The sequence below is a fragment of the Melissococcus plutonius ATCC 35311 genome, assembly GCF_000270185.1.
In the GTDB taxonomy this organism is placed as follows: Bacteria; Bacillota; Bacilli; order Lactobacillales; family Enterococcaceae; genus Melissococcus; species Melissococcus plutonius.
In genome coordinates, this window is the sequence record NC_015516.1 from 1,637,812 (window position 1) to 1,695,482 (window position 57,671).

The following is a 57,671-nucleotide window of genomic DNA, read 5'->3' on the forward strand; positions in this document are numbered from 1 at the left end:
GGACGCCACAGATCATCCCAATGTTGCATGTTGCTTTTTTCAATAAATTTATCATTATAAATGATTCCTAATGTTCCCCAGAAATAAGGAATGGAGTAACGATTTTTTGGATCAAAAGATTGATTCAAAAATGCCTCATGAATATTGGTTAATCCTCTCAGTTTTGAATGGTCGATTGGCAAAAGCATTTTGGCTTTAATCATTTTTTGAATCATATATTCAGAGGGAATAGCAATATCATAGGCAGTTCCTCCCTGTTGAATCTTTGTAAACATCGCTTCATTCGAATCAAATGTTTCGTAAACAACCTTATAACCACTTTCTTTCTCAAACTGCTGAATTAATTTAGGATCAATATAATCTCCCCAGTTATAAATCGTCACAGTATTTTTGCCAACCATTCCACTAGTTTGTTCTAATTGATAGACACCAATAAAAAGAATAAAAATAATTCCAATGAGTCCAATGAATAAGGAGGAAAGTTTTTTCATTTCAGCTTCAACTCCTCATCATTTGTTTGTCTTATCTTTTTTATTCGTTTGGAATTATTATCTTTACTAATAAAGTAATAACCGATTACCAGTAGCATTGAAAAAATAAAAACCAGAGTACTCAATGCATTAATCTCTAAACTAATTCCTTGTCGAGCACGTGAATAAATCTCAACAGAAAGCGTGGAAAAACCATTTCCTGTCACAAAAAACGTAACAGCAAAATCGTCTAAAGAATAAGTAAAAGCCATGAAATAACCAGCAATAATTCCTGGAGATAAAAATGGTAGAATAATATTTTTTATTACCTGAAAACTATTCGCACCTAAATCTCTAGCTGCATCTACCATCGAATCATTCATTTCTTGAAGTTTAGGCAAAACCATCAATACTACAATCGGAATACTGAAGGCAATATGGGAAAGTAATACACTTGAAAAACCCAGATTAATAAAGCCAATAATCGTGAAAAAAATCAAAAAACTAGCGCCAGTAATAACATCTGGAGAAACTAAAAGAATGTTATTAAGACCAAGCAACAACGTACGTATATTTCGCTTTTTAGTATAATAAATTCCTAGTGTTCCAAAGGTCCCAATCATAGTAGCGAGTAAAGCAGATAAAAAAGCCAATAAAAAGGTATTTAATACAATGATCAATAATCGTGTGTCGTTAAATACCTCAACATAATTAGCAAACGTAAAACCTGTAAATTTATTCATAGAATTACTTTTGTTAAAAGAATAATAAATTAAATAGAAGATTGGAAGATATAACAAGACAAAAATGAAAAACAAATAAAAATGTGAGAATTTCGTATATTTTTTTTTCATTTCTTTTTGTCACTTCCTCTCTTTTTTTCTCCTGTGAGCATCATTACAATAAACATAGCCATAATTAATATAACACCAATCGTTGATCCCATTCCCCAATTTTGAGTAACTAAAAAATGTTCTTCAATCGCTGTTCCTAAGGTAATGACCCGATTTCCGCCAATTAAACGAGTCAACATAAATAAGGATAGGGAGGGAATAAAAACAGCTTGTACACCACTTTTGACACCAGTTAATGACAAAGGAAATATTACTCGTCGAAAGGTTTCTCGACTACTTGCACCTAAATCATAACTCGCACTAATCAATGATGGATTCAATTCTTCCAGTGCATTGAAAATTGGTAAAATCATAAATGGAATCTCTACATATGCAGCTACAAATACAAAACTAAAATCAGTAAATAGAATTTGTTTAGAGCCAATTCCTAAAAAAGATAAAAATTGATTTACATTACCATGCATGCTAAAAATACCAATAAATGCATAGGCTTTTAATAAAAGATTTACCCAGGTTGGTAGAATAATTAACATTAACCAAAGTTGTTTATGTTTTAATTTGGTTAAAAAATAAGCTGTAGGATAACTAATGAGTAAGGTAATGAACGTGATAATAAAGGCATACCAAACAGAATTAATAGTCATACCTAGATAAGTTGTCGATGTAAAATAGGTAGTATAATTATCAAAAGTAAAATGACCACATTGATCAAAAAATGATTGATAAATAATCATGAAAACCGGTGTAATGACAAATAAAACCAACCATATCACATAGGGAATGGAATAAAATCGACGTGCTGTTTTCACAGTCTCCCTCCTTCCAGTTTTTTATTCTTCATAACTATCTAAACGTGCATCAAAATCTTCCTCTGATTCATTAAAACGCATGACATGAATATCCTCCGGTTCAAAAAACAAGCCAATTTCTGAACCCTCAACAGCTTTTCTTGTTGAGCTGACTAACCATTCATTCATTTGTTCATCATGACAAAGAATTTCATAATGCATCCCTCGAAATAGTTGGTTATCGACTGTAACTACTAATTTACCCTTTTCTTTTGTTGTAATTTTTAAATCTTCTGGTCGTAAAACAATTTCTACAGGTTCCTGATCCCTCATACCGCCATCAACACATTCAAAACATTTGCCAACAAACTCGACCAAATTGTCCTCACGCATAATCCCATTGACAATATTGCTTTCACCAACAAAATTTGCCACAAAATGATTAATCGGTTCATCATAGATAGCAACAGGTGAGCCACTTTGAATGATCCTTCCCTTATTCATAACAAAAATTTCATCACTCATTGCCAGTGCTTCCTCTTGATCATGTGTAACAAAAATAAAAGTAATCCCCAGTCTTTGCTGCAATTCACGTAGCTCATATTGCATATCGGTTCTCAGATTTAAATCTAAAGCTGAAAGTGGTTCATCTAAAAGTAGTACCTTCGGCTCATTTACAATCGCCCGAGCAATCGCTACCCGCTGACGTTGTCCACCAGACATCTCGCTAATTTCTCGGTTTTCATAACCGGGTAGCTGAATTAATCGAAGTGCTTCTTTGACTTTGTTTTTTATCTGCTGTTTAGGCAATTTTTTAATTTTTAAACCAAAAGCAACATTATCGAACACATTCATATGTGGAAATAACGCATAATCTTGAAAGACAGTATTCACTTGCCGTTTATTTGATGGTATATGATTAATCTTCTTACCGTCAAAGTAAACATCTCCGGAAGTTACATCTGTAAAACCAGACAAAATACGTAAAATCGTTGTTTTTCCACAACCGGATGGTCCTAATAAGGTATAGAATTTTCCTTCTTCTATTTCAAAACTAATTTTTTTTAAAATTTTTTCATTATCGAACTCCTTGACGACATTTTCAAATGAAATGATGGTTTTTGCCAATTTTTATTCCTCACTTTCTCTATAAATAAGAGGCTGTTGCTACTACTAAAATTCTGCTTTTACCTTTTGAACAATTTTTTAACTGGTGAGCACTGGTTGCATGATAATAAAGTGTTTCTCCCTTTTTAGCACGATACTGAATATCTCCTAACAGTAAAGTGATTGAACCTTCAAGGACATAGACAAATGTTTCTGATAAAGAAGGTTCAAAAGTTTTATATTCACCATTTTTGATAAAAGTAATTAACACGGGTTCCATTTCTTTTTCATTCGATCCAGGCACCAGCCACCTTAATTCATATCCATTCTCTTCATCATAGTAATGCGTATTATCTTTATCCTGATAAACAATTTTTTGTTCCATCGTCTGTTCATTAAAAAATTCTTCTGGAGAGACACCTAGAACTTCTAAAATGGTAAAAAAAGTTTCCATTGAAGGAGAACTTAAATTTCTTTCCAATTGAGAAATATATCCCTTTGTTAAATCTGTTCGTTCCCCTAATTCTTCTTGTGTTAAATCTCTTTGTATGCGTAAATTTCTCAGTCGATCGCCAATCTCCATATACATTCACCATTTTTTCTTCTTAATATTCAATGTATTTTTCAAAGTTTGCTATCACTAAACTTTAAGTTTACTTTTAACTTTATAGTATATGGGACCTAAAAAAATAGCAACCTTTTTTTATTTGAATACTTTTTTGTCATTCACCCAACTCACAAAGTGAGCGTATTCATTGGGAAAATAGTTGGTTTTAAAGGGAAGTTTGTCTTATTTTTCTATTCATTAAATAATTATTAAAATTTCCCCATCAACTTAGGTGCCTGTTTTTCCCTTAAAAATATGATAAAATATACGCATTCAATGAATAAGGAGAAACTTATGGAATCTTTTACAGCATTTATGGTCAAAAAGATTGATGAAACAATTGTAGGTCAGTTAGAAACCATTTCCACTGATCAGCTTTCTTCAGGAGATGTCTTAATTCAAGTTGCCTATTCTTCTGTAAATTATAAAGATGCTCTAGCAACTCAGCTGAATGGTGGCGTTATTAAGAATTATCCTATGATTCCAGGCATTGATGCTAGTGGTATTGTTAAAAAATCGAATCATCCACAAATTTTAGTGGGTCAAAAGGTTTTAGTAACCGGTTATGGATTAGGTGTTTGGCATACTGGTGGTTTCTCAGAACGAATACAAGTTCCTGGAGATTGGGTAATTCCTTTACCTAAGCATTTGGATTTAAAGGAAGCTATGATCAATGGAACAGCTGGCTTTACTGCAGCATTGGCGATTGATACGCTGGAAAAACAAGGATTAGTAGACAGAAAAGACGCAGCTATTTTTATTACTGGAGCAACTGGTGGTGTAGGTAGTCTTGCTATTGCTATGCTCCACAAACTAGGCTATACTTCTATCACTGGAATTACACGTAAAGAAGAAGCATTTAGCATTTTAAAACAACTGGGCACAACGAATTGTCTTTCTTTAGCATCATTCATTAATCAAGGGAAAAAGCCCTTAGCCAAACAAGCGATTGACTTTGCTATTGATACCACTGGCGGTCAGATTACCTCCTCGCTTCTTCCACAAATGTCCTATGGCGGCAGTTCAGCTATCTGTGGCAATACAGCAGGAAATCAGTTGGATACAACTATACTCCCCTTTATTCTGCGTGGGATTCAACTATTGGGAATTGATTCAGTTAATATAGATAGAAAGAAGCGAATCGCTATTTGGCATCGACTTGCAACAGATTTAAAAATTGATCATTTTTCACTATACAATGAAATAACTTTAGCACAATTACCAGACACATTTGCCTCATTGCAAGCTGGACAACATATTGGCCGCACAATTATTTGTTTTTAGAAAGGAAGTGAATAGACAAATGAAAGTTTTGATTACAGCTGGTGGTACATCTGAAAAGATTGATGAAGTTCGTGCAATTACGAATCATTCTTCTGGTCAGTTAGGAAATTCTCTTGCCGAGTGCTTTCTAGCAAGAGGTCATGAAGTTACCTATATTATGACGCCTTTTGCAAAACATCCTGAAAAGCAGACAAACTTAACACTTCTCTTGATTGAAACTACAAAAAATCTAGAAGACGCTTTAAAACAGCAATTACAGCAATGTCTGTTTGATGCTGTAATCCACAGTATGGCAGTTAGTGATTTTACAACAGAAACAGCACTAACAGAACAACGCCTGATTGAAGGACTTGTTCAACAACTTTCCAAACATAGATCACTACTTCATGATAACTTAACAGAAATTATTGCACAGTCGATTGAAACCATTGCTAAACAAGTCCAGATAGATAAAAAAATCCATTCAGATACGGATCGTTTGGTTCTTTTCTTAAAGAAAAATCCAAAATTAATTGCAATGATTCGCCAATTACAACCATGTGCTGTTTTTGTCGGCTTTAAATTATTGGTAGATGTATCAAAAGAAGAATTGATCCAGGTAGGCTTAACTACTTTAGAAAAAAATCAGTGTGATTTTGTATTAGCAAATGATTTAACAATGATTCAAGGAGAACAACATCAAGGCTTTTTAATCGATAAAAATAAACATGTCCAGATAGCTCAAACAAAACAGGAGATTGCTAAGCTAATTGTTAAAAATGTTGAAGAGAAATGGAGGGAAAATGAAAAATGAAAACTATTTTGTTAGGTGTTACAGGTAGTATAGCAGCCTATAAAGCGGCAGATATTGTCAGTCAATTAAAAAAATTAAATTATACAGTTGAAGTGATTATGACAAAAAATAGTACGGCCTTTATCACGCCTTTAACTCTACAGTCATTATCTAAAAATCCTGTGCATGTAGATGTTATGGAAGAAAGAACACCTGCTGAAATTAATCATATTGAATTAGCAAGAAGGACAGATCTTTTTTTGATTGCACCTGCTACAGCAAATACAATAGGCAAATTAGCAAATGGAATTGCCGATGATATGTTAACGACAGTTGCTTTAGCACTAAAACCAGAAATTCCTAGATGGATTGCACCTGCTATGAATACGTATATGTATGAAAATTCAATTACCCAACGAAATTTAGGCATCTTAAAAGAAGCTGGCTATCATGAAATTAAACCTAAAGAAGCGTTACTTGCCTGTGGAGATGTCGGTCGAGGGGCATTAGCTGAAGTTTATGAAATTAGTCAAATTATTCATAAAACATTAAATTAAAGAAAGAACTAAGGAGTATTTTATGAGAAAGACACAAAAATTTACATTAACTGCTTTATTTTTAGCCATTTTAATTTTATTAGCGATTACGCCTTTAGGTTTTATTCCTTTAGGGGTTATTAATCCAACAACAATGCATATTCCAGTTATTATTGCCTCTATTATTTTAGGTCCTAAAATTGGTGGTATGCTAGGTGGAACATTTGGACTAATCAGCATGATACGTGCTACGATTACCCCATCGCCTACTTCATTTGTATTGAGTCCTTTTATTCCTGTTATCGGAACAAACCATGGCAGTCTGAAAGCATTATTGATTGTTTTTATTCCAAGAATTCTAATTGGTGTTGTTCCTTACTTTATTTATCGTTGGCTCTCTAAGTTATTTAAAAATAAAAAGCAATCCATTTCTTTATTTATTGCTGGTATCGCTGGTTCCCTAACAAATACGATTTTAGTAATGAATATGATTTATTTTCTATTTGCTGATACTTATGCTCAAGCAGTGGGTAAAGGTGGCAATGTTATTTACTGGACGATTATTGGAACAATCGTAACATCGGGCATTCCAGAAGCACTTATTGCAGGGATGATTACTTCAGCTGTTTGTCTAATTTTATTTCGTATAATGAAACCAACTGCCTATAATCAATTATAGGCAGAAATTAGTTATAGAACAGTCAAGAGATTTATGAATATAAGTCAATTAGTTTAAATCATTTATGTCAATATGTTAAAATAAATTGTAAACTATTTTTATAGCTTATTTTAGAAATAGATAACTTAGAAAAAATATCTACAAACTAAATTTTCAACTATAAGAATTACTCTTAAATGATAATCAATTTTTCTGTCATAATCGAAAAGTTTAAACAAAAAATAAGCGTGAAATATTTCACGCTTATTTTTTTTGTTTTTTCATTTTATAAGCATATTCACTCGCTTTGAGTAGCAACCTATTCACCGGTAGATCGAATTCACCTATGAATTCATTAATTGTTGGATTAAAGTTTGCTTTGAATTTAATTAATCCATCATTTAAGCTTCCTTCTAATCCCCCCATATTACAAGTTTTACATCCACGTTCAAAACATTCAGAAATGGCATAATACCAAGTTAAATAGGCAGGCATATATCGTTTATATTTTTCATCCATCCCAGCATAAAGAATTTCGCTTGTTGAGCCGAATGTAACAGCTAAAGCACCAGCAATCACTGCTGTATCACCAGAATAAGCCATACTTTCTTCTAATTCCCCTATTTCTCGTGTCAATGAAGTTTCCAATTCTTCTAAATTATGACGTTTTTTTACTTGGTTTTCTTTTAATTTTGCTAGCTCCATTTGGTTTACTTCATATCTTTTTTTTGTTTCTTCATAACGTTCTTTTAAATTTACCTCAGCCAACATAATAAAAGCAGACTCTGGGTAGATCGTTAATAATTTTTTGAAATAATCACTATTTCGTAATGAGATATGCTGACGTTCAGTTGTTAGTTGAATGATTTTAGCAAAATCATCAACGACTTCTTCCTGTCCAAGACGAATAGTAACCCCTTTTTTTTCTGCTATTTTCATCATCTTTTTTGTATTTTTAGGTAATTTCTCATCTGTAAAATTTTCACAATAAATATTTGCTTGAAAACGAGGTTGAATGGTTTCCTTCATATCCATCGTTAATCCTTGATGAATAGCACCACTTTCCTTTAAATGCTGAATAATTGTATCAGCAGAAGCATGACTTGTTTGTTCTTCTCCTAATTGAAAATCTTTATAATGAATAGGTGGATCTAATTTAATAAACAATGCATGTTGCTTTTTGCCATATTTTTTTAAATTTAACATAAAAAATCTGACTAGTTCTGCATTATTATAATCCATGACTGGGCCTCTTGGTGTATAAAGCATCGTGAAATGCATAGGTAAAGGTCGAATAAGGACTAATGCTGAAGCAACCAATACACCTTCATCATAAACACCTATGATTTCTGATCGCCAATTGTCTTTAACTTGTGCCCAGGCAGAAGATTGGAGCAAATTGCATAAAGGATTTTCTTTTACAAAGTTATCGTGTTCTGTGGCACAAATACCAATTTTAAATTCATACATAGCTAACTAAACTCCTCTTTATTTCCTACTGTATTACTTTATCACAACTTGTTAAATGAGAACAACCAACTTCAATTAAAATTAAACTATATTCAAGAAGAATTTAAAAATAATTGAACAAGCAAACCCATAATAGATAAAAATTCTTTTATCTATTACTTTTTATAAAATAAAAATAACATGAATAACAAACAAATGAACTATCTCTAGCTAGTATTATTGACAAGTAAATTTTTATGATTTTTTGGTCTAGAAATATAAATGATATCGAAAATAATACTATCTATTGAAGTTACATTAATAAATAATGAATAAAGGTTTCAGTTAAAGCGAGCGATTTATAAATATTTTTTCGTTAGATCTTTCATCATTTTGAATGCTATATCTTGATTGATGGGTATATTTTTTATGCCAATAAATTATTCAATATATATTATTTTATAATTTTATTAATACAATAAATAAATATATTTTAATAAAAATAAATTATTTAGAAAAAATTTATTTTAGAAAAATTATTGTATTGTATTTCAATTATAATTTTATTGTAATATAATAATTAAGAAAGGAAGTGAATAAGCTCTTCTAAATTTTCTATTTTATTTAATTATTTATATAAAAAGCTTGATATTTCTCTTATATTTTTATTACTATGCACTTATTAAAAATGATTATTCACTATTTTTAAAAATTAGTTTATTTTATTTAATTAACTAATTTATAATTATTATTTTAAATATTTATATTAATAAGAGATAGTTATCAAATTTTTTCTATTTAACTAATTCATCTAGAAAATATTTCTAATTATTTAGTTAAACAAATGGAGGTTAACACATGTATACAGTAGCAGATTATTTATTAGACATCGTTAAAGCATTAGGAGCAGATGAAGTTTTTGGAGTACCAGGTGATTATAATTTAAATTTTTTAGACCATATTACCTCACGAAAAGATCTACGTTGGTTGGGAAATGCCAATGAATTAAATGCCGCTTATATGGCAGATGGCTATGCAAGAAAAAAAGGTTTTGCCGCCTTTGTAACAACGTTTGGCGTAGGCGAATTAAGTGCCTTAAACGGTTTTGCTGGCAGTAAAGCAGAACACGTTCCAGTTCTTGAAATTGTGGGAACGCCTTTAACACCTGTTCAAAAAGCAAGTGCTCCTATTCATCATACGTTTGGAGATGGTAATTTTAAAAAATTTGAAGCCGCCCACCAGGCATTAGGATTTCATACAGCACACTTAACCCATGAAAATGCAGTCGAAGAAATCAACAAACTGATCAAAACAATGATTGAAACAAGACAACCTGCATATTTAACAATTCCGATGGATGTTGCAGAAATTCAAATCAATCAGGAAATAAAAAATGAAATTCCAGCCTTAATCAAAGAACCCATGGAGAAGACAAATTCAATGCTAATTGAATTGATTATGGAACAATTGAATAAAGCAAAATCCCCAATTATATTCATTGGACATGAATTAGCAAGATTCAAGCTAGAAAATTTTGTAGAAAAATTCATTGTCAATAACAACCTACCATTTACAAACAATGGATTCAGCAAGGGAGTTGTCAGTGAGTCTTTACCCCAATTTATTGGTACATATAACGGTGCATTCTCTAAACATATGACGAAGGAAATCATCGATCAAGCAGACCTTATTCTTTTACTTGGCGTTCAATTAACTGATTTAGTTACTGGTAATTTTACTCAAAGTTTTAATGATACAAAAACAATTGCTTTAAATGCAGATCATATGAGATTTTTCGGTAAAACAGAAAATGCTCAGCAACCCTACCATTTTGCTTCAACGATCCAGGCACTTTCAGAAGAAACAATTTCTACATCGATAAAAACTGGAACAGCATTTTCTAAAATGATTAATCAACCAAACGGCACTGATAATAAATTAACACAAGATTTTTATGATACTGCTGTTGCTGCTTTTATCCAACCAGAAGAAGTTTTATTTGCAGAACAAGGCACATCATTTCTTGGCCTAACGATGAATGAATTACCAAATAAAGCTAGGTATAACGCTCAACCATTATGGGGCTCTATTGGTTATACTTTTCCTGCTATGTTAGGTAGTCAAGTTGCTGATCCTACTAGTCGAAATATATTGTCTATTGGTGAAGGATCATTACAAATGACGATTCAGGAATTTGGCTTTGCTTTCAGGGAAAATCTACATCCAATTATACTTTTAATTGAAAATAGTGGCTATACCATTGAACGATTTATTCACGGCATGGATGAAAGTTATAATGATGTAGCACAATTGGACTATGGAAAGATTCCACAACTTTTTGGTGCTAAGAAGAGCGATTACTTACTTCGTTATGTAACCACTGAAAATGAATTATTAGAAGCTTTCTCACAGGCTAGAGAAAATACAGATAAATTGATTTTAATCCGTATAGAATTAGCTGAAAAGGATGCACCAAAACCACTCAGAGACATGGTAAAAGCAGCCGAAGCAGCAGCAAAAGTCAACTAACTATCATCAATTGATAAATAGATAAAAAAATTCTCCAGCATCTGATCAATACTCAATGCTTGGAGAGTTTTTTATTGTTTATTCATAGAATCTATAAAATGACATTGATAGAAAATTTTATTTCATAATCTATTTTCTAATTGTAATGATTTGTTAATTAAATACATAATTGGTGCAGAGATAATCATGATGATTGCCTCACTTAATGCCAGCGATCCATAAGTAAGCCAAAATGCTTTACCGCCAGAGGGTACGAGCATAAAAGCAATTAAAAACATACTAGCTGTAAAAGCCAAACAATTTATTCCTAAACGAATTTTCTCATTGGGTACTTTTTTTTGTAAAAAGGCGGTTATCCCTAAAGCAATCAATGTTTGACTCCCTCCATAAATGACATCCATGATACCAAAACCAAAAAATAAATTATAAATAATCACTCCAGATAGAACGCCCCACATCAATTTACGATTAAAAACAACTAAATGGTTTAAACTTTCTGAAATTCGAAATTGAATAGGTCCAGAAGCGATCGGTGCAACAAGAATTGTCAATGCTAGGTAAAGTGCCATAATGATGCCATTTGTTACGATAACACGTAATTGTTTTTCTGATTTAGTCATTGTTTTCATAAGTTTCCTCTTTCTCCAAGTTTTGTTATGCAGGATGGTTGATGAACTGCAGTCTGTAACGATTTTACTATTGTTTTCCATTCCCCATAATTCAATGAATAAGCAAAAAAAGCTATTTCAATATTGAATCATCTTGTTGTCCATTCATTTTTTGCTTAAGTTGAACAAAATATATTGTAATGAATGCTAGAGTGTTAACCATTCATCTAATTTACAACCTTAATATTATAAAATTTATTATATAAATAGTCAATATAAAAAAATTATATTGACTATATTCGATTACTGCTAGGATAAAATAGTTAAAAATAAAGGAAAATAGTAAAATTTTCTAATGCGCTAACTTAACTATTTCCTTTTTTGCAACAAGCTAATTTTTGACAAATTGATCAGGAGTTATTCCATCCATTCCTATCATTGGATCAATTGTATTTGCTTGAATTAATGCCATAGTTAGTAAATGAGGTTTTGATTCTTGAATTTTTGATTCTGATGGCTCAGAAAATAAGGAAATAGTTTCAACCTCAGATTTTGGTTGGGTCAATGTTTCTTTCGTCAGCAGTTTATTTGCAGATTTGTTAGCATTTTTTGTAAATTCTATATCATTTTTATTATCGGTAACTTGTTTTTCACCAAATGGTGAGGAATTCACTAAGCTTTCTTCAAACGCTTCTAATTTCAAGCGTTCAGAAACTGTCATGGTATCTGCTCTTTGAATACATTCTTTAAGACGAGTTAAACGAGTAGCTGCCTCATTCTCAACACACTGCTGGAAGGCTTCTGGTTCGCCTAATAAAATTAATAATTCCTTACTACGAGTAATAGCCGTATAAAGCAGATTGCGCTGTAGCATCCGATTGTATTGGTGAATCATCGGTAGGATAACCATTTTAAATTCACTACCTTGTGCTTTATGGATGGAGCAACAATACGATAATGTAATTTTGTTCCATTCATTTCGTTTATAACTTACTTCATTCGTGTCAAATTGAATAACCAATTCATCTACTTTATCATCAGATTCTTTTGCTGGTACAATGCCGACAATCTCACCCATATCCCCATTAAAAACATTTGTCTCTGGCATATTTACCAACTGAAGTACCTTATCACCAATACGATAGGTTGTTTCTCCAAACGTAACTTCTTTCTTTTTGCCATCTGCCGGATTAAAAATACCTTGCATCATTTTATTAAGTGCGTTAATGCCAGCTGCTCCCCGATACATTGGTGCAAGAACCTGAATATCTTGTGCTGTAAAACCTTTTGCTGTTGCTTTACTAATGATTTGCTTTATATAATGTTCGATATGAAATGCATCACTCCTAAAAAAGGAGCGATCCTTTTGATTAATCGTTAAGTTTTCTGGTAGTTTACCTTGTTTAATTTCATGAGCTAGTTCGATAATACTTGAATCAGTTTCTTGTCTATAAATTTTTGTTAATTCAATCTTAGGAATTTCATCTACTTGCAATAGATCATAAAAAACTTGTCCTGGTCCTACGGATGGAATCTGATCCTTATCACCAACAAGTATTACCTGCATATTAGTAGGAATATTTTTAAATAATGTATTGGCTAACCAAGTATCCACCATAGACATTTCATCAATGATTAACAAACCGCCCTCTAGTTCTTTCGCTGTTATTCCTGGATTTTTTTCTCGACCTGTTAATCCTAGTAAACGATGAATGGTGCTAGCAGGCAATCCTGTCATTTCGTTCATTCGTTTTGCAGCCCTGCCAGTCGGTGCAGCCAGCAAAATTGGAAATGTCTTTTGTGTATAGTCTTTTAAATCTAAAGAAATACCATTTAATTCTGCAAAAAGCGAAACAATTCCATTAATGACGGTTGTCTTTCCAGTACCTGGTCCACCAGTTAGGATAAATAAGGGAGATTTAATCGCTAGTTTTATCGCCTTTTGCTGTATTTTTCCGTAAGAGATATTTAATTGCTTTTCAAGTAATCTTAGAGAATCTTTTATTTTGGCTGCTTCATAGGTTGTTTCTTTTTTTTGAGCTAACAAACGCTGAATAGAAGTCCCAATGCCCCATTCAGCAAAATAAAGACTATTATTAAATAATTCGGTTGTTTCTTGCTGTATTTTTCCTTTTTGAACTAACTCAATGATTTGTGCTGCTACTTGATCATGTGAGATTTCTATTGGACGACTTTTCTCTAATAATTCGATGGTTTCTTCTAATAAAATTTCTGCTTTTACATAGGTATTTCCCGTTTGGATAGATTGCTGAAAAAGTACATGAAGGATCGCTGCCTGAATACGTGTTGTTGAATCTGCCGTCATTCCCAATTGATCCGCAATGGCATCTGCACGCTTGAACCCAATTCCTTCAATATCTTCTACTAACTGATAAGGATTTTTTTTAATAACTTCCAGCGTTTCTTCCTTATATACTTGATAAATAGTAAAGGAGAGCTGGTTTCCAAATCCATATTGATTCAATCCAACAATAATTTGTTCCATACCATGATTTAATTGAATTCCTTCAATAATTACTTGACGTTTTTTTTCATTAAGATTTGGAACTTGCTTTAAAGTCTCCGGATGAGCAATAATTTGATCAATGGTATCTTTGCCGATAACTTCAACAATTTTCTCTGCTGTTCGTCTACCAATTCCAGGAAACTTATCACTTGATAGGTAATTAATGACACCATTCATCGATGTTGGTTTTTCTTTTTGATAACTATCTACTTGAAATTGTCGTCCGTAACGTGGGTGATCAACAAAATGCCCATAAAAACGATAAAGTTCTTCTTCCTGAATTTGACCAAAACTACCTGTTACTACAATCTCCTTTTCAAGAAAATCTGTATTCGTCTCTGTCAGTTGAATCAATAATACTTTATAGAAATTGGTGGGATTCTCAAAAAAGATGGCTTTTACACTACCAACAATGTAGGCTTTTTCCCCATCAAAAAGCAAATCCATTGATGACTCTCCCTTCTATTTGTTAAAATCAGTCCGTTAAAAATGAATGGTCATTCCATTTTTTTAATTTGAAAGGTAAACGGGACTTTGGTAATCCGGTTTCTAAAATAGACAAACTGTTATTTTTTAAACCACCCATTTCTCTTAACTCACTGAGTGATTTTCCACACATTGATTGAATAGCTGCAGTTAACGATGCCCCATGACCAACAAATAGGAAAGGGCCTTCACCTGATTCAACAGCTTCCAAGGCAACGCTAGTTACCCGTTCAATCGCTTCTTCAATTGGTTCACCAGCAAAATGAGCTGGATCATACTTATCCAATTGGTAACGCATATGATCCATTTCTATTTTATGTAATTGTCTCATTTCAAAAATTAGCTGTCCTTCCAATTCACCAAGCCCAAGTTCCTTCAATAGATCTGTATAAATAATTTCAACTGGATTGAGGAGTTGTTTATTAATTTCTTCAGCAGTAATTCTAGCTCTTAAAGAAGTGCTTGAATAAATTTTCTCAAAAGGTATATTTCTTAAATAAGAACCCAATGCGTGAATTTCTTCATAACTAGTGGGCAATAAAGGGGAATCGCCATGCATTCCTTGAAGGCGCATTTCTTCATTCCATTCTGTTTTCCCATGTCGTGTAAAATATAATTTCATCTTTAGCTCCTTTAGTTAATCTAACGATCGATCTTTTCATTTTAACAGTTTACCATTTTAAAATAAAAATAGCTATCTACATAGATTTTGACCACAATATTTTTACCATTGTTCAATTTCATAGGAATAATGGATATATTAATCGTTTCAAATTTTTTTATCAATCAGGAATCAAAACAAAAAAAGACTAAAACAAGCATTCTCAGAGTAGGAATGTTTTATATTTAGTCTTTTATTTAAAAAAATAGATCAGAATTGCTTCTTTAATAATTGAAAACTAATTTTAATCACTATTTTTTCAGTTATCAGCTTTTCATTTAAATTTGTTCCATCACTGGATAATTCACCTGTTTTATCTTATACATCGTACTGAAGAGCATTGATACCTAGGTTTAGGAAATCTCCAGCGTCTTTTACTTCTTCTGAATCATATTTATAATAACTAATAACCAATCCAATATTTAGGTGTGCTAATGCTTCTGAATAAAGCAATTGTTCTTCAAAATTCTCTTTGACCAGTTCTTTAAATACTTTTATTTGATTTTCATTTGCAAAAGTTAATGAAGCCCAAGTTGGATTGGTGTGATCAATCATGTAGACAATATAGGCTTCTGCCTTACTTGCTTCAATTGCATTCGTAATTAAATGTAATAATAATTTCAATTGTTCATTATTTATTAAACGTTTTACACTATCCCAATAACTAATTTGAATAATAACAATGTACAAAGGATGCTTAATTTTAATTGCTACATTTGATAAAAATGCAAAATCATCAGTATAAATACGAATGGTTCTTAAATTTGTCTCATTATCTAGAACACTAAAACGATCTCTATTGATTTGGAGTTCATTTATGAGATTTTCAGCTTTTTTAATTTGATACGTAACCAAATAAATACATAAACAATAAAGTAATGGCATTATTTGCCAAAATAATGAACCATAGTAAAAAACATCATTATAAATATAATTATAGACGACATAACCAATTTGACCAAAAATGAAAATGACACAAAAAGTTAGTCCAGGTACCAATCCAGCAAAATACGTAATTAGAATGAGTAATGTGGTTACTAATAAACAAATTAGATTAAAGAAGAAAGGATTCACATGCGTACCCATAAAAATGGAAACTACTATCAATAATAACACTTCAAATAATAAAGATAAATCTGTTAATAAATGTAATTTATGGTTAGTGTTCATTGTTATTTATCCTTCCCTTCTATTTCTTCTAATAACAAAGAAGAAGCTAGTTCCAATAATCAGTAAGACTAATAAAGAAATTAAACCATAAATTAATAGTTGCTGGCCATCTGTAATTAATTGTACAATTCCCTTATTTCTTTTTGGTTGAGCTATTTTCTTAAATCGATAATCATACCTACGATAATTTTTATCTATTACAATTGCATAACCCTTATAGATGGACAAATTTTTCTCTGCGTTTAATTGGGTAGAAACCAATCTAACTGCTTCAGAATCAGCCCCAGTTAGAACCAATGCAACTGCCTGAGTGTTATAGGAAGAAGATAGTAGTTGAGCTGTTCCGATTTCTTTCCCGTAATCTTGCTCAATGCTTAATTTTTCATTTGAAGAAAAGGTTGAAAAATCCTTCGTATATTTAAAATATAGATCTTTATTTAATGTCTGAATCATTTGATTGTCTTTAGGTGTTCCTATGACAATTAAATTATGATCATTTAAAATTTGCTGTTGAGGTTGTTTTTTATAAAAGTTAATTTCTCCTACGTTGCTCTGTGCATACTTTCCAATTAAGGTAAATAAATTAGATAAAACATTAAAATAATTTTTATCTAATTTTTTTGGTAAAATAACGGCTAAATCTGCAAATGTTTGATTTTGAATCAAAACATTTGGATAATTTGTAAACAAGCGATCTTTTAATTCTTCTGCTTGAATAAATGCTTTGGATGTATTTTCAATATAAGCCCATGGAGTTTTAGCATTATTTAATCCAGCTGTATCTTTTAAATTTAAATCAAAAGCTACTTTAATTAAAAAACTATCATTTACTTCCAAATCATTTGGAAATTGAACGGTTAATTTATCTTTATTTGCTTTTTGATTGGTTAATTTTTTACTTCCAATTGGTCGATCATTCACATAGACTGTTACTAAAGAATTGTTAAAATCCAAGTTATCTGCATATTTCATGTTTATTGTAACAGAACTACCATTAACATTATTATGATTAATCGGTAGGTGAACAAAATAAGCTTGTTCTTGATGATTTGGACCTGACAAGTAAGTACCAGTAGAGGTTAATGGATAATTTCCATCAAATTCAAGACTAGAAGTATACGTATCTGTTTGACTTGTGACTCTCTTTTCCATTTTTTCTGTCTCTGTCATTAATTCTGAGTTGGCTATATATCGGCCGGCTTCAATCAATCGATCTTCATCTTTAGACGTAACCACCAATACATGTTGATTGTTATCATTAAAAAGCCTTAATACAGCTTCATTTTCTAATCCTTTTTCACTTATTTCACGTTTATATTTATTTGGTAGTCTGTTGTACATTCCTATATAGATTTGATAAGGTTGTTGATGTGAGTGATGCCAAGAATCTATAGACAAAAATGATTCACTCGTTGTCATTGTTCGTGAAATACCTGCTAAAGAATAGGTAGCTGCTGAAAGTTCAGCTGCTGTAGCCTGATCAGGAACTAAAATAATGCTTTGGTTATTAGCAATTGTATCAGCGCCTTTGAAATGATTGTAGAAAGAATGAATGGTATTTTCTGGTAAATTTAAATCATATTGAAAATTGACATTCATCCCATTATCTTCAATCGTTAGCCAGTTTGCTGGTGTTTGAAGCAAGGTGGCTGTATCATTTTCTGGTTGATTAACAATTTGTCCTTCTAAGGTCAAAGTATTGTTATCCTTAATCAATGCCAGTGGAATATCAATAGATTGTTGTTGCATTCCTTTTTTATTCTCTGGATGCCAAGAAAAAAATTTTACACCGTTAACAGCTACTGTCAAATTGGACGTTTGATTATTAGCCAGTTGTGTAATTGCATAACTTAAGTTAAACGTTGCTTTTTTTACCTTCCAATAGTCAATACGTGTAAAATAGGTTGTTGCCTTTACTGCAGTCCCTGTCAAAGAAGTTGCTGTATTTTGAAAAGGTTGGGTAAAAGTGTGATTTGATTGTTCAGCTGTTTCAGCAAATACTTGTATACTTCCGTTAAAAATAGTTACTATAAAAATGAATAAAAAACTGATAAATATATGTTGCTTTTTCATTCATTCCCCTCCTTTTTATTTAAAACGTTCTGTTTTATACCATTTATTTGGTGTTTTTTTATGAAAGATCGCCTCACGAATATACATAACCATACCATAGGCAGCAGTTACTAGCCACATTTGACTATAACTAATATACATTAAAGCAATGATTAACAAATTATGTAGATTTAATTCTCCTTTTTCTGTTGTGATACTAACATACGTACTAAAAATAAACAAAATTACCGCTAATAACCATAGGGAATTACTAAATCCTTCAAGGGTTGTATGTAGGTAACCAGAGACGGATAAAATCAACATAATATCGGATAACACTAAAGATGTCATTAAAAGAAAGTAAACCGATAAAAAATAAAAAATATCAAACCAGATTCGGCGAGCTTGCGGATTAAATAATAATTTAGCATTTTTAACAATCACATAAATATTTCCTTTTACCCAACGTGTCCGTTGTTTAAACCAAACCGGCAATGTCTGTGGTTCTTGTTCCCAGGTAACTGCCTTTGGTTGAAATTTAATTTTATAGCCCATCATATAAATTCGAAAACTAATTTCTGTATCTTCTGCTAAAGCCTTCTCATCCCAACCACCAATTTCTTCAAGAATGGTTCGTCTAACAATAAAATTTGTTCCAGGTATAGTACATAACTTAAATAGCTGAAAACGTCCTGCCTGTGCCATCCATTGAAAAGATAAAGTCTCAATATTAACAAAACGAGTTAGCAAGTTTACATTCCTATTTCTTGTTCTAAATTTTCCAATAGCTGCCCCGTATTCTTGGTCATTAACCAATTCTCCTACCAAATAACGAAGTGCATTCGGTTCAGGAGTATTGTCAGCATCATAAATCGCAATAAATTCTCCCCTTGCTTCTTTAAATCCGATATTTAGTGCATTAGATTTCTCCTTACCACCTGTTACATTATCTGTATTGATTACCTTTAATAATTGTTCAGAAGTTGTTGCTTGAATCTCTGCTAATAATTCCTTGCTATTATCTGTAGAATTATCGTTGATTACAATAATTTCATAATGATCTTTTGGATAGTTAAAGTTCAGTAAAGCCTCTACCGTTCGTACAATAACAATTCCTTCATTATGTGCAGGTACCATAATAGATACAAAAGGTGCTTTTTCGTCTTCTAATTCAGGAGGAAGTAATTTATCCGTCTTTAAAAAATAGATGTAACCAGCAATGACCAATAAAATATTAATAATTAGTAAAGACCAAATAATAATTATCGTTATTAACATTACTATATCCATAAATGTCATTTCTTAATTTCCCTCCTTTCTCTAATAAATTTTGAACGATAATTTCGTCGACCAATTAAAAAAAGAATCGATAAAACCAACAAAGTAATAATGATAGTAGCAATTAATACAAAATTAGTTATTGAGAAAAAACGAACAAAATGGCCATTTGTATTCATTTTTTTTACTTTTATTTCTTCTATATCATCCAATTGATTGACCAATTTATCATTTAAATATAAGCGATTATTTTTAAATTCAATATGCTGGGTTAATGTTTGCAATTCAAGCCGATTATTACTCAAGCGTGTAAAAATAATGGGAGCTACCTTGATTTGATGAATAACCTGATTGATTTGTTTCTTTGTATCTGGAAATGGAAAACTTAAAACGGTTGACATAGGGAACTTATAATCAGATTGTTTCCCATTCTTTTTCCACTCTATTCCTGCTAGATCACTATATGGTAAACTAAAAAAAGCTGTTTGAAACGTTAATGAATGATTGCTTTTTTTCTGATAAATGATTTCATCTGTTGAACTGCCTGTTAGAATGATGGTATTTGCTATAGATAAAGCACTATTTTGATAGTATTCATCTTGATTCCAATAACCTGGTATAGTTAAACCGACTGGATAAATATTTCTTTCAATTAACAAACTTATTTGTTGCTCGATTTCTTGTGTTAATAATTGATTGTCTACTGATTTGACGTCATTTACTACTGGTGTTGCAAGAAATACATTTCCAGCACTTTCAAATGCAGCTAATACATTTGTAAATACCTTATAAGGATGTAAGGTATTATTTAGATTAACATTGGTACTTGATAAAATATAAGGAAAAGAAAGTTTTGTTAATTGTTTTCTGAATTGTTGTGCCAATTGCATATCTTTCATAGGATTGAAGCCTTCAATAGATAAAATTGGAAATTTAGGTGTAGATTTACCTAGCCAGTTTCCAATAAGTTCTGCACTCTGTAAAAAGATCGCACCTTTATGACTAAACATAGGAAGGAATCCTTGCTGATTCTCAATTAGGCCAAAATCATACTCCTTAGTTGTTAATTCCTGTGTGACTAATTTTCCAAACTGTTGACCTTCTCCTCCCTCGGCGACTAGAGATTGATCCTGAAAATCTAATAATTGTTGATAGTAGTGTTGATTATCTTTTAACATAAACTGCCTATGACTTAGTGCATGGAAGTTTGCTGTAAATGTTTGTTTTTCTTCTTTGGTCATATTTAAACCAATATGCAATTTTTTCTTAGAAAATACCTTTCTATCTGCTAAAAAATCAGCATTTTTTAGCGGTTTATCTGGCCAATTGATCATGGTAATTAAACCAGAATATCCGCCATTCAACAATTCTTTAGCTCTGTATTCATCAACCAACATAGATTGAACTTCTACACCGAAACTTGTTAGTAATCGTTGAAGGGCGTCTATGTCTTTTTCTTTGCCATTAGCCACGTTTAAACTATCGTACACCAATAATATCTTCTCTGGATTTCCTTCATGTATTTCTACTGCCTGACAAGGAGTACAGAAAAACCAATGAAAGAAAAGATAGTTGAGACTTAAAAAAATAAATAATTTGATAAAATTAATTTTTTTCATAAGAAACAATTTCCTCCTCATTGGCCTGATCATCTGACCAAACGCGTTGCCCAAGAATATCGGATAACAAAAGTATTGTAAGACAATCTATATAAAAAGAAGCTAAAAATAAGTGGAGAACAAGATTTGAATCACCACTAATATCCGATTATATAATGTAAAAAAATTTACTTGTTGCTTTGGTTTATAATGATTCGTTTTTTCATAATTACCTAGTTCTTTTGGTTTAACAAAATAAATATCTTGCATATCTAAGTTTAGCATTGCTTGAAATTCATTAGGATGATGAAGATAATTATTTAAAATCCAAAACAATCCTGTTTTATTTAATAAATTCTTTTTCACCTGTGACGATTTAGGTGAAACTGGACTATAATTTTCATGATAGGAAGTTCCCTTTTCTAATCCATATTGAGGATTAATTTTCCCTTCACTAAGTCGTTTATCAGGCTTATCCGTTTCCAACATAACCCCTCTACTCAAACTATGATAAAGATCTTGTTCTTGAAATGGATTAGGTATAAAAATAGTAGCTAATAAGGTAGTTCCCAACATCCACAGCAATAAAAATGATAAAAAAAAGCGAGATGCACGTGTATTCATATATTTAAACAGACCAATTCCAACAATTACCAATCCAATAACCAGTATATATTCTTGATGACTCGTTCCAATAAGCATTATAGAACTTATCAATAATAGAACCAGCATTCCTACTTTCTCTTTTCTTTTTTTGGTCCCTCGATAAAAATAAATACAAGAAGCAAAGATATATAAAGAAGCTAAATAACTAACAGCTTCCTTGTAGAAAGAATTAAAAAAAATGGTATAAGATGCATCTCCCAAAATAAAAATGACCAATAAAGCCATCAAATAACTTTTTTGAATGGATACACCTGCCGTTAATCCTTTGATTAATAAATAAATAGCTGGTAAAAAAAAGATTAAGTAAACCATACCTAAAAAACGAATATCGAAAACAGTTTTACTAAAAAATAGTTTATTTAACCAAATTGCCAAGGTAATAAACAATTGTTGTACAGAAACAAATTTTGTCGATGTTTGATTAAAATATTGCATAATTCCATAAGTTTTTTGAAAATAATCAGCATATGGATAGGTATTTGGATTATTAATAAATAAACTATTACTATTTAAAACATAAAAATATTGACCATTGTCAGCTAATCCATTAATTGGCGAGATAAATAATAAAATACAAGTTAGTATACCGATAAAAAGAACGGCAAAAATTGGCGGCGTAATATAAGTAGAAAATAGTTCAAAAAGTTTTTTGATTTTTTGAATAAAAATGGTCAACTTTTCTCCTCCCTTAAACATCATAGGCCAATAAAGCCATTAAATTATCATAAGAATAAACTTTATTTGTTCGTTGATCGCCAAATCCACCATATAGATGACTGTCTTTATCACTTACTTGAAAATTATTCAATACGAGAATCGCCTGATCATACAATTCTTTATCACCAACAGTTGATCCAATAAGTGCTGCTAGTGCATAACTGGCAGCAGACTGACTTTTATCTACAGGAATACCATCTTCATCATAGGAATTAAATAACGTTCCTTTATGCACTTGTTGTTTAACAAAGTCAATGCTTGTTTGTTTTTGCAAACCTACTTCACTTAAATGGAAAATAGTTAAAAGTGATTCAATAATATTAATATTTGTCTGACTATACTGCTTAGCCTTATGATCATAGTTTGCTTTATAAAAAGGAAATGTATCAGAGATATACCCATCTTTTACTAACTCATATTGCTGTTGTAAATAGGTTGCTGGGATATTTAATTTTTGATAAAGAAGTCCGAGTGTTAATAAATCGACATAAAAAAGGGAAGTGACGGATGACTTTTGCTTCATACTCGTATCATAAAAATCAACAATGATATAATCATTGGTAGAATTTTTTATAAATGTTTTACCTAGTTTACTCGCTGTTTTCCCATAATTATCATCATTAAAAGCTACTTGTGCCTGGATCAGTGAACGAATAATTCGTAAGTCATCGATCGAGGCATTAATGGCATATTTTTTCCCTTTTTCACTTACACGATAACTAAATTGGCCTTTATCATAGAATGTATGAATTGTTTTTTTTATAGAAGTCATCATAAGCTTGCTGATTTTTCGAAAAAGCCAAATGGGTTAAATACAAACTAGCAGACTCACTTAACAATTCATGTCCGGTTGCAAACTCTTTTTGTTTAGGTCCATCTAAATAATTCGTTGTAATTCCTTTTTCTGTCAATAAACGTTTGTGAATAAAAGACAATAATTGTTCTCTACGTTCCTTGATGATTGGCGTTTGAAAATTATTTTTTGGTGAATAGGTATGAATATTAGTTGTCATTATTTTTTGTATTTTTTGATCGACCTTAATTGTTTCCTTTTTTTCACCTAGATTTTTTAAAAAAATTATACCAACACCTAAGAGTAATAAACAGCCAAATATTATTCCTATTTTTTTTAATTTCATAATTTTTACCTCAAATAATTTAATTATCTACTTAATTTTAAGTTTACACACTCTTAAGAATTTTACAAGAATTTCATAAAAATACACTAAAAAAATTAAAGATAATGATTTAGTTATTTTATTTAATTTTCAGTACAAAGAATATAACATATATGAAGTTACCTTATTTTAATCGTTGTTCACCTAGTTAAATCCAAAGAAAAAGAAATACATTAATATAACATATCTCTTTTAAAAATTATATTTTATTATTAATGATACCTACGATCTTCACCACTCATAGTAACTTCTTTAGATAAATATTTAATGCGTTCCATGATTCGTTTGGCCTTCAGCGGTTCCTGTTCACCTTTTTGTGTGACTGTTAAATGATTTTCTAATTCTTTAAAATTCAAATTAGAGGAAAAACAGGTTGCTAATTGTTCTTGCATACGATATTGCAAGATAACTCCTAATATATCGTCACGTATCCAACTTGTCATTGCTTCTGCACCAATATCATCAATCATTAAAATGGAAGATTTTTTCACTCTTGTTAGTTTTTCTCCCACCAAGTCTTTTCCAATCGCTTGTTTCATTTCGACTGCAAAAGTTGGAAAGTGAACAATCGTTGTTGTAAAATTCTTCTCAGCTAAAGCATTGGCAATTGCTCCAAGCAAATAAGATTTACCTACACCAAAAACGCCTTGTAGATATACTCCTTTATGAAAAGCTTTTGGCATTTTTTCATAACTATCTAAGAACTGCATCGATAAAGCTAAAGCTTCCATTCTGCCTTCAGAGCTGGTATCAAAGTTATTTAACGTTGCCGTTTGGATTTCCTTTGAAATGTCGAATGCTTTTATATGTCGACGAATTTCCTCTGCTCTTTGCTTGGCTAACAGTTCTTGGGTGGGTACATAAACAACATCAATATAACGAGGTGTCAATGCCAATTTTGGTTCATATCCCGGTGCCAGCATGGTTGGATCATTTAATCGAAATTTTTTTCTTTCTTGGACAAATTCATATAACTTAGCATAACTTCTTTTTAATTGTTCTTCGGTTATTTGTTCTCTATGTTTTTGAATAAACGTTTGAACATCAGGATCATTCAAAGCAGTTTCCATTAATTTTTTATATCGTTGGCTAAAATTATGTTCCTGAATAAGTTGTTTCATTTCTTGTCCAACGTTTTCCATTAAGATTCACCTCCTCGATTAAGAAATTCTTGAATCTGCCTATCCAATGCTGCTTTTTTCTCTTTTGAAAGTTTCTTTTCTTTTATTGGATTCTCTACCCAATCTGGTAAAATTTCTTTCCGTATGTGTTGTTGTTTCCCTTTATAGAAAGGTTTTTTAGTGTTCATTTTTGTCTGTTTTTCTTTTTGCCGATGTTTCACATAAATAATTGCCTCTTCTGGTGAACAAATTTTTTCTTTTGCCCAATCATTTGCAATTTTACTTGCATGTTCTGATTCAAACGTTGTTTTTTTCTCAATCACAATGACAAAATGAATTAAAATATTGATGACACTGTTTGGCAATTTCGAATGTTCGACTAAAAAACGTACATTATATTTTTCAATATTCGTTGGAAAAAGATTACATGCTTCCTTGACCATCGTTAAATAAATCTCCGGTGCAAATTTTTCACTCTCCATAACTACCGCAATATCTGAATCTGAAAAATTTTCCATCTGTTTTAGCGAATTATAACGATAGCTACTTTTTTCTTCTTCAGATAATTTCATGTCTTTATAGAATGGATCTATCTTACGTTGTTTTTGTTGTGGGTAAAAAGCTTGATTAATTTGTTTCTTTAATTCTTGACTATTAATTTGGTTGGTATAATAGTCGAATGATTTAGCTGCTAAATTTGCCATTTCAAATTCATCAATCCCTAAACTTTGATGGTATAATAGTACCATTTTTTTAAAGTCAGCTTCATCTTCTGGTAGTTGGATACCAAAGTTTGTTAACTGTGTTAAAAAAAAGTTCCAATCAAATGTCTCTGAATCAACTGTCAACTCTCTTTTTGGACGACTTTTTTTTAATTGATGATGAATGGTTTGGATAAATTCTTGTTGGGAAAGTACTTGTTCCTCATTAAATAAATAAATTTCTTTGAAATCTGCTGAAATATTCTCATATCCAGCTAGATTAATTTCCTTTGGTTGAAATTGTTCAAATAATTTATTAAATTTTCGTTGACCGACTACGTTTAGTAAAGTAATGGATAAAATTTCATCTTTGAAAAAACGGATAGCTGTTTCTGGATGATTCAATTGATAAATATAGTTAAATCCAAGCTCAATATCTTCCTTAACAAAGGTATCTAAAAGACCAATTCCCTCTAATTTTTTGCGTGCCTGCATGATTTGCTTTATCCCCATATCTGTTGTTGTAATAATATCTACATGAAACAGGGAGTCACTTTGTCCGGTCGTTGAATTAATTTCTGAAAGTAAAGTCAAATAAAGGCATAAAGCATTAGCACCAATAATGGGTTGGTATAAAAACGTTAATATTTCCTTGTCTTGATCAGTTAAAGGAGTATTAATGATTGTTTGAAATATGGTTTTTGGCTGAATTTCATGATGTTCATTATTCAACGCGGTTTTCCTCTACTTTTCTTTCAATTTATCATCTGGTGATTTTGCTTTGTCTACAATATCTTGCAGTTCCTTTAAGAATACACTCATGTCTTTAAATTGGCGATAGACACTGGCAAAGCGAATATACGCGATGTCATCCAAATCAACAAGGTCTTCCATCACATATTCACCAATCAAATTGGTAGAAACTTCATTTTCTCCTAAATTACGTATTTTAATTTCTACATCATCAACAATTTTTGCCATCTGCTCCATGGCAACCGGTCGTTTTTCAGCAGATCGAACCAAACCACGCAAAATTTTTTCCCGACTAAATTCTTCGCGTTCACCATTTTTCTTAATAACTAATAAAGGAGTGGCTTCGATTCTCTCAAAGGTCGTAAAACGATAACCACAATTTTCACATTCACGACGTCTACGAATTACCCGACCATCTTCTGCTTGACGACTATCAACAACACGGGAATTATTGTGATGACATCTTGGACAACGCATAACTATTCACCTCACCTATACTAAAAATTAGTTTTATCGGTTTTATTATAACATGAAACACGAAAGATAGTAGTAAACAAATAAGCCATTAAAAGATTAAAAACAACCATTACATTTTTTCTAATTGAACTCACAAGTAACACTTCTTCAAATGGGCATTTTAATTCTCTTTATAACTAATAAGCAAATTATTCCTATTTACCAATGTGTTGTAGCCAATCTACTACTTGCTGCTCAGTTTCAATTTTAGAGCCACTATTATCAAACAAAATATTCGCTCGTTTTTTCTTCTCTTCAATTGACCATTGACTTTGAATTCTTTTTCTCGCTTCTTCCTTTGTTAGCTGTTCTCTTTTCATTAATCGCTGTTGTTGAATGCTTTCTGGCGTATAAACTACGGCCACTTTTTCCATATAGACTTCATAATGTCCCTCATAAAGTAGTGGTAAATCAACAACAATTAAAGAAGCATCTGTGGTTTTTGCTTCAGCAATTTGTCTAAGGATTTCTTTTTTTAAGAATGGTGCCATTCGTTGATCTAACAACCTACGTTTTTCCTTATTGTGAAAAATCAACTCTCCAAGTAACTTACGGTCTAGTTCACCATTTTTTTTCAGTATTTTTTTGCCAAAGGCTTGCTCAATCGCTGTTAATGCCGGTTGTCCTTTTTCAACGATCTGTTTGGCAATGCAATCACCATCTATAACTGGATAATGAAACTTTTTAAAGACATTTACTACAGTACTTTTTCCTGTTGCAATACCACCTGTAATGCCTAGTATCAGTTGCATAACATAGCTCTCTCTTCCTTTTTATAATTTTTGACAGTGAGGACAAAAATGTGTCCCACGTTGGGCGACTTTTATTTTTTGAATCGGTGTTGCACAACATGCACAAGGCTTATCTTTTTGTCCATAAACGTTTAAGGCTAGTTGGAAGGTTCCTGCTTCACCTAAAGCATTTAAATAACTACGAATAGTCGTTCCACCGGCCTTTACAGCTTGAGTTAAAATGTCAATAATTGCTTTATGTAATCGATTAACCTCAGAAACACTTAATGTATTTGCTGGTTTTTCTGGATGAATTTTAGCTGTCCAAAGTGCTTCATCCACATAAATATTTCCAAGACCAGTAACCAGTTTTTGTTCTAAGAGTAATGGCTTAATTGCTTTATGATATTTTGCTAGATTTTTTTGAAATTCTTCTACATGGAAAGTTTCAAGCGTTGGTTCAGGTCCCAAAAGAGCAATTCCTTTATATTCATTGCTTTTATCTTTTGGAATAAGCGCCATTCGCCCAAATTTCCGAATATCTAAATAACGTAATTGACTATCATCAGAAAACGTAAAGATCACATGAGTATGCTTGGTAATAGGGTCATCTTTTTGGTGAGTTTCATACTTACCTTCCATTCGTAAATGTGAAATTAAATCCCAATTTGTCAATTTGAAAATTAGAAATTTACCTCGACGGTCGATTCTTTTAATCTTTTGACCAATTAATTGTTTTTGAAAAGTTTCTACTTCTGGTTGTTCAATAATTCTTGACCATAAAACAGCAACTTCACAAATTGTTTTGCCTACAACTAATTGTGTCAATCCTTTACGTACAGTTTCAACTTCTGGTAATTCAGGCATGCTATTTCATTCTCCTCTGTTTATAGATTCTATAAAATTTTTTATTTTTGTCCTTCATTATGTATGTGTGCATGAATCTATCTAGTTCACTAAACTAGATCAATTAATCAAGCAATTATTTATTTTTCCAATATATAAATTTATTAATAATTTATGAGACTATTTCACACTACCCAGTGTGAATAGAAGGACTGAGACACCCATGGTCTCAGTCCAATTCTACTTTCCTTAAAAGATTTAAACAGCTAATAAAGCGATCCAATTTATAAAGAATACCATTATTTTTATACCGCTTATTTTATTTTGCTTCATACCAAGTTTTTCCCCAATTGCTGTCTGCAATTAATGGAACAGTTAAAGAAACACATTTTTCCATTACTTCTTTAACTATTTTATCGAGCTTTTCCAGCTCAGCAGCAGGAACTTCAAACACCAATTCATCATGAACTTGTAAAAGCATGGTTGCTTGTATATTTTCTTCTTTTAATCGTCTATCCATTTGAATCATTGCTATTTTTAAAATATCAGCAGCACTTCCCTGAATAGGTGTATTGATTGCTGTTCGTTCTGCAAATGAACGTAAATTGTAATTTCTGGAATTAATATCTTTTAGATAACGACGGCGATGATATAATGTTTCGACATAGCCCTTATCTTTTGCTTCACGAACAATTTCTTCCATATAGGTTTTAACAGATGGGTATTTATTAAAATACGTATCAATATATTGTTGTGCTTGTTGCCGACTGATCTCTAAGTTCTTAGAAAGACCATAATCACTGATGCCATAAACAATCCCAAAATTTACTGCTTTTGCTTGCCGACGCATATTTGGTGTAACTTCTTCAGGACTTGATAGATTGAAAACCCGCATCGCTGTACTTGCATGAATATCTTGCTGTTCAAGAAAAGCAGCTTTTAAGTGTTCATCATTTGAAATATGTGCAAGTACTCTTAATTCGATTTGTGAATAATCAGAAGAATAGATCAGCCAATCCTTCTCTCTAGGAATAAAAGCTTGACGGATTTTACGTCCTTCTTCTAAACGAATCGGTATATTTTGTAAATTAGGATCAACTGAACTTAAACGTCCTGTTTGTGTTAATGTTTGTAAATATCTTGTATGAACTTTATGGTCTGGTTGAATAACCTTTAATAATCCTTCTACATAGGTTGATTGAATCTTAGCTATCTGGCGATAGATCAGTATATCTTCTACAATCGGTGCTCTCTCTTTCAACTGCTCTAAAACATCTACAGCAGTCGAATATCCAGTTTTTGTTTTCTTGATTACTGGCAGTCCCATTTTTTCAAATAAAATTACTCCTAATTGCTTTGGTGAATTTATGTTGAATTCTTCACCTGCTTCTGTATAAATTTTCTGCTCAATTGCTTTCAACTGATCTGAAAATTCTCCTTGCATCTCTTCTAATCGATGTGCATCAACATGAATACCAGTAATTTCCATATCAGCTAAAATTCTGGATAAAGGCAACTCCATTTCTGAAAACAAATTTGCTTGATTTTTTTCCACCAAGTCAGCAGCCAATTTTTCTGATAAATACTCAATTGCCTTGATTTTATGTGCTAGATGATTATAAAAAATTTCTTTTTCTTGAGGAACCTTCTTTTTTGCGCCTCTATCATAAACCGCTTCGTCTGATTGAATATCTGTATATCCATATTGACGAGCAACGCATTCAATATCAGTATTTGTATCATTTGTATTTAATAGATAGGCGGCTAGCAAAATATCGAAAGAAATTCCTTGCATTTTTCCAACATAACGATTTAATGCTGTATAGGTACGTTTTGCATCATACACTTGTTTTTGACATGTTTCATCAAATAACCAGTCGATAAAAGCTTGTTCCTCAAACAACGCTAAGTTCTCTGTAACATAAATGGTTTGTTTATTGCCCCAAGCGATACCAATAATTGGAGATAAATGGTAGTTATCTTCTAACATTTCAACATATAAAGCCATATCTCCTTGAAACATTTCTGGTTTGAATGTATCAACTACCTGAAAGGCTATTTTTGTTAATGCAACTTCTTCTTCAGCTTCTTCTGTTTTTGTATCCAAATTTAATTTGCCAAGAAATTGCTTAAAATTCATTTCTCGATAAAACGGAACTAATTTATCTAAATTTTTTCCATGATAAACCAATTGATCAATCTCAACATTCACCGGGGCATCGGTGTCAATTGTTGCTAATTGTTTGGAAAGAAATGCTTTTTCTTTATCTCGGATCAAGTTTTCCTTTAACTTACTCGTTTTCATCTCATCAATATGATTATAAACACCTTCAACTGAACCATATTCCTTTAACAATTTAATCGCCGTTTTTTCTCCTACCTTGGTAACACCTGGAATATTATCAGAAGCATCTCCAGCTAATCCTTTGATATCAATAATTTGCTGAGGACATAAGCCGTCATATTTTTCAAACATATATTCTGGCGTACAAGATTCAATATCACTAACTCCTTTAACAGTAATATCCACCTTTATAGTATCTGTCGCTAGTTGTGTAAGATCACGATCTCCAGAAAGAATAACAACATCGTATTCTTCTTTAGGTACCTTGGTTGCTAAAGTACCGATAATATCATCTGCTTCATAGTTGGCTAGTTCATAATGTTTTACTCCAAGGCCTTCCAAAAGTTCTTTAATATAAGGCATTTGTTCTCTAAATTCATCCGGTGTTTTTGCACGACCTGCTTTATAATCTTCATACATAGCATTTCTAAACGTTGTTTTACCAGCATCAAAAGCAACCAATACATGTGTCGGTTCCTCTTTTGCCATTACGTTTTCAAACATCGTGTTAAAAGCATAAATAGCATTTGTATGTAATCCATTTTGGTTTTTAAAACGTTCTAATGAATTATGCAAGGCAAAAAAAGCACGAAAGGCTACACTGTTTCCGTCTACTAATAATAATTTTTTCTTTGTCATTTCTTTCCCCTCATCTTGAGCGTAAATGGCTTCTCTTTTATTTTAACAAAAAAAACAAAAGTTTGCAGTAATTGCCGAGAAAAATCGCCACTCTTTTATTTGTTCTTAAACAAATAAAAGAGTAGCAATAATAATTACTGCTTTATAAAAGAAATAAAGTTATTTCTACTTCGACTAACTGATTAACAAAAAATGCTTTAACATTTTTCTCTAATTTTCTATCTTTAAAAATAGCAACATTCCTTCAGAGTATCGATCAATTTTTTAAATTGTTTTAGTATCCATTAAAAACAATATACACTTTCTCCTCCTAAGCAGGTCAATTGTTAATGATAGATTGACACTAATAATTATTGGCCTAGGTAGGTTAATATTTCTGTTCATTTGCTTTTAACATTACTGAAAAAATAATCTTTTAGTTATCCTTTTTAGCTAGTGAACTAAACCAATTCAATAAATGATTAAAATTACTTTTTTACTTTTCAATGATGTTTATTAAAACTATTAACTAAACTAATACCTAAATAATTAGTTTAGCTAAATTAGTCTGCAATTGAATAATCCATTAAAATATTCTAGCAAGAGATTATTTTTTAACTCTTATTGATTTTGTTAAAGGATTTAAATAATACAAAAAATAAAAATACTTATTTGTATTGATCCTATATTATTAAAGAGGTAGAGAATGATAGAAAGCTTAAAAAATAATTTTTTATCTTATTAGGTCTTTTCAATAAATAGATATTGACCAATTAAAAAGCGAGGTTTAATGTCATTATTTACAAGTAAAAAACGAATAGTGTTTAAAATAATTAATATAAAATTTGAATGAATTATTGTTACATTATTTAGAATTATTTTAATGTCGGTTATTTAGTATTTAAAATTATTTTCAAGATAAACGATTATTTATTTTTCATCTTTTTATCCAATAACACATTTTCTAAATTCCTTAAAAACTGACTTGTAAGTTGCTTTGGTAATAAAAGTTTCGTTTGTTCATTGGTCTGTTGTATCTTACTTTTTTTAGTTACTAATAAAATATCTGCGTAGTCTATGGTTGATCTCTTTCTAGCATAAAGTATTTTCACATGCCATTGTCTTTTTAGATATTGCTGAATCTGACGACCTAAAAATCGTTCTTTTTCCCATGAAAAATCTGTCATAAAACAAATAAAATATTTCTGTTCATATAAATGAAGATTAGTAGCATTGGCTAATAAATAAAAATAATCCATCATCAAAATACTTTTATTTATTTTATTAGAAAAAAAGCAGTAGGATATGTCATTTCATTGACAAAATATTCTAAACGCTTAAAGGTCTCTGAGTAAGTCTGTTCTTTTTCCTGTCGTTCAATTAATTCAGAAAATGAAAAATTTTTGAATAGACTATAATAAAGATGAAGACGAAAAAATAAATGAAAGAATCATCTGTAAATATAAGCGGATATTCTCTAAATTGTTCCCTTAATTGCTTCATTATGTAAACCGTTAACTCAAATAATCGTGTTGGCTTTGTTTGTTGTTCATAAAACCATAAATCATGAAAACGACGTTTAAAAAAAGAGAAGAATTTAGCTTGTAAAATTAAATATAAAAATTGTATTTCTTCTGAAGGCAATCGTATTTTTTTTATAAACCAATCATAAAAAAGAACAAAATTATTAGATTCAGCTAATTGAAAAATATGAATTTCGTTTTGATCGATCTGCTTTTTCAATTCGAAACGCCATAAAAGAATAGCTACCATTTGAGATAACCAATGTCTTTGTGATACATTAATCATTAAACCAAAAAACGAACAACTCCATTCAACAATCCTTTTACTTTCAGTTGATTCATCTATCGATAATCCTAACCAGCGATAAAAAGAATGAATAAAATAACGAATTTGAAGTTCAGAACCGACCAATTGATAGTCTGCTCTTGTTATTATTAAACCAATTGAATTTAGCTGCCTTTGTAGTCTTGTTAAGCTTTTTCGCAAACTTGATTCACTAATTCCATAAATATATGTCGCTTTTCCTAGATTAATTGTATTTTTCTCAATAACCTGTTTAAGCAACCAAATATCAGGAATATTTTGCAAGAATTGCAAACGAAAATCTAAAAATGCACCACTTCTTTTTTCTTCAATAATTAAATAGCCAGTAGATGAAATATTCACCATTAAATTTTTTTGAAATTCGTAATCTTTAATCAATGCTTGAATTCTATTCACATAACGATAAAAAGTTTTCTTACTAATCAATAATTGCTCAGTAAATTTTTTTACACAGATTGGTTGCATGGTGTAAAATCCTTCATCAAGAATTTCTAAATATTTTTGTATTTCAAATTTCAGTAATTTATTAAAATTCATGTTATCTAATATGCTCCTTTCATGAAAATTTAATAGAGCATATCATAAAATAGAATAATTTATTTGGCAAAAATTCTAACTTTTCATTCATTAATTGATAAATGAATAAATATTTTATTTATTATAGAAATTTTTTCAAAAAAACAGACAGAAAAATTTAACTTTTTATCTTTTTTCTGTCTGATTTTTATTTCTATTAAAGATTGGTTTCTTCACCATGAATTTTTAGTGTTAACGCATTAATAGCTACAATAATGGTACTTAAGGACATAAATAAAGCACCAATCATTGGACTCAAAACAATTCCTATAGGTGCCAGTATTCCTGTCGCCAACGGGATGGCAAAAATATTATAACCGGCTCCCCACCAAAGATTTTGAATCATCTTTTTACGTGTTTGTTTTGCTAGATCAAAAAATCGAAGAATATCAATTGGATTGCTGTTTGTTAATACAACATCTGCTGATTCAATGGCCACATCGGTTCCTGCACCAATTGCAACCCCAATTGTTGAAGCAGCTAAACTTGGAGCATCATTAATGCCATCTCCTACCATCATCACTTTTTTTCCTTCGTTTAAGTATTTTTGAACCAATTTTTCTTTATCTTCTGGTAATAAATTACTATAATATTCAGAAATGGCCAACTGTTCAGCCACATTTTTTGCTGCTATTTCGTTATCTCCAGTTAGCATTACTGGGGTAATTTTTTGTTTTTCCAATTCTTGGATGAATCTCTTGGATTCTTTTTTTATTTCATCGCCTAAAGCAATAAGTGCAACCAATTGTTTTTCAATAATCAAATAACTTATCGTATTTCCCTGCTTTTGATATTTTTGTTTGGTAGCTAGATCAACAGTAAACATCAATCGTTCAATTTCTTTTTCATTTACAATTTTTACAATCTTGCCATTTACTTTACCTGAAATTCCAACTCCAGATATATTTTGTTGATTTTCACTTTGATAGGATTGAATCTTCTGTTTATTTAAATCATTCATAATCCCAACTGCAAGTGGATGATTTGAGTTTTTCTCCAATGCACCAATATACTTTAACACTTCTTTTTCATCATACGTATTTGTTAAAATTTCTAGGCCGACAACTGTAAATTTTCCTTCTGTTAATGTACCTGTTTTATCTAACAAAACATAGTTGATACTATTTGATTGTTCTAAAGCATTTCGATTTTTAATCAGTAGACCATGTCTGGCACCAATAGAAGTACTTCGAGCAATAACTAGAGGAATAGCAAGCCCAAGTGCATGCGGACAAGCAATAACAAAAACTGTGACCATCCTTTCAAATGTCATAGCGATATTTCTTGTAATTAGAAACCAAACAATAAAAGTTCCAATTCCTGCAAATAATGCAACATAAAACAGCCATTTTGCTACCTTATCAGATAAAGATTCCAATTTTGATTTTCTAGTTTGTGCCTGTTTTACCATTTCCATTACTTGTGCTAAGTAGCCACTTTTTTCGGTACCTGTTACCGCTATTTCAATTGTTCCACTTCCATTGACTGAACCACCAATAATTGTATTCCCTTCTTTTTTTGGTACACTCCTAGCCTCGCCTGTAACCATGGACTCATCAACCGAGGTACTGCCTTTAATAATTTTTCCATCAGCAGGCATCTTCTCACCTGCTTGAACAATTAGATGGTCTCTTTCTTTGACTTCATTTAAAGGAATGTCTTCTTGATGATTGCCATTTAACCGATGAGCAGAGTTTGGTAATAATTCAGCAATTTTTTGTAGTGCACCACTAGCATTAGAAACAGCATTCATCTCAATCCAATGACCTAATAGCATAATATCAATTAATGTCGCCAGCTCCAAAAAGAAATTCATCGTATGACCTGAAGTAAATTGATTGACAATAAACGCATAGATACTATAAACATAAGAAACAGAAATGCCCATGGTAATTAAGGTCATCATTGCTGGATTTTTTTGTTTTAATTCACTTTTAGCGCCACTAAAAAATGGTTGACCACCATAAAAAAATAAAATAGTCGCAAAGAAAAGAACAACCCATTCGGAATAAGTAAAATTAAATTGAAAAGGCAATCTCATACCCATCATTTTTGAAAACAACAAAATGGGAATAGATAATACAACAGAAATCCAAAAACGAATTTTAAAGTTTCCCATATGCATATGCATACCTGACATGCCAGACATCTCTTCATCCATATTCATATGGTCCATGCCAGACATATTTTTATGTATATGATTCATTCCTGACATGTCAGGCATCGCTTGGTTTGAATGATTATTGTCTGAATTTTTATGATCCATAGGCATATTTTGCATGGTTGATGTGTCAGACATATGCCTATCTGTCTTTGTTGCTACCTTATTATATTGTTGATTCATCATAGGCATTGCGCTATTTTGTTGCTTCATATTTTGATTATTCTTATTTTCTTGATCAGTTGTAGATGGATTCTGATTTTTCTTTTTTTATCATCAGGTATTCCAGTTTGAGTTTGATCCTGATTTGTCATCTGATTATCATTGGTTGTATTTTCACTTGGATGATTTGTTTCTGAAGTTTTTTTCTCTCCATTATCTGCCATGTTTGGTGACTACCTCCCTATATTAATAAGAAAAATTCAATTTTTTATTTATTCTTCTTAATCATTTCTATTTTTTGATGTTTAAATCGGGATAAATCTATTCATTCTTCTAGAAAGTTTAACATAATGAATAAAAACAAAGAAATAATCTGCTTAATTTAAAAATATAACCTATAAAAATAAATGGAATATTTGAAAATAATAAGCAACCTTTTCAATTTAACAGAAAATGATTTCTATGTATATTCATTATCAACTTATTTTTAATAGAGTATTTATGATAAATATAACTAATAAATAACAGATAGTAAACAATGCTTTATTGTTTACTATTATTTAAGAGATTAATCACTTCTATAACTATCCTTTTTAAGTGAAATAAGCATTTGTCAAACTAGATTTTTTTATCTTCAAATTTAATTAGAAACAATTTATCTTTATACCAAAAAGACAAAACGATTCAATCTTAATTTACTAATTATTTATTTAGAATTATGCAAAATTCGTTGTTGTTATAACTTAAAACCAAAGATAATTTTTTAATAACCATTTGTAATATTGTCTTTTTCTTCTATAATAATTCAATTGAACTTGAAATTGATCAAACCAATAACGAAGATAAGTTTTTCTTTCTTCTGTACAAATAATTAAATAAAATTGTTTAATTGTTTTTCTAGTCGGTTCATATTTTTTTCTGTATCCCCCAGTTAAACCAAAAAGAAGGGAAAATCCTTGATGTTTATCTTTAATTGGCGAATGTTTTAATAAACTGACTTTCTTTCTATGAATACTATAAAGCCATTCTTCAAGTTCTATCTGTTCTAGTGCTTGTTGAATAATATAGTTAGACAATCGTGTCGCTTCCATTTTTACAATTTGATTGTAAATATTACTTGCATAATCAATACCTCTATGAAAAATATTAGCACAGAAGGTTATATTGACAAAATATTCATATTGTTCAATCAATTGTTGTTTATTTAAATGTTCACTCGTTTGTTTTTGCTGTTTATGCAATTTTGTGTAAATTTGATTGGTTTGTTGATTTTTCCATCTTTCAATTTGTCTTATTTTTCTCATTGCTCTCCTCCTTATTATGAATAAATTTCGGTAAAAATATAAAAAAATAAAAATACAAATAAATTTTTTGTAAAATAATAAAACCTTTTAATATTGAATTTTTTTCGGTAAATAAATCATACCATTTTACTAAAAAATCCACAAGAAAAACTAACAATAAATATGAAAAATATGCTATAGTTAAAATTGTCTATTAGGGGAGGAAGTAAAGTGAAAATAGAATTGGCAGAAGCAGGCGAAAGAATTAAAAAAATTAGAAAACAACACAACTACTCAATGGCTGCTTTTTCAAAACTAATTGGGAATTCAAGTGCAAGTACAGTAAATAATTGGGAAAAAGGCAATAACCTACCAAATAAAGAGCGTTTAGAAAAGATAGCAATTTTGGGCAATACAACAGTAGAGTGGATTTTATTTGGTGATCTATCTGATTATGTTGTTCATCTCATTAAAGATACCATGCAAGAAAACGTAAAAAATGCACTTTTTATTGATCAGTTAATGACGTTAATTCAGAAAAAACAGTTGTCTTATTATGATGATTTGGAAATTTTAGCTCTTGCTAGACAATTAGAAAATGATAAAAAAATCGGCAATTCTATTGATTATAAATTGCCAGAGGAAAAAGATTATCAAATCTTGTCAGAAGAATATACACAATATCATAGTCGAAAAAAGAGCATAGAAAAAGAACAATTACTTGTTACTATTGAAAAAAAGATCTATGAATCAAAAAATAGCCAACAGATTACAGATATCTTTATCACTTTATGTCATTTACTCGACCAATCAACAATTAATCAAAATTTATCACCATTCAATGATTTTTTAAAGCAATTGTCTGATTATGCAAAACTGCTTGACAACAAAGCTCATACTCAAGAAAAACTCACTGAGTTACAGATAGCTGCCAAAACATTTATTAAGGAAATAGAATTATCGAAGTAAAAGCTAGCTATTATTATAAAAATCAAATAAAACTGCTTTTTCTACTACTTATATGACTAGAGAATGGTAAGAGGTTCATTGCAATCAATGTTTAGGTTAAGAATGAATAGTTATTTGTTTTTTCATCTCTTCCAAAAATGCTTTTCTTTCCATATGAATTGCTTGTTTTAGATCTATACCTTGTTCTTTCAAATAAGCTTTTGCCTCTTTATTCCTTTCCTTTAAATCTACTTCTTGCTGCTTTGCTGCAAATAGACAGCCACAATAGCATTGTCTATAAACATCATATTCTTTACACATTTCAATCGAACGTTTATATCCATTATTTTTCTTAAAATCACCCGGCAAATAATGTGTATCAAAAAACTTTTGAATATCAATCCCTATTTCATTAATCTGTTGACTATTTTTCATCGGTGAGATAGTGAGTGCTGTGCCAAAATAATCAAAACCATCCGCTTGAGCCTTTTCCGCCACTGCATCTAACCGTAGATGAAAACAAGCTGTACAACGAGCACCTCCTTCTGGTTCTTCTGCTAATTCTTTTTCTTGAACCATTTGAATAAATTGATTAGGTTCATAAGGAGCAGCAATAAAGTTGACTTGATTGTTTGTTTTGTGATTAAAATCTTCAATAAATTTTTCTTGTACAAGCTTTCGACGTGCATATTCAGTAGCTGGATGAATATTTGTATTCGCAAAGTAAATTGTTACATCTGCATATTGAGTCAAATATTCTAATGTGTAGGTACTGCAAGGTGCACAACAACTATGAAGTAAAACTTTTGGCCGTATTTCCGCTATTTGCCATTCAGCAATGACCTTTTTGAGTACTTGATCATAATTTATCTTTTGATTGGACGAAAACTTTTCTAATACTTCTTCTATATCAATCATACTATTTTTTCCTTTTCTTTTTGAAGTTTTATTTAGTTTAGGTACTTCATTTATTTTAGTATTTATACGTGATTATTCAATTAGCTAGTATCCAAGCTATCAAATCATCGTCTGTTCAATTGACTATTTTTAAATGATTCCCTATTTTTTCTTAATTAAAAAACTAGCTGTCAAAAGCTTTTCTTTATAACTGCTTTTTTGTAGGTTCAGTCGTTCGTCGGACCTTAATATAGTTGATATGTGCATTTTCATAATCAATCACTTCAAAAGTAAAGGGAGCAAAGGTAAAAATCTGTCCAGCTTTTATTGGTATTTTTGCTTGTTCAACAATAAAACCAGCAAGAGTATTCATTTTTGAAATTTCAAAAATTTTTAATTTTACATGGAAGTAACGTTGAAAATCATCTAATGTTAATTTACAGAAATAATATAACTACCATCATCTTTTTTATTGATAAATGAATTTTCAAGATCTGTTTCATCACGAATATCTCCTACCAATTCTTCAAGAATATCTTCCATCGTTACCATACCACTAGTTCCACCATATTCATCTTTCAAAATGGCGATATGTTTTCCATTTTTACGCATTAGTGTTAATAAATATTGGATTGGTGTAGAAGCTAAAACGATAATTGGTTCTTCTACCAATTGATCAAGAATTTGATTTTTATCTTGAAATGATGCTTTAATTAAATTTGACAATGTAACATAACCAACAATATCATCTTTTGATTTTCGAATAACTGGATATCTAGTATGTCCCTGTTCCAGTGAATGCTGAATCGCTTCCTCAACCGTTTCATCTGATTCCAAAACTTCCATAGCCGTTCGATCAATTTGAATTTCTCTAGCTAAAGTATCTTCAAATTCGAATACATTTTCTAGATAATCGTATTCTTCTTTGGTAATTTCCCCACTTCGATAGGACTCAACAGCAACCAAAAGAAGTTCATCTTGTGTTAAAATTTCTTCTCCCTCGGTAACTAAAGGAATACCAATTAATTTTCCTAAACGTGCAGCAGAATGATTTAACAACCAAATAAATGGATACATAAGTTTATAAAAATAATGGAGTGGTTTAACAATCGCTAAAACAACCTTTTCTGTTTGCACAATGCTATAACTTTTTGGTAATAACTCGCCCATTACAACATCAACATATATCACGATAATGAATCCCAAAGTAATAGAAATCGTTCGTGCCGCTGTATTTCCAAATGGCAAATTTACGATAAGCGGATGTAGTAAATCAGCAACCGATCCTTCTCCAACCCAACCAATAACCAACCCTGTCAAGGTAACACCTAGCTGGCTAGCTGATAGATATGCATCTAGATGATGTGTAACTTGAAAAGCTAGTTCAGCATTTTTAACTCCTTCATTTTTCAGTTGTTCTAAACGAGAGATTCTAATTTTAACTAAAGCAAATTCACTTGCTACAAAAAATGCAGCAACCATAATCATGGCAATTAATATAATAAAATTTAATATAAGCATCTTACCCACACTCCTTCATCCTATAAAGATAAAATTATATAGAATTATTTCCATTTTATTGATAAAAATTAGACTAGAAATGTTACTATCATTAATTTATTTTTTATTTCTGATATTTTAATTTTTATCATTACCTGACATGTAAAAAAATGATTTGCCTTATTCATTATAACAATGATAAATAAGTTTAGCGAACAAAATATGGTAAAATAAATGATTGTACGAATCTATTAAATATAAATTTATTTAATAAAAGGAGCAAATTAAAAAAGTTGAAAGAAATAAATCTCTGATCTTCATTCAACTTTTTTAATTTGGTTTTTAAATAAGAAACTGTATATTATTTAACTTGCATTCATTTAATCATTTTTATCATTGGGTGTATAATGAAATTTAACTAATTCATTAATAAAATTAGGGATGAGTGACAGGAAAATCACTAATAACCAATGATTTAAGCTAATTGGCACTAAATAAAATAATTCTTGTGTAACAGGCAATAAAGCAATCAAGGTGGTAATAGCAATGGCTAGAATACTCATTTCAACTAATGATTTATTACTTGATAACTTTATTTTAAAAATAGATTCACTACTTCTAACATTAAATACATGTAAAATAGAAGAATAAGCAAGAATTAAAAATGCCACTGTTTGTCCCACTGCTTCACTTGGTTTAAGCCAGTGAGAAATTTCATTCACATTCGCACCAATGTAAAAACCAAGTAACGTAATGATGGTAAAAATAATTGTATTCATTAAAATTTGCCGCCATAACTTTTTAGTAATGATTGGGCCGTTTTTTGGCAAGGGTGCAGCATCCATAATATCTTTTTCAGCAGGTTCTTTTCCTAATGAAAATCCTGGTAATCCATCTGCAACGACATTAACAAATAATAATTGTACAGCATAAAAGGGTGCACCCCAGCCAAGCAACATTGCAATCAATACAATAAAGATTTCAGAAATATTACAACTTAACAAAAAATTGATAGCTTTTTGAATATTTCTATAAACGGTTCGTCCTTGTGCTACTGCATCAACAATCGTTGCAAAATTATCATCAGTCAGAATAATGTCTGAAGCATTTTGTGCAACATCTGTTCCGGTAATCCCCATAGAACAACCAACATCACTTGCTTTTAACGCCGGTGCATCATTCACACCATCTCCAGTCATTACCACAGTAGCATTGGTTCTTTGCCACGCTTTAACAATACGGATTTTGTCTTCAGGTGTAACACGTGCATAAACAGATAAATGCTTGACTCGTTGATCCAGTTCTTCATCCATCATTCTTTTCAAATCAGCGCCTGTTAAGGTTTCTGACTTAGAATTTAGAATTCCTAATTCCTAAGCAATGGCACTAGCAGTAACTACATGATCTCCTGTGATCATCACTGTTTTAATTCCTGCCTTTTTAGCTCTTTTAATCGCCGCTTTACTTTCTGGTCTCGGTGGATCAATAATACCAATTAAGCCTAATAAATGTAAGTTTTTTTCAATAGATTCAGTGGTAACATCGGTTGGTTTTTTATCATAAATCGCATAACCAACAGTAATTACACGCAAAGCATGCTTACCAAAGCGATCATTAATAATCGATGCTTGTTCAATATCCCCATGGCAAAAACGTGGTGCCAATACGTCAAAAGCCCCCTTGGTAATAGAAAGATACTTTTCTCCCATTTTATGTATGGTTGTCATCATTTTTCGTTTTGAGACAAAGGGAATTTCATCAATCCGTGGATATTCTTTCTCTAATTCTGCTTTTGTATGATAATTTTCTTCTACTATGCGAACAATTGCCGCTTCAGTTGGATTTCCACGAACAATTACATTTCCTTCTTCATTCTCAACTGAAACATCTGTGCACAAAGCAGCCATTTTTAATACATTCATTGCTTCATCGGTCATTGTATCCTCTGTGTCAATAGCTTCGTTCCCACTATACCAAACTCTACGGACATGCATTTTATTTTGAGTTAAGGTGCCTGTTTTATCTGAACAGATGACTGTCGTTGTACCTAATGTTTCTACAGCTGGTAATCTACGGATAATTGTATGCTTTTTGGCCATTTTTTGTACGCCATATGCCAAGGTTAGAGTAACAATAACGGTTAAAGTTTCTGGTACAGCTGCCACTGCCAATGAGATTGCAGTAATAAACATTTCTAATAAAGGTTCATTTTGTAATGTTCCTAATAGAAAAACAAAACCTGCTGCCAATAAAGCTAACAAGCTAATTCTTTTTCCAAGTTGATCTAATTTTTTTTGCATAGGTGTTTTTTCATTGGTATTTTCATTTAAAAGGCCAGCGATTTTTCCCATTTCTGTTTGCATTCCTGTTGCTGTCACAATAGCCTGTCCTCTTCCATTGACTACCGTACAACCTTTGAAAACCATATTATGCTGATCACCAATCGATTGTTCTTTTTCACCTACATAATTAGCATCTTTTTCTACCGGCTCACTTTCTCCTGTTAAAGCAGATTCTTCTACCCTTAATTGCATTGTCTGTGTTAATCTAGCATCAACTGGAATCATTGCTCCGACTTTTAAGGCAACTAAATCTCCTACAACTAATTTTTCTGCATCAATTTTTTCAATTTTTCCATCTCGTAAAACCAAACAGCTTTGTTTATTCATCTCTTGAAGCATTGCTAAAGACTTTTCTGCATTTCCTTCCTGAACAATTGTTAAAACAGCATTAATAATAACAATAGCAATAATTAAAATTCCTTCAAAACAATCACCATGACTTGTGGCAATCGTAGTGTAAAATGAAATAATCGCTGCAATCAGTAAGATAATCGTGGTAAAACCTGATAGACTATATAGTAATTTTTTGATAATTGACTCTTTTGGTTTTTCTTCAAATTCATTTTTTCCATATTGTGCTAGACGATCTTCTGCCTCCTTTTGAGACAATCCTTGTGTAACATTGCTATTTAACTCATTTTTTACTTGATCAATAGATTGTTTGTATGCTTCCATCCTATTCCCCCATTTTCCTTCTATTATATAGTATATATCTCCAGCTATCTTCTTTCACTATAGCATGAAAACTAGAAATGATTCAAACATCAATACTTCATTTTCAAACAAAAAGCTATTTTTGTTTGAAAAATTTATATTAACTAGAATGGGTAATTGATAAAAAATATAAAACAATTTATTTAATTTTAGAATCAATTGTCTTAAATATTTGATTATTTTTCCAACTTTAATAATTTAAAAAAATTAAACTATTCAATAAATAATTAGCAACAAAAAGAATATAATTACTTAATAAAAAAACATAGGAATTTAAAAATCTAAAAATAAATCTGAAAAAAATAACAAACGTAAATTTTAAAAAAAGTTTAAATTTATCATACTATACAATCAAAAAACTGAATACGTTTACAAAATGCAAAAAAAACTATTTATACTAATTTTTAAAAAAAAATTGTAAATTTAGCAATATTTTTTTAAAAAAACTGATATGTATATTTGTAACACAAAATAAGATATGTTATATTTGCTATGCACATTTTTATTTAATATTATAAATATATAAGGAGGGGATTCAATTGCCAAAGAAAAAGAACTCAGCTTTCGATAGTTCAATTCATGTATACCGTGCTATGAAACGTATGACACAACAAGAATTAGCGAATCGCGTAGGTGTATCAAGACAAACAATCATTCAACTTGAACGGAACAAGTACAATCCATCTTTACTTTTAGCCCATGATATTGCTGATGTTTTCGGTGTAACGATTGAAGATATCTTCACTTTCAAAAAATTGACAGATAATGAAAATAGCACAGAGCAAATGAACGATTCAAAAGAAAATTAAAATAATAAAAAAGAGGCATGGAACAAAGGAAAATTTGTTTCACGCCTCTTTTATTCTGTAACATAATCATTTATCAAAATTTATAGCAATAGAATTGCTAGTAATCATAGTAATCATTAAACAATTAATAAAAAAATAAATAAACACTAAATAATAAATAAATTATTAATCCTAATCGTCTTTATCTATATTTTTTAATTAATAAATTCTAAAATAATCTTTGATGTATATTTTTTAAAAATAATTATCTTTGATGATTATTTCATCTATTCAAAAAAGAGAAATTAATGAAACAATACAATGATAATCGATTTCTCCTTTTACTTATTAATGGATAAACATTGCATCACCAAAACTGAAAAATCGATAATTTTCTTTAACGGCATGAGTATAGGCACTGAAAATAAATTCTCTATCAGAGAAAGCACTAACCAACATAATCAGTGTGGATTTTGGCAAATGAAAATTTGTTATAAAAGCTTGTACTATCTTAAATGTGTATCCCGGTTTTATAAAAATATCTGTCCAACCACTATCTGCATGAATTTCACCATTAAACTTTGAGCCAATCGTTTCCAATGTACGAATAGAAGTTGTTCCAACTGCAACAATTCGACCGCCTGTCTGGCGTACTTCATTTAACTGAGCAGCGGCGTCTTCTGTTAGACGGTAAAATTCACTATGCATTTTATGTTCTTCAATATGCGCAACATTGACTGGTCTAAAGGTACCAAGTCCAACATGTAATGTCAGATAAACGAGCTTAATTCCTTTTTTTTCAATTTTTTCTAATAATTCCTCTGTAAAATGTAATCCAGCTGTAGGTGCAGCAGCGGAACCAGTTTCTTTTGCGTAAACAGTCTGGTAACGATCTGGATCTTCCAATCGTTCTTTTATATAGGGTGGTAATGGCATTTCACCTAAAGATTCTATGATTTCCAAAAATATTCCATTATAATCAAAGGTAACAATACGACCTCCATGCTCTAATTCTTCCTTGACAGTTGCTTTCAAACGACCATCACCAAAAGTAATTTCTGTTCCAACCTTTGCTCTACGTGCTGGTTTAATCAAGACTTCCCAGTTATCTCCAGCTGTATTATTCAGTAATAAAACCTCTAAATGTCCACCTGTTTCTTTTTTTTCACCATATAAACGTGCAGGCAATACTTTCGTGTCATTCATGACAAGTGCATCTCCTGAATTTAATTCATCAATTATTTCATAAAAGTGCTTATCTTCCATTTCCTTCGTTTTTTTATTGAGAACTAGCAAACGTGAACTTTCTCTATTTTCTAAAGGTGTTTGGGCAATTAATTCTTCTGGTAAATAAAAATCAAATTCTTCTGTGTTCAGCATCTTTTTCCTACTCCTTTATCTTCCTTGTATTTTATCATGTTTCATTATGACTGACCAGTCATGCTTACAAGATAAATTAAACATGAATCTGCTTCTTATCTACGTCACCAAAACAGTAATAAAAAATCCTTAATGGATCATTAAGAATTTATTTTTTACTTTTACTAGTTTTTTACAACAAAACATCTATAAATTAGAAATTTATAAATAAGTATATTTCAGTGAATTTTAATTAAAGAATTCCTAAAAATTTATCTAAATTAAAAGCTGTAAATTTCTAATTCAAAAATAGAGAAACCAAGTATTAGTAAAAAGCATAACTTTCCTAATACTTGGTTCTTTTATTTGTTATTTTTTCAAATGATAATTATAGGTAGCAATAATAATATTCTCCCGCCAAGCTAAACGTAGGCGTAATCGTAAGCTAGTTTGATTATGTAAAATATTCTGCCAAGTACGATTAGGAACAAATTGCGGTACCAAGATTGTTGTACTATAATTATATTTTACAGATTTTTTACTTACAAGATCAACATAGCGCAAGATTGGATGTTGTAATGAACGATAAGAAGAATGAACAATTGACAAACGAACATCAGGGAAATATTTTTTAAACTCCGCCTGTATTTCCTTTTCTTTTTCAACATTTTCATTCATTGAAACATGCATAGCTACGACATAATCACCAATTGATTTTGCATAATTCAATGCACCTATATCTACTCTAGTAACATTTCCAACTAACACAATCACAGTATTGCCATCAAATTCATGTAGTTTAGCATCTTTTTCTAAACGTAGTTGTTCTGCAACATTTTTATAATGCCCATGAATCTTATAAAAGACATAAAGTAATGCTGGCATGATAATGAAGAATGGCCAAATATCACCTAAACGGAAAACAAATAAAATAACAATAATTGAAAAAGAGATAAATGCACCAACAATATTTGCTAGTGATTTTCCAATCCAATTTTTTGTGTTCTTACGCCATCTGATAATCATTCCAGTTTGTGATAGAGCAAATGGAATAAATACACCAATAGAATAGAGAGGAATCAATCGTTCAGTTGAACCTTGAAAAATCAATAATAGAAGTATAGAACCGGTTGCTAAAGTAATAATACCATTAGAATAGCCTAAACGATCTCCCCTATCCATATACATATGTGGCATAAATTTGTCCTTTGCTAAATTATATGCTAGTACTGGAAAAGCAGAAAATCCAGTATTTGCTGCCACTGCTAAAATCAAAGCAGTTGAAAATTGGAAAATATAATATAAAATATTATGACCAAATACAGCCATTCCAATTTGTGATAATACTGTTACTTCTTTTTTAGGAATAATACCATACCAATAGTTGATAAAGGTAATTCCTACAAAAAAGAAGCCTAGGATAAGAGCCATCAATGATAAAGTTGCCGCAGCGTTTTTTGCTCTTGGCTTTTTAAAAAATGGAACTGCATTACTAATAGCTTCAACCCCTGTTAAAGAAGAAGAACCAGAAGAAAAGGCTCTTAATATTAGTGCAATGGAAATTCCAGGTACCACCGCTCCAGGAGCTGCAGTCGCATTTAAAGGAACCATTCCTGTTGCAATTTTAAACAAGCCTACTACAATTAGTAGCGCAATCACACAGACAAAAGCATAGACAGGAAAAAGCAAAAAGTTCGCTGATTCTCTTAACCCACGCAGATTCATCAACATAAGTAATAATACAATTATAATTGATATGATCACTTGATGACCATACAAGGCAGGAATTGCTGAGGTAATTGCTTCAGCTCCAGCGGAGACAGATACAGCTACGGTCAGCATATAATCTATTAATAAAGAACCTCCTGCAATTAATCCCATATTTTTCCCAAGATTTTCACTACTTACAACATAGGCGCCACCACCTTCAGGATAAGCATGAATAATTTGCCTATAAGATAATGTTAGTGAAGTTAGCAAAACAATAACTACAGCTGCAGTAGGTAAAGAATACCAGATAGCAGAAGTCGACAACGCTACCAGAACAACAACAATTTGTTCAGTACCATAAGCAATGGAAGATAATGCATCAGATGAGAGTAGAGCCAATGCTGTGAATTTACTTAATCTATGTTCATCATCATTTCCAGCTGATTTTAAAGGTTTTCCAATAAAAAGACGTTTTAAATAATCCAACTCTATCACTCCTTTTTTGTAACAAATCTACTATATGCTACCTTTCCCATCTTGAAAAGTCAATGCATTTTTCTTTAAGTTCTTTACAAAAATTTTTAATTATTTTTTATTAGATATGTATTCGTAGTTTAATCATTTTTTACCAAAAAGATAACTCACTATATTAATCTGAATGATTCTATTTATCTATATTGATGAAAAGAAAAGACAATTATTAACCTAACCATACCACAATTTTCTACCTAATAAACAATTGAAAAAAATATTTTGTTAATTGACGTTTTACTATCCATACGTATTGTCTAATCAGTATCTATATTTTTCTATAATAAATAGGTATGATCAAATGTAATTATTACAGAATAATCACCTATACGTACATTTACTTTTTGTTGAATTTTTTTTGTTAGTTCTTCTTCTGTTACTGGATATACAGTAGCAGGAAGGACCAAATCAAATAAAATTTTTGCTGGTTTCTCATGAATATCTAAGCGAATATCATGTATTTTTAACTCCTGATGAATTTCTTGAACAATTCGTCTGATCTCCTTGCGAACGAATTGTTGCTGTGTATCATGTAAATTTACTGGATCAATATGACAAACTAAATCAACTGCTAATTCATCTTTAAATTGTTGTTCAATCTGATCAACAATTTCATGGGCTTCATTTAGATTTAATCGATCATCAATTTCAATATGCACAGAAGCAAATGTTTTTCTGGGTCCATATTGATGAATGAGTAAATCATGATATCCTACAATAGAAGGCACAGAAGCCAGATATTTCTTCATTTTATCAATCTCTTTTTGATTTGGACGCATACCAATCAATTCATTAATAAATCCTCGGATCAACAGAATACCATTAACAATAATATAGCAAGCAATTAAAAAACTAACATAACCATCAATTTCTAATCTTGTAAGCCATTGAATGCTGGCAGAAATAAGTACAGAAATTGTTATATAAACATCATAAATACTATCTTTTGAAGAAGCAATCAATGTTTCAGAGTGAATCTTTTCAGCAATTTTTTTATAAAAAACGCCTTGCCAAACTTTTATCAAAATTGAAAATAATAAGATAAAGATAATAGTTGAATTAATATGAACAGCTTGAGGTGTTTTAATTCGTTCAATTGAACTAGTTAAAAAACGAAAACCTACAACGATAATGGAAATAGAAACCAACATACCGCTAATATATTCGAAGCGTTCATGTCCATAAGGATGGTTTTGATCTGCTGGTTTACCAGAGATATAAAAACCAACTAATGTTAGAATTGATGAAACAGTATCAGATAAATTGTTCATAGCATCTGCCATAATGGATACGCTACCAGAGATGAGGCCAATGATTAATTTAATAATAAAAAGTAGAATATTTAGAAAAAAGCCGATCTTCCCTGCAAAAACTCCTAATGCTATATGTAAATTTGTTGTTTTTTTCTCTTGCTGTTTTTTTCAAAATAATTAATTAGAGATTGAATCATCATTGAATTTAACCTGCCTTTATTAACCTATGTTGTCACCATAAAGTTTACTATAAAATGAATTTTTTTGTTTGTATAGCAAAATGACTTATTTTTCATTATTCTTTTATTGTTTAGAAAAGCCAAACTTAACTTTGACGATCTCCATGTTTTTTTCTTAGTGTTACTTAACTTTTTAGATAAAAAATGGATTATTTTCTTCATTTTTTTTGCTAATTATTTAGAAAAACAATCAATGAACCTACTTAAAATTATGAAAATTTATTCAATAAAAAGAAGAAGGGATCAAACAAATCTTTGATCCCTTCTTCTTTTTGATAGTAATATTAACTATCTTTTTTCCTTAGATTTTCATTTGTTTTTTCTTTAATAACAGAATCGTTAAACAAATCTAAAGAAAAATAATTTGGTTCTATCCCTCGTTCTCATAAATTGGTATTTCTAACTAACCTAAACGATTAATGGAACAAATGACTTTCATGTGAAATATTCGTTAATTTTTTCGTTTGTTTTTCAATTGCTGGATAAAAAAGAACACCAAGGCAACCAAATATCAAAGTTAATATACATAAAATCGCAATTGCACGCCAAGCATTTTGCCAATAAATACCTCCTGCTGATTCCCTTAATAGGTTTACCGCATGGGTAAACGGCAGTAGTGGATTAATTATTTGGAAGGACTTCCCAGAAACCTGAATTGGATAATTACCTCCACCACCAGAGATTGATAGTACTAGAATAATAATGGCTATTCCTTTTCCAATGTTCCCGAATAAAGCAACCAGTACATAGACCATAGTTGTAAAGGTGATAGAAACTAATAAAGCAAACAATACACTATAAACAGGTTGTTTTACCGTAACTCCTAATAAAAACATATTTCCAAGTGCAACAATTAAGGATTGTCCTATTCCAACAGTTAAAAAAGTTAACATGCGAGCTATAAATTGTTCTTGTTTAGTGAATTTTCTTTTCATTTTATCAACTAAATAATAATCTGTTGTCGCCACACTTGAAAATAACACAGCACCTACCCATAAACATAAGGCTGTATAAAAAGGTGTAACAGAAGAACCATTATTTTTAATTGGGTAAATGGCATGTTGAGCAATATCTATTGGTTGAGCAAAAAAGTTGCTTTCACGATTTGCATCTAATTTGAGTAATTTGATAATATCACCCAAATTTGCTGTCTGTTCTCCTTTATGAATAGCTGTTGCTGCTTTTGCTAATCCGGCTTTTAATGTAGGCCAATCATTAATAATTAGATCGTTCGCTTTATTTAGAGCTTCCTCAACAGCTGGCATTTTTTGATTCACCATTATTAGCGTATTTGTTAAATCATTTCTAATGCCTGGATAATCATTTTTAATAAAATCGGCTGCAGTATTTAATTTCTTCGAAAGTATTGGCAATTCGTTATTATAAACATCAGCTCCCTTATTAATACCATTGATAATATCAGTCATATGACCATTTAATAAAGTGTTTGCCTCATGAATTTCCTTTTTCATGGCAGGTAATTCACTTTGATATTTTTCTAATATACTCAATGCATTGCTAATTGTTTTTTGAGTTGAACCTAATAAGTCATGGAAATGAACAGCTTTTGCTTGATCAATATATCCTTGTGCACTATTAATTGTATGAATTAACTTATCTAAAGCTACACTGATTTTCTGTTGTACCTCATCTACATTAATGCTACCAATTTGTTCATTGACACGATTTGCTGTATTGGATATTTGGTTCAAATATGCATGTATTTGTGTAACATCACCATTTTGAACATAGCCATTAATGATTGTTAGTTTTTCATTTAGGTCTGTTAATTGTGCATTCGCCATTTTTAATTTAGTAATTGTTTCTTGCAAGCTACTATCACCAGAATTTTCAAGGATACAAATTAATTGTTCATTGGCTTGTTGTTGTTGAACAATCATTTCTTGTAATTGAGTAATTTGTTGATTAATCTTACCCTTCTCAGCCTGAATATTTCCATCAGAAAGTACTTGTTGGAGCTTATTTACAATAGTTACTGTTTCATTGGTTACTTACTTGCACCTGACCTATCGTTGTTTTAATACTTGTTGAAATTCCTGGTAGGGCATCTTGTAATTGCTTTGCTCCCTGAGCCGTTTTTTCTCCAAAATCACTCGCTTGATTTGTTAACCCTTCTATCTTGGGCAATGCTTGTTGAACCTTTTGAACAATTTGAAGTCCCTCTTTTGCCTCAGTAATGCCTTCAGTCATGGTTTGTTCAACGTTTGAGAAATCATTATCAACCATAGCCAACTGTTTACCCGCATTTTGAATATCTGGAATTTTTTTCTGTAATGTTAGTATCGCACTTGCTTGTTGGGTGATTGAAGGTAATTTACCATTTAGGGCAATAATTTTTTCACCAAGTTCATCTATTTGTGGTAAATAATTGGCAAATTCATTGGCTTTTGCTAATTTGTTTTTCATATCTGGTAATTGTGAATGAATTTTTGTAACTTCCTGAGTATACTTATCAATTGTTCCAACATTATCATTTGTTGACAATATTAAATTTTTTATTTTATTAATACTGACTAAATTTGAATCAACATTGTAACCAATTTCGTTGAATGTATGTAGTAAAGTATTACTAGCTGTTTTGATAAATTGATTTGTAATCTGCTCCTGTAGAGAAGAAGCCCCCTTAATTGTAATCTTTGGCGCAATGGCATTGATTTTTTCATTAATTGAATATTCAATTTTTGGTTTTTTATATCTCCAGAAACGAAGCTCATTAGGTCTTTTGAAAATTCTCTAGGTAAATAGATGCCAGCGTAATATTTTCTAGATTTAACACCATCATCCAATACTTTTTTTGAATCAACAAATCGCCATCCCAATTGTTTGTTTTTATGTAAATTTTTGAGTACTTCATCTCCAATATTAATTTTCTTTTCTTTAAGAGAAACAGTTTGATCATCGCTGTAGATAGCAATAGGTAGTTCACTTGTATTTCCATAAGGATCCCATAAAGCACCAATATTGAACCAAGCATAAAGTGAGGGAATAATTAGTAAGGCAATAATTAATAATGTTGCAATAGGATTTTTAAAGACCCGTTGCCAATCCAATTTAAATAATTTAAAACTATTGTTTATATGTCTCATCTATACTCACCTTTTTCTTTCATGAATGCTAACAATTATTTACTTTAGCATATTATTTTAAATGCTATCAAATAACAAATTAGAGTTTTGTCGATTTATACGACAATTTTTGAAATCTGTCTTAGAAGAATGAATCCAATCCCCAAATCACATTAAAATGAAAATGGATTCAAAAAATCATATCAAAAGCATAGTAAGTCTGTAAAATTGAATATATTTTTTCTCATTAGTAAATTCTTTTCATGAAAAAGGCAAGACAAGAAGATTGCCTTCTGTCTTACCCTTTGATCCATACTATTGTTCACAAAGAAGGTTATTTTTTTACCTAAACAGTTTTATCTACTTGATATTTTTTTAAAAATTTGCCTACAGCATCTTTGACTTCTTTTACATCATCCGGGTTTAAATAAGACAATGCCCGTGGCATAACACCCATTAAATACATTTTATTTAGCTGATTGGTTGATTTCTTCTCCATTATCTCAGATAAAAGTCTTTGCATATTTTCCTTATCTTCAGGCTTTGTTCGATCCATAATATAGGTGGTAAGCTTGTCTGCTCTTGCTTTTTCATCCATCACGTTTACCTCCTTTTATTTTTCCATTATAAACGGTGTTGAGCTCAAGGAAAAATTATTTGCATTTGTTAATTTCCAGCTTGATAACTAGTTTTAGAGAAAAGAAAACTGGTTCGTTATCTACTCTAACTTAATTTTTAGTCATAAATGACTGTTTAATTCTAATTTTTTGTGTAAATATGTAGATAATAAATCATCGATTAAGTTAACAAGTATAGCATTTCTTCATATCTGTTAAATTTTTTTCTGATAATTTTAACCCATCCTTAAAATAACCAAGAACACTACCAAAATGTTCTGCTATGGTGTTAAATGCTGTCTGTAAATATTCTCTTTTTACATATAGCATTGTTGAGATATGCTCTAATTCTTTCTCGGTTTTTCCTGAATGTCTTAATGTCTCTAATAATAAATCATTCGCTTGTTTACGCTGAATGTTTGTTTTTAAATAATCTTCAAAAATAGCTTCTTTTTTTACATCTAGTGCACTTAAAATCAAGGCAGCTCCAATACCTGTACGATCTTTTCCAGCAAAACAGTGAAATAATAGCGGTTCATCTGGATGACTTAAAAAATCTTCAAAAAAAGTTTGATATCCTTTAAGACTAGAATCTGCCAAGATCATTTCTTGATAAATTTTATTCATAACCTTTTCAGGTGACATATTTTCTTGACGAATTAAATCTTCCAACGAAGCACTTTTTCCGACAACACTTGCTAATAAATCGATATGCATATAAGAAGTACCAATTATTTCGTCATCTGGACGCTCTATTTTTTCTTTTTGATTTCTAAAATCATAAATCCTATTTATTTTATGCGTATCTATTAATAATGCTTGATCTTCTTGACATACGTTGACAAGTTCGCCACTTCGAAAGAAGCAATTTTTTTTAACCATTTTCCCATTCTTAGTTGAATAACCACCAATATCTCTAAAATTCACAATTGTTTGCATATCTATAACTCCAATCCTAATTATCTTTAAAATAGGTTGCATACTTTAAAATAACACTTATTCATTTATTGTCTATTATGACGTATGTACAATCACTCATCACTATTATGATAGCATAATTTTTTAACTACTTGACTAAAATTTAAATATTTTTTATAAATTCCAACTATAAAGATGGATTAAACCAATAAAAATACAATTCAAAATTTATTTGAATTGTATGGTTTATGCTAACAGATAAAACTTGAATAAAAATAAATTTTATTTTTAATTAAAGAATAGGCTAAAAATTAGTTTTATTCCATTTTTATTGAGAAATTGTAGAAAAACATCAGAGAATTATCTATATGAATATATCTTTTTTAACATCAATCTTACTAGAATAATTCACTGCAATTCTTTTAATAAAATTAATTTGGCAATGAATTTGTTTAGAAATTGGCTTTTTAGGTATAATAGTGTTATTCATATTTTTATTCTGTTTTGAAATTTCGAAAAATCTTTTTAACCATCAATCAAATGCAATTTTATAAGTATTTTTCTATTTATATTAAAGATAACTTGACTTTATTTTGCCTTTAAGCTTCTGTTATATAGTCTTTAAAAAAAGCCAACTCAGTAAGATTACATATTCTTGCAATATCACTTTTTTGGTCCAAATGAAATACATGACCTAATTCACTTCTATCTTCATTTTCATATAAATTGTACTGCACAGGAATCTGTTTTATTTCTAAGAATTTGGCAAATGGCGCTGCTAGGTCTTTTAAAAAATCATGTGATGCAGTCATTATACTTGTTGGTGGAAAATTATTTGTAATGTACTTCTCTACTGGAAACTGACTAGACAGGGTTTTATCTATTGTATCTTGAAAATAATAAGGAAAATCTTTATTTATTTCTTCATTTTGACCAATGAAATAAACACCGCAATTTAATGCAATCGCTTTAAATTTTATTTGAGCAATTTTAAAATCAAATAATTTTTCATAAGCTTCATTACTAATAAGTGTTGCATATTGCTCGGCTATTTGAGCACCGGCACTATCACCCACTACAAATATGTTTTCTAAATCAATAAAATATTCTTTATGATTGGCTAGTATCCAATTCATTAAGTTGTTTGTATCTTCTAATGGTGCAGGATATCTAGTATTTTGTGCTAATCTATAATTAAAATTAATTACTGTAAATCCCTGTGTTGCTAAAAACATTGTGTAGAATTTATAAATTTCTTTATCACCATAAAAGAATCCACCACCATGAATACTAATTATCGTAGGTAACAATTTTGTAGGTTTTTTTGGATAATAAATATCTAATAAATTTTCTATTCCGTAAGGCCCATAAGTGATATTTTTATTTATTTCAATGGTTTGTGGCTCTTTTAATCCAGTATTACGTTTAGTATCAATTGCTGAAAATTGCTTTCGCATGGCTTCTATATCTATTTTTTCCATTTTTATATTCCTTTCAGTATTATAATTCTGTTTACTTTTAAATCGAATGCAACGATAACTCAAATGAACAAATTATAGTCAATAACCATAAATAGGTAGGTGAAAAAAGTTAACTAGCAATAGATAAGCGATGTTTCTTTTTTTATATCTTATCTTTTCTATGAATTATATTGTATATAGCTATTTTTTATTAAATGATTACTTTTTATCATCTTTCAATAACTACTGGGTATTTATTTAATAATTTTTTTTAAAATCAAAAATTTGACCTTTAGAAACTTATACTAATCAACTATTGATATTACAAAAGTACTGGATACATCATGAATAGATCTTTTAAACTCTAATTTTTGATATAATTCTAAGGACAGTATTCATCATCTGTTTAAATTTTATAGAAGAAAAGCAAGTTGAATTAATATAGTCAATGAAAAAGTTAAAGAGTGGGATGACGAGCTTCTCACTCTTTAACTAGAAAAACAAATTAGACTATCTTTTGCCAACCATCTTAAGTTATTTGGACTTTCATCAAGATTATTATCAAATGATCAAATAACTATTCTAAATCAGCAAGGTATTTTTTGTGAGCGACAATTCTTTCTATTTGAAATAATTAGTTATTTTAACAAAGAAAATCATTGATTATTAAAAATCAATACAGTGGCATTATTTCACATAATTATATGTATGAACGTTTGCATTGGCAGTATTTGTTTTTTTCGTAGTTTTGGTACTTACTTGGGCTTTTACATTGGTATCTGCTTTTTTCGTAGGTTTTACCGTTGAATTTTTCTCTTCATGGATGCCAATACTAACACCTAATGCCTGATCAACCGCATTCATTACTTCTATTTCTAAATGGCAAACCCGCTCTTTTAGACGGACTTTATCGATTGTTCGAATTTGCTCAAGTAAAATAACGGAATCACGTTCAATACCTGTTTTTTTTGAATTAATGCCAATATGTGTGGGTAATTTTGGTTTTGCTATTTTTGCTGTAATCGCAGCAACAATAATTGTCGGACTAAAATGATTGCCTAAATTGTTTTGAATAATCAGAACAGGTCGTATTCCTCCCTGTTCAGAACCAACAACCGGGGATAGATCTGCAAAGTAGATATCTCCTCGTTTAACCATTAATATAGGTCCTCCTTTTTTATTTGTATTTCCTCTTTTTATTTGTATTCCCTTGGCACTCTTTGTGAGAAGGTACAAGCTACTTCATAATGAATGGTCTGCAAATGATCTGCAATCATCTGTAAAGTAATCTCCTCCTCTTGATCTTTACCAACTAATGTTACCTTTGTTCCAACAGGAATTTCTTTCTTTAAATGAATCATACACTGATCCATGGATACTCGTCCAATAATTTCACTTTTTTCACCATTCACTAATACATAAAAACCTTGCATATGTCTTAACCAACCATCTGCATACCCCATAGGAAAAGTACCAATCCATTCATCCTGGGAAGTGATATACGTTTCTCCATAGCCAATCCCTTCTCCAGCTGGTAATTTTTTTACCTGAACTAATTCACTGGTAAGGCTAAGTGCAGGAAGTAATGGATAAGGTGTAGCAAGTTTGCCACCTGAGGGATTTAATCCATACATCGCTACACCAAAACGAACCA

Annotated in this window: 45 protein-coding genes and 3 pseudogenes (2 of these 48 only partly in view); 7 read left to right on the forward strand and 41 right to left on the reverse strand. The window is 30.7% G+C overall.

Features of this window, described 5'->3' with window-relative positions:
* The 5 genes in view from MPTP_RS07155 to MPTP_RS07175 are tightly spaced (at most 21 nt apart) and all read right to left on the reverse strand, a layout consistent with a single transcriptional unit that may run on beyond the window.
* Positions 1-491: the beginning of an ABC transporter substrate-binding protein gene (locus MPTP_RS07155; protein WP_013774457.1), read on the reverse strand. It extends 583 nt beyond the left edge of the window; only the first 491 of its 1,074 coding nucleotides appear in the window; the start codon lies at positions 489-491; its stop codon lies beyond the left edge, outside the window.
* Complete coding sequence (locus tag MPTP_RS07160) at positions 488-1,324, reverse strand: ABC transporter permease (RefSeq protein WP_041363220.1); 837 nt, start codon at positions 1,322-1,324, stop codon at positions 488-490. The genes MPTP_RS07155 and MPTP_RS07160 overlap by 4 nt, the downstream gene beginning before the upstream one ends.
* On the reverse strand, positions 1,321-2,133 hold the full coding sequence (locus MPTP_RS07165) for an ABC transporter permease (protein ID WP_013774459.1): 813 nt from the start codon (positions 2,131-2,133) through the stop codon (positions 1,321-1,323). The genes MPTP_RS07160 and MPTP_RS07165 overlap by 4 nt, the downstream gene beginning before the upstream one ends.
* A gap of 21 nt (positions 2,134-2,154) precedes the next feature.
* Positions 2,155-3,240: an ABC transporter ATP-binding protein gene (locus MPTP_RS07170; RefSeq protein ID WP_013774460.1), complete on the reverse strand. Its 1,086-nt coding sequence runs from the start codon at positions 3,238-3,240 to the stop codon at positions 2,155-2,157.
* A 19-nt stretch (positions 3,241-3,259) separates the two neighbouring features.
* Positions 3,260-3,802, reverse strand: a complete 543-nt coding sequence (locus MPTP_RS07175) for a helix-turn-helix domain-containing protein (RefSeq protein WP_013774461.1) — start codon at positions 3,800-3,802, stop codon at positions 3,260-3,262.
* 318 nt (positions 3,803-4,120) lie between these two features.
* Here MPTP_RS07175 and MPTP_RS07180 point away from each other — a divergent pair, with 318 nt between their 5' ends.
* From MPTP_RS07180 to MPTP_RS07195, 4 genes are read left to right on the forward strand one after another with little or no spacing between them, the layout of a single operon-like run.
* The gene (locus tag MPTP_RS07180) at positions 4,121-5,110 is read left to right on the forward strand and encodes an acrylyl-CoA reductase family protein (protein WP_013774462.1); all 990 of its coding nucleotides are present in this window, start codon (positions 4,121-4,123) and stop codon (positions 5,108-5,110) included.
* Between the two features lie 19 nt (positions 5,111-5,129).
* Positions 5,130-5,903 carry a phosphopantothenate--cysteine ligase gene (coaB, locus tag MPTP_RS07185; protein WP_013774463.1) on the forward strand — a complete coding sequence of 258 codons (774 nt, stop codon included), beginning with the start codon at positions 5,130-5,132 and terminating at the stop codon, positions 5,901-5,903.
* Positions 5,900-6,439 carry a phosphopantothenoylcysteine decarboxylase gene (gene coaC / locus MPTP_RS07190; RefSeq protein WP_013774464.1) on the forward strand — a complete coding sequence of 180 codons (540 nt, stop codon included), beginning with the start codon at positions 5,900-5,902 and terminating at the stop codon, positions 6,437-6,439. The genes coaB and coaC overlap by 4 nt, the downstream gene beginning before the upstream one ends.
* Before the next feature lie 22 nt (positions 6,440-6,461).
* Positions 6,462-7,097, forward strand: a complete 636-nt coding sequence (locus MPTP_RS07195; protein ID WP_013774465.1) for an ECF transporter S component — start codon at positions 6,462-6,464, stop codon at positions 7,095-7,097.
* Between the two features lie 243 nt (positions 7,098-7,340).
* Here the strand turns inward: MPTP_RS07195 and MPTP_RS07200 are convergent, their stop codons facing one another.
* Positions 7,341-8,546, reverse strand: a complete 1,206-nt coding sequence (locus tag MPTP_RS07200; protein ID WP_013774466.1) for an aminoacyltransferase — start codon at positions 8,544-8,546, stop codon at positions 7,341-7,343.
* Between the two features lie 837 nt (positions 8,547-9,383).
* Here MPTP_RS07200 and MPTP_RS07205 point away from each other — a divergent pair.
* Positions 9,384-11,054 carry an alpha-keto acid decarboxylase family protein gene (locus tag MPTP_RS07205; protein ID WP_013774467.1) on the forward strand — a complete coding sequence of 557 codons (1,671 nt, stop codon included), beginning with the start codon at positions 9,384-9,386 and terminating at the stop codon, positions 11,052-11,054.
* A 122-nt stretch (positions 11,055-11,176) separates the two neighbouring features.
* Here the strand turns inward: MPTP_RS07205 and MPTP_RS07210 are convergent, their stop codons facing one another.
* The 21 genes from MPTP_RS07210 to MPTP_RS07300 all read right to left on the reverse strand — a co-directional run bounded on the left by MPTP_RS07210 (position 11,177) and on the right by MPTP_RS07300 (position 37,676).
* Complete coding sequence (locus MPTP_RS07210) at positions 11,177-11,683, reverse strand: QueT transporter family protein (RefSeq protein ID WP_013774468.1); 507 nt, start codon at positions 11,681-11,683, stop codon at positions 11,177-11,179.
* Positions 11,684-12,053: 370 nt separating this feature from the next.
* On the reverse strand, positions 12,054-14,636 hold the full coding sequence (gene recD2, locus MPTP_RS07215) for an SF1B family DNA helicase RecD2 (protein ID WP_013774469.1): 2,583 nt from the start codon (positions 14,634-14,636) through the stop codon (positions 12,054-12,056).
* A 28-nt stretch (positions 14,637-14,664) separates the two neighbouring features.
* A complete protein-coding gene (locus tag MPTP_RS07220) occupies positions 14,665-15,297 on the reverse strand; it encodes a histidine phosphatase family protein (protein WP_013774470.1) in 633 nt (210 codons plus the stop codon).
* A 357-nt stretch (positions 15,298-15,654) separates the two neighbouring features.
* A complete protein-coding gene (locus MPTP_RS07225) occupies positions 15,655-16,506 on the reverse strand; it encodes a hypothetical protein (protein ID WP_013774471.1) in 852 nt (283 codons plus the stop codon).
* 6 nt (positions 16,507-16,512) lie between these two features.
* Positions 16,513-18,579 carry a cellulose biosynthesis cyclic di-GMP-binding regulatory protein BcsB gene (locus MPTP_RS07230; protein WP_013774472.1) on the reverse strand — a complete coding sequence of 689 codons (2,067 nt, stop codon included), beginning with the start codon at positions 18,577-18,579 and terminating at the stop codon, positions 16,513-16,515.
* Positions 18,580-18,594: 15 nt separating this feature from the next.
* Entirely contained in the window at positions 18,595-19,857 is a 1,263-nt protein-coding gene (locus MPTP_RS07235; RefSeq protein WP_013774473.1) for a glycosyltransferase family 2 protein, read from the reverse strand.
* On the reverse strand, positions 19,854-21,455 hold the full coding sequence (locus MPTP_RS07240; protein WP_013774474.1) for a hypothetical protein: 1,602 nt from the start codon (positions 21,453-21,455) through the stop codon (positions 19,854-19,856). Before MPTP_RS07240 ends, MPTP_RS07235 begins: the two co-directional genes overlap by 4 nt.
* 102 nt (positions 21,456-21,557) lie before the next feature.
* Complete coding sequence (gene wsfD / locus MPTP_RS07245; RefSeq protein ID WP_013774475.1) at positions 21,558-22,775, reverse strand: glycan biosynthesis hexose transferase WsfD; 1,218 nt, start codon at positions 22,773-22,775, stop codon at positions 21,558-21,560.
* Between the two features lie 13 nt (positions 22,776-22,788).
* Positions 22,789-23,589: a hypothetical protein gene (locus MPTP_RS07250; RefSeq protein ID WP_013774476.1), complete on the reverse strand. Its 801-nt coding sequence runs from the start codon at positions 23,587-23,589 to the stop codon at positions 22,789-22,791.
* Positions 23,552-23,956 carry a hypothetical protein gene (locus MPTP_RS10040; RefSeq protein WP_013774477.1) on the reverse strand — a complete coding sequence of 135 codons (405 nt, stop codon included), beginning with the start codon at positions 23,954-23,956 and terminating at the stop codon, positions 23,552-23,554. The genes MPTP_RS07250 and MPTP_RS10040 overlap by 38 nt, the downstream gene beginning before the upstream one ends.
* A gap of 251 nt (positions 23,957-24,207) precedes the next feature.
* Positions 24,208-25,137, reverse strand: coding sequence for a primosomal protein DnaI (gene dnaI / locus MPTP_RS07255; protein ID WP_013774478.1), 930 nt, complete (start codon positions 25,135-25,137; stop codon positions 24,208-24,210).
* Positions 25,137-26,549 carry a replication initiation and membrane attachment family protein gene (locus MPTP_RS07260; protein ID WP_013774479.1) on the reverse strand — a complete coding sequence of 471 codons (1,413 nt, stop codon included), beginning with the start codon at positions 26,547-26,549 and terminating at the stop codon, positions 25,137-25,139. Before MPTP_RS07260 ends, dnaI begins: the two co-directional genes overlap by 1 nt.
* A gap of 12 nt (positions 26,550-26,561) precedes the next feature.
* Entirely contained in the window at positions 26,562-27,047 is a 486-nt protein-coding gene (gene nrdR / locus MPTP_RS07265) for a transcriptional regulator NrdR (RefSeq protein WP_013774480.1), read from the reverse strand.
* Positions 27,048-27,241: 194 nt separating this feature from the next.
* Positions 27,242-27,838: a dephospho-CoA kinase gene (gene coaE, locus MPTP_RS07270; protein ID WP_013774481.1), complete on the reverse strand. Its 597-nt coding sequence runs from the start codon at positions 27,836-27,838 to the stop codon at positions 27,242-27,244.
* A gap of 21 nt (positions 27,839-27,859) precedes the next feature.
* Positions 27,860-28,684 (reverse strand): DNA-formamidopyrimidine glycosylase, encoded by an 825-nt coding sequence (gene mutM / locus MPTP_RS07275; RefSeq protein WP_013774482.1) that lies wholly within the window; start codon positions 28,682-28,684, stop codon positions 27,860-27,862.
* A gap of 298 nt (positions 28,685-28,982) precedes the next feature.
* The gene (polA, locus tag MPTP_RS07280; protein ID WP_013774483.1) at positions 28,983-31,646 is read right to left on the reverse strand and encodes a DNA polymerase I; all 2,664 of its coding nucleotides are present in this window, start codon (positions 31,644-31,646) and stop codon (positions 28,983-28,985) included.
* Between the two features lie 905 nt (positions 31,647-32,551).
* Positions 32,552-32,884, reverse strand: coding sequence for a hypothetical protein (locus MPTP_RS07285; protein WP_127468723.1), 333 nt, complete (start codon positions 32,882-32,884; stop codon positions 32,552-32,554).
* Positions 32,885-33,005: 121 nt separating this feature from the next.
* Positions 33,006-34,010, reverse strand: coding sequence for a helix-turn-helix domain-containing protein (locus MPTP_RS07290; protein ID WP_013774485.1), 1,005 nt, complete (start codon positions 34,008-34,010; stop codon positions 33,006-33,008).
* 196 nt (positions 34,011-34,206) lie between these two features.
* Positions 34,207-36,393: a heavy metal translocating P-type ATPase gene (locus tag MPTP_RS07295; protein ID WP_375782330.1), complete on the reverse strand. Its 2,187-nt coding sequence runs from the start codon at positions 36,391-36,393 to the stop codon at positions 34,207-34,209.
* 26 nt (positions 36,394-36,419) lie between these two features.
* On the reverse strand, positions 36,420-36,596 hold the full coding sequence (locus tag MPTP_RS09730; RefSeq protein ID WP_013774487.1) for a hypothetical protein: 177 nt from the start codon (positions 36,594-36,596) through the stop codon (positions 36,420-36,422).
* Positions 36,597-37,115: 519 nt separating this feature from the next.
* Positions 37,116-37,676: a hypothetical protein gene (locus MPTP_RS07300; RefSeq protein WP_013774488.1), complete on the reverse strand. Its 561-nt coding sequence runs from the start codon at positions 37,674-37,676 to the stop codon at positions 37,116-37,118.
* A gap of 210 nt (positions 37,677-37,886) precedes the next feature.
* Here MPTP_RS07300 and MPTP_RS07305 point away from each other — a divergent pair, with 210 nt between their 5' ends.
* On the forward strand, positions 37,887-38,624 hold the full coding sequence (locus MPTP_RS07305) for a helix-turn-helix domain-containing protein (RefSeq protein WP_013774489.1): 738 nt from the start codon (positions 37,887-37,889) through the stop codon (positions 38,622-38,624).
* 96 nt (positions 38,625-38,720) lie between these two features.
* Here the strand turns inward: MPTP_RS07305 and MPTP_RS07310 are convergent, their stop codons facing one another.
* The 3 genes and pseudogenes from MPTP_RS07310 to MPTP_RS07320 all read right to left on the reverse strand — a co-directional run bounded on the left by MPTP_RS07310 (position 38,721) and on the right by MPTP_RS07320 (position 44,017).
* Positions 38,721-39,521, reverse strand: coding sequence for an epoxyqueuosine reductase QueH (locus tag MPTP_RS07310; protein WP_013774490.1), 801 nt, complete (start codon positions 39,519-39,521; stop codon positions 38,721-38,723).
* A gap of 184 nt (positions 39,522-39,705) precedes the next feature.
* Positions 39,706-41,021: pseudogene (locus tag MPTP_RS07315) on the reverse strand (hemolysin family protein).
* Positions 41,022-41,380: 359 nt separating this feature from the next.
* Positions 41,381-44,017: pseudogene (locus MPTP_RS07320) on the reverse strand (cation-translocating P-type ATPase).
* Positions 44,018-44,595: 578 nt separating this feature from the next.
* Between MPTP_RS07320 and MPTP_RS07325 the strand changes: the two are divergent.
* Positions 44,596-44,865, forward strand: a complete 270-nt coding sequence (locus tag MPTP_RS07325) for a helix-turn-helix transcriptional regulator (protein ID WP_013774493.1) — start codon at positions 44,596-44,598, stop codon at positions 44,863-44,865.
* 327 nt (positions 44,866-45,192) lie between these two features.
* Here the strand turns inward: MPTP_RS07325 and queA are convergent, their stop codons facing one another.
* The 11 genes and pseudogenes from queA to alr all read right to left on the reverse strand — a co-directional run.
* A complete protein-coding gene (queA, locus tag MPTP_RS07330; protein WP_013774494.1) occupies positions 45,193-46,224 on the reverse strand; it encodes a tRNA preQ1(34) S-adenosylmethionine ribosyltransferase-isomerase QueA in 1,032 nt (343 codons plus the stop codon).
* A 348-nt stretch (positions 46,225-46,572) separates the two neighbouring features.
* On the reverse strand, positions 46,573-48,399 hold the full coding sequence (locus MPTP_RS07335) for an APC family permease (protein WP_013774495.1): 1,827 nt from the start codon (positions 48,397-48,399) through the stop codon (positions 46,573-46,575).
* A gap of 323 nt (positions 48,400-48,722) precedes the next feature.
* On the reverse strand, positions 48,723-49,829 hold the full coding sequence (locus MPTP_RS07340) for a cation diffusion facilitator family transporter (RefSeq protein ID WP_162836833.1): 1,107 nt from the start codon (positions 49,827-49,829) through the stop codon (positions 48,723-48,725).
* 523 nt (positions 49,830-50,352) lie between these two features.
* Positions 50,353-51,837, reverse strand: coding sequence for a YhgE/Pip family protein (locus tag MPTP_RS10250; RefSeq protein ID WP_013774498.1), 1,485 nt, complete (start codon positions 51,835-51,837; stop codon positions 50,353-50,355).
* Positions 51,838-51,937: 100 nt separating this feature from the next.
* Positions 51,938-52,441 (reverse strand): ferritin family protein, encoded by a 504-nt coding sequence (locus tag MPTP_RS10255; RefSeq protein WP_013774499.1) that lies wholly within the window; start codon positions 52,439-52,441, stop codon positions 51,938-51,940.
* 29 nt (positions 52,442-52,470) lie between these two features.
* Positions 52,471-53,043: a YhgE/Pip domain-containing protein gene (locus MPTP_RS10260; protein WP_013774500.1), complete on the reverse strand. Its 573-nt coding sequence runs from the start codon at positions 53,041-53,043 to the stop codon at positions 52,471-52,473.
* 325 nt (positions 53,044-53,368) lie between these two features.
* Complete coding sequence (locus MPTP_RS07350; protein WP_013774501.1) at positions 53,369-53,620, reverse strand: hypothetical protein; 252 nt, start codon at positions 53,618-53,620, stop codon at positions 53,369-53,371.
* Positions 53,621-53,825: 205 nt separating this feature from the next.
* Positions 53,826-54,578 (reverse strand): tyrosine-protein phosphatase, encoded by a 753-nt coding sequence (locus MPTP_RS07355; protein WP_013774502.1) that lies wholly within the window; start codon positions 54,576-54,578, stop codon positions 53,826-53,828.
* Positions 54,579-55,156: 578 nt separating this feature from the next.
* On the reverse strand, positions 55,157-56,038 hold the full coding sequence (locus tag MPTP_RS07360; RefSeq protein WP_013774503.1) for an alpha/beta hydrolase: 882 nt from the start codon (positions 56,036-56,038) through the stop codon (positions 55,157-55,159).
* Positions 56,039-56,839: 801 nt separating this feature from the next.
* Positions 56,840-57,175 (reverse strand): annotated as a pseudogene (locus tag MPTP_RS07365) (type II toxin-antitoxin system PemK/MazF family toxin); the annotation flags it as partial.
* 38 nt (positions 57,176-57,213) lie between these two features.
* Positions 57,214-57,671, reverse strand: partial view of an alanine racemase gene (gene alr / locus MPTP_RS07370; RefSeq protein ID WP_013774505.1) — the 3' portion only. Its footprint extends 661 nt past the window's final position; the window shows 458 of its 1,119 coding nt (coding positions 662-1,119); its start codon lies off the right edge, out of view; it ends in the stop codon at positions 57,214-57,216.

Bases quoted from the DNA above. Each gene is read 5' to 3' on its own strand.
- MPTP_RS07160 (WP_041363220.1), bottom strand. From the start codon at position 1,324: ATGAAAAAAAAATATACGAAATTCTCACATTTTTATTTGTTTTTCATT.
- MPTP_RS07175 (WP_013774461.1), bottom strand. From the start codon at position 3,802: ATGGAGATTGGCGATCGACTGAGAAATTTACGCATACAAAGAGATTTA.
- MPTP_RS07180 (WP_013774462.1), top strand. From the start codon at position 4,121: ATGGAATCTTTTACAGCATTTATGGTCAAAAAGATTGATGAAACAATT.
- coaB (WP_013774463.1), top strand. From the start codon at position 5,130: ATGAAAGTTTTGATTACAGCTGGTGGTACATCTGAAAAGATTGATGAA.
- coaC (WP_013774464.1), top strand. From the start codon at position 5,900: ATGAAAACTATTTTGTTAGGTGTTACAGGTAGTATAGCAGCCTATAAA.
- MPTP_RS07195 (WP_013774465.1), top strand. From the start codon at position 6,462: ATGAGAAAGACACAAAAATTTACATTAACTGCTTTATTTTTAGCCATT.
- MPTP_RS07200 (WP_013774466.1), bottom strand. From the start codon at position 8,546: ATGTATGAATTTAAAATTGGTATTTGTGCCACAGAACACGATAACTTT.
- MPTP_RS07205 (WP_013774467.1), top strand. From the start codon at position 9,384: ATGTATACAGTAGCAGATTATTTATTAGACATCGTTAAAGCATTAGGA.
- MPTP_RS07210 (WP_013774468.1), bottom strand. From the start codon at position 11,683: ATGAAAACAATGACTAAATCAGAAAAACAATTACGTGTTATCGTAACA.
- recD2 (WP_013774469.1), bottom strand. From the start codon at position 14,636: ATGGATTTGCTTTTTGATGGGGAAAAAGCCTACATTGTTGGTAGTGTA.
- MPTP_RS07220 (WP_013774470.1), bottom strand. From the start codon at position 15,297: ATGAAATTATATTTTACACGACATGGGAAAACAGAATGGAATGAAGAA.
- MPTP_RS07225 (WP_013774471.1), bottom strand. From the start codon at position 16,506: ATGAACACTAACCATAAATTACATTTATTAACAGATTTATCTTTATTA.
- MPTP_RS07230 (WP_013774472.1), bottom strand. From the start codon at position 18,579: ATGAAAAAGCAACATATATTTATCAGTTTTTTATTCATTTTTATAGTA.
- MPTP_RS07235 (WP_013774473.1), bottom strand. From the start codon at position 19,857: ATGACATTTATGGATATAGTAATGTTAATAACGATAATTATTATTTGG.
- MPTP_RS07240 (WP_013774474.1), bottom strand. From the start codon at position 21,455: ATGAAAAAAATTAATTTTATCAAATTATTTATTTTTTTAAGTCTCAAC.
- MPTP_RS07250 (WP_013774476.1), bottom strand. From the start codon at position 23,589: ATGACTTCTATAAAAAAAACAATTCATACATTCTATGATAAAGGCCAA.
- MPTP_RS10040 (WP_013774477.1), bottom strand. From the start codon at position 23,956: ATGAAATTAAAAAAAATAGGAATAATATTTGGCTGTTTATTACTCTTA.
- dnaI (WP_013774478.1), bottom strand. From the start codon at position 25,137: ATGGAAAACGTTGGACAAGAAATGAAACAACTTATTCAGGAACATAAT.
- nrdR (WP_013774480.1), bottom strand. From the start codon at position 27,047: ATGCGTTGTCCAAGATGTCATCACAATAATTCCCGTGTTGTTGATAGT.
- coaE (WP_013774481.1), bottom strand. From the start codon at position 27,838: ATGCAACTGATACTAGGCATTACAGGTGGTATTGCAACAGGAAAAAGT.
- mutM (WP_013774482.1), bottom strand. From the start codon at position 28,684: ATGCCTGAATTACCAGAAGTTGAAACTGTACGTAAAGGATTGACACAA.
- polA (WP_013774483.1), bottom strand. From the start codon at position 31,646: ATGACAAAGAAAAAATTATTATTAGTAGACGGAAACAGTGTAGCCTTT.
- MPTP_RS07285 (WP_127468723.1), bottom strand. From the start codon at position 32,884: ATGGATTATTTTTATTTATTAGCCAATGCTACTAATCTTCATTTATAT.
- MPTP_RS07290 (WP_013774485.1), bottom strand. From the start codon at position 34,010: ATGAATTTTAATAAATTACTGAAATTTGAAATACAAAAATATTTAGAA.
- MPTP_RS07295 (WP_375782330.1), bottom strand. From the start codon at position 36,393: ATGAATCAACAATATAATAAGGTAGCAACAAAGACAGATAGGCATATG.
- MPTP_RS09730 (WP_013774487.1), bottom strand. From the start codon at position 36,596: ATGGCAGATAATGGAGAGAAAAAAACTTCAGAAACAAATCATCCAAGT.
- MPTP_RS07300 (WP_013774488.1), bottom strand. From the start codon at position 37,676: ATGAGAAAAATAAGACAAATTGAAAGATGGAAAAATCAACAAACCAAT.
- MPTP_RS07310 (WP_013774490.1), bottom strand. From the start codon at position 39,521: ATGATTGATATAGAAGAAGTATTAGAAAAGTTTTCGTCCAATCAAAAG.
- queA (WP_013774494.1), bottom strand. From the start codon at position 46,224: ATGCTGAACACAGAAGAATTTGATTTTTATTTACCAGAAGAATTAATT.
- MPTP_RS10250 (WP_013774498.1), bottom strand. From the start codon at position 51,837: ATGATTGTTCAACAACAACAAGCCAATGAACAATTAATTTGTATCCTT.
- MPTP_RS10260 (WP_013774500.1), bottom strand. From the start codon at position 53,043: ATGAGACATATAAACAATAGTTTTAAATTATTTAAATTGGATTGGCAA.
- MPTP_RS07350 (WP_013774501.1), bottom strand. From the start codon at position 53,620: ATGGATGAAAAAGCAAGAGCAGACAAGCTTACCACCTATATTATGGAT.
- MPTP_RS07355 (WP_013774502.1), bottom strand. From the start codon at position 54,578: ATGCAAACAATTGTGAATTTTAGAGATATTGGTGGTTATTCAACTAAG.
- MPTP_RS07360 (WP_013774503.1), bottom strand. From the start codon at position 56,038: ATGGAAAAAATAGATATAGAAGCCATGCGAAAGCAATTTTCAGCAATT.